Below are 57,671 nucleotides of genomic sequence, written 5' to 3'. Positions count from 1 at the left end.
ATTGTGTATCGGGGAATTAAACCTGCTTTTATTGCAGGTCAGCCTTGGAATTTACCAAACTGGATTATGTATTCTGTAATTGGGATTCCCCTTTTATTTTTATCTGGATTTGTAGCAAAGCCGGAAACCAATTTTGTGATTGCTGATTTTTGGCGATGGATGGTGATTCACATGTGGGTTGAAGCATTCTTTGAAGTTTTCATTACTGTTATAGTAAGTTATTTGATGGTATTGATGGGATTGGTGAGTCGTCAAGCAGCGATTCGCGTAGTTTATTTTGCAACTATTTTATTTTTAGGAACGGGTTTGCTCGGTATTTCGCATAATTTTTATTGGAATGCCAAACCGGTGGCAACCATGGCATTGGGTTCTGTTTTCTCCACCTTGCAATTTGTTCCATTAATTCTGTTGACTGTTGAGGCCTGGAGATTTAAAAACATGCCTAAGATTGCAGTGGGTGATGTTGATCATAAATCACTTCAAAATTTTGGGTTCCCGGAAGTTTTTAAATTTTTAGTAGCTGTCAATTTTTGGAATTTCTTTGGTGCAGGGGTGTTGGGCATTATCATTAATTTGCCTATCATGAATTACTTCGAACACGGAACTTACCTCACTGTAAATCATGCACACGCAGCCTTAATGGGTGTTTATGGAAATATTTCACTGGCTGCTTTATTATTTGCATCTCGTTTATTGATAAAAAGTGGAAGGTGGAATGACAAGGTTGTAAATTTCTCTTTTTGGTCTATCAACGCCGGATTGATGTTGATGGTAGTACTGGATTTATTTCCAGCGGGATCCATACAATTTAAAGCAGTCGTCGAACAAGGATTGTGGTTTGGTCGTTCACATGATTTTGTTGATTATGGAATATTTAATTCACTCACCTGGATGCGGGGAATCGGAGCATCTGTTTTCTTTTTTGGTGGTGTCATTCCATTAACCTGGTTTATCGTTTCACGGGCAAATGCACTGAAAACAAAAGCAACTGACATTAAACAAATGGATGAAGCAATTCATGAAGAAGTAGATGAAAAATTAATGGAAGAAGCAGTTATGTAATTCAAGAATTAAGAACCAATGGAGGATTGCCACGAATGCACGAATTAAAGACGAATTAAGGGAATCGCCACGAATGCACGAATTAAAGACGAATTAAGAGGAATCGCCACGAATTAAAGACGAATTAAGAAGAATCGCCACGAATTAAAGACGAATTAAAAGGAATCGCCACGAATGCACGAATTAAGGACGAATGAATTATTTAATTATATTTCGAATCTTTATTCGTGCATTCATTCGTGCATTCGTGGCAACTCCTCCTTCTTCATTCGTCTTCAATTCGTGCATTCGTGGCAACTCTTCGCATTCATTCGTGCATTCGTAGCAACTCTTCTATCTTCCATTCGTGGCATTTCTTAATTCTAATTTCTCAATTAATATCCTTATTTGAGAATCAATAAATATGCAGCGCTGATTAAAAAAATTATTCTACTTAAAAATTAAATATTACAAATTTGTTATATATTTGAGACATAATTGTCTTAATAATAATTTGACCCTTCATTGGGTCAGAATAGAATTACTTTTTCAAATTTTAAATATGCCAGACTGGGTCATCAAACGCAATGGAGAATACCGACCTTTTCAATTTAATAAAATTGAAGATGCGCTGCAAAAAGCATTTTTAGGTCAAAACAAAGCATTGAATTTAAAATGCTTGAATACCATTCAAAGTTATTTAAATGCAAAAACCTGTTGGGCAGTTGAGGATATCCAAGACCTCATAGAAAAGACCTTATTTGATTTTATTGAATTTGATGTCATGCGCGCATTTATGTTGCATCGGCACACACGCAAATTGCAACGGGAGCACGTACTTGGTTTAAACGATGATACCAGCTACATTGATTGCTCGCAAACCGTAAATGAATATGTTTACCAAACCGATTGGCGCATAAACGCTAATGCCAATACCTCCTATTCCAGTGCAGGTTTAATTAATAATGTAGCAGGTAAGGTAATTGCCAATTATTGGCTTGATAAAGTATATTCAAAAGAAGAAGGATACGCCCATCGGAATGGGGACTATCATATTCATGATTTAGATTGTCTTACAGGATATTGTGCGGGTTGGAGTTTGCGCATTCTATTAAATGAAGGGTTTAATGGAGTTCGAGGACGCGTGGAGAGTAGACCCCCATCTCATTTTCGAGAAGCATTGGGTCAAATGGCAAATTTTCTTGGAATCCTTCAAAGTGAATGGGCCGGTGCACAAGCCTTTAGTTCGTTTGATACCTATTTAGCTCCTTATGTTTTTAAAGATCAGCTAACATACGATGAAGTATTAAAAGCCATTCGAAGTTTTGTGTATAATTTGAATGTGCCAGCCCGATGGGGACAATCTCCTTTTACAAATATTACATTGGATTGGACGGTTCCAAAAGATTTGCAAGATCAGTTTCCCAGTCGAAACGATCAACATCTTTTTAAAGACATTCAGTTTGAAATTATTAAAGATAAATTGTCTGAACGCGGTGTCAGGGATGCTACTGAATTGTGTTATCGACATTTTCAAACTGAAATGAATTTAATTAACCGGGCTTATTATCAGGTTATGACGGAAGGCGATGCGAATGGGCAACCTTTCACCTTTCCCATTCCAACCGTCAACATTACAGAAGACTTTGATTGGTATGGTGAAAATACCGATATCCTGTTTGAGAATACTGCAAAAATTGGTTCATCATACTTTCAAAATTTTATAGGGAGTCAATTTATGTTGGATGAACAAGGAATCCGGATTGAAAACCCAAATGCCTACAAGCCCAATGCCATTCGCAGCATGTGTTGTCGTTTACAATTGGATTTAAGGGAATTACTCAAACGAGGAAACGGATTATTTGGAAGCGCCGAAATGACCGGAAGTATTGGAGTGGTTACGATCAATATGGCGCGCCTGGGATATTTATATTCCGAGAATGAAGCTGCCCTAATACATCGATTGGATCAATTACTTGACCTGGCAAATTCCAGTTTGGAGAAAAAACGGGATTATATTCAAGAATTATTTGACCGGGGATTATTTCCATATACAAAGCGCTATTTGAAAAATCTGAAAAATCATTTTTCAACGATAGGAGTCAACGGAATCAATGAAATGATTCGTAATTTTTCTAAAGACCGGTATTCAATTGCCAATGAATGGGGCCGCGATTTTGCTTTAAGAATATTAGACCATATCCGCAATCGCATCATTCAATTTCAGGAAATTACCGGAAATCTTTATAACCTTGAAGCAACACCTGCTGAAGGAACTACGTATCGATTTGCTAAGGAAGATAAAAAAAGATTTGAAGACATACTTCAAGCCGGTTTTGGAGAAAACATATACTATACAAACAGTTCGCAACTTCCGGCACATTTTACTGAGGATCCATTTGAAGCCTTGATTCAACAAGATGAATTGCAATGCAAATATACCGGAGGGACTGTGCTTCATTTATATATGCGTGAGAAAATCAGTTCACCAGAAGCTTGCCGCAATTTATTGCGAAAAGTACTTTCCAATTTCAGATTGCCTTATGTAACGATCACTCCGGTTTTTAGTGTGTGTAAAACACATGGTTATTTAAGCGGTGAACATGCATATTGTCCGAAATGTGATGAGGCATTACTTCAAGCACTATTAACAGAAACTAAAAATTATTTATATGGAAACTAAACACAAAGCACAACCCACCAACCAATTGTTGGAATTGCATAATGAAAAGCGTACAAAATGTCTGGTGTTTACCAGAGTAATGGGTTATCACCGGCCTGTGGAAAGTTTTAATATTGGAAAGAAAGGGGAGCATGTCGAACGAAAGCATTTTGTTGAAACAAGCCGTGACTAATTCCATCTATCATATCACACCCTTTACTTTATTGGATTTTCCAGATAAAACGGCATGTATTATTTGGTTTGCAGGCTGCAATATGCGTTGCCACTATTGTTATAATCCTGACATGGTAAGATCCAAAGGTACTATTTCACATGAGGATGCTTTCAAGTGGATTTCCAGTCGGAAAGGATTTTTAGATGGAGTCGTATTAAGTGGCGGTGAATGTTTGATGGATAAAAAGATTGAATCGTTTATTCAAAAATTAAAAGAACAAGGTTTTTTAATAAAAATAGATACCAATGGGTCTTACCCTTGGCGATTAAAATCAATAATTCAAAATCAACTCGTTCATTATATTGCCTTGGATTTTAAGGCACTTCCAAATCAATTTTATAAAGTAACCCAATCTGGCTTGTTTAATAAATTTCAACAAAGTCTTGATTTTTTAATTAATATTAACGCAAGTTTTGAAGTCCGGACGACCATCCATTCTCAACTCTTGGGTTCACAAGATCTTATGCAAATGATCCACTATTTGGAATCCAGGAATTATACGGGAACCTACTACCTTCAAAATTTTTTTAACGATTGCAATACCCTTGGTGAACTTCCAAACGATTATCAATTGATTAAGCAAGGGGACTTCAGTTCGACAAAATTTGAGATCATCGTGCGGTCTTAATTTATAATTTAAAGTATTCAATAAAACTAAAAAAGGGCTGGGTTTCTGCCAAAATCCCCAAAACCAGCTAAAAAAGTCTTAAATAATTTAATTTTTTAAAAATTAAATTTAAAAAATTTTTAGAAATGGGTGCAACCCTTATTTTTGTGTAAATAAGACAAAAAACTCTTAAATAAATATTAAATTAGTTTACTATGAAAATCTCGACACGTTTACTGTTTTTGGTCATCGTTTTTTTAGTGGGAGCAACGATGTCCTGTAATAAATCGGAAAACACTGCAGGTTCTGATGATCTAATGAAATCTCAGGACAATTCGGTGTATCACGAATGGGTCAATGTATTTTTAGAACTGGATCGTTATGCTTCTTTTTTTAGACCTGGACCGGCTCCAAGAGCACTGGCTTATTTGGGATTAAGCGCTTATGAAGCAAGTTTAGGCGGTATGCCTGAATACCAATCTTTACAATTTAGATTAGGTATTTCAGATATGCCGGCTATTAAAAGGAACTTATATTGGCCGGAAGTAATCAATGCATCCTATGGCTACCTGATGACCAAATTTTTTGAAGATGTTACGTTTAAGGATAAGAACGGTAATGTCCTCAATAAGCAAGAATTTTTAAATTTGATTGTCAATAAGGAAAAAGAACTTCGGGCAAAATATAGAAATACGGCAACTGAAGTATTATTGAATGATTCAGAAGCACACGGCCGCGAAGTAGCAACTGCTATCTGGAGGTTTTCAATTTCTGATCCGGTAGGTCACAATGCCCATCTCAATCCATTTCCTGTTCCGGTCAATGCACAAGGATGCGAATGGGTTCCAACTGATCCAATTAAAGTAGCAGATCGCGGGTTGTTTTCGCAATGGGGAAAGGTGAGACGATTTGCTGTAACAACGGGTGACTTGGATGCATTGGTTTCACCATATACATGCAATTCAGATACAAATTCTGTCATTTACGCCCAAGCATATGAAACCTACGTTGTCACCAATCTTGCTCGCAAGGAGCCTAAAGGGGACATGGAACATATGGCTGAATTTTGGAGCGATGATCGGGTAGGTTGGACTTTTAGTCCACCGGCTAGACTGGAAGCAATTGCCGATCAAATTGTCAATGAAGAGGATTTCAATTTAGAACAAACCTGTTTATTGTATGCGCAGATCGGTATGGCTTTAAGTGATGCTGCTGTTATTTGTTGGTACAATAAATATAAGTACAATGTTGAACGTCCAATAACCTATATCCAAAGAGAAATTGATCCCAATTTTACCATCCCATGGTTAGGTTTTACTCCTCCATTCCCTGCCTATCCTTCAGGTCACTCTACCTTTGCTTTTTCAGGAGTAGGTATTCTGGAAGCCTTTGTTGGCGGTAGTTACCCATTTACAGATTACTGCCATCAGCAACGAACAGATTTCAATGGGCATCCTCGAGCCTACAACAGTTTGCGTGATCTTGCAAATGAAAATGCATTTAGTCGCTTGCCGCTTGGCGTTCATTATCGAATGGATTACGATGGCGGTAATTTTTGTGGAATTTTAACAGCAAGGCGCGTTCTTCAACTGCCCTGGAAACGATAAAAATTTTTATACGTAATTGGCTTTAAGGGCTGTCATACTGGCAGCCCTTATTTTTTTTGAAAAATCTTTGAACACAGCTCAATTAAATCTTCAATTGAACATTGCAAATTGAGCATTGCTCATTGAACATTAAAAATCATGCTTCGAAGAAATAATGCTCAATACCAATGGAGAATTGCCACGAATGCACGAAAGGAGCACGAATTGAAGACGAATTGAAGAAAGAAGAATTGCCACGAATGCACGAATTAAGGACGAATTGAAGGAAAAAAGAATTGCCACGAATGCACGAATGGAGCACGAATGGAGAACGAATAAATTTTCTTTTCCATTGAACATTGCAAATTGAGCATTGCTCATTGAACATTAAAAATCATTCTTCGAAGAAATAATGCTCAATACCAATGGAGATTTGCCACGAATGCACGAATGGAGCACGAATTGAGCACGAATTGAAGAAGGAAGAATTGCCACGAATGCACGAATGCAACACGAATTGAGGACAAATAAATTGTATTTTCAATTGAACATTGCAAATTGAGCATTGCTCATTGAACATTAAAAATCATGCTTCGGAGAAATAATGCTCAATATTCAATGCGCAATGTTCAATGACTAATGAGTTCTTTCTTGAAACATTAAAACACCTACCACCTATCAACTAGCAACGATCAACTAACAACTATCAACTATCAACTAACACCTATCAACTAACAACTATATAACCAATCCTTCCAGCTGGTACACAGGATTCCATCTTACAACACATACATCCTTTGATTTTGGATCTTGTCTTAAAATTTTAGCAGGCATATCATTTGATGGTGAAGATCTCTTGATTCCACGAATTGCCATTGGGTTTTGATTAAAGGGTCTTTTTACATGTTTCCAGTCAAATTTTAAACCACTCAACTTTTCTATTTCTTCCAATCGAACTTGATAGGTTTGACCATCTTTAAATCGAATGTGTTCAAAAAAATCATCGTCTGTCATTTTACAAAGCAATTTCGAATTGACAGTTAGTGGTTTTCGTATAATACCATCCTCAATTAAAAAGGATTCCTGACTTTGTATAAAGCCAACTGCGTATGATTTATTATCTGATTTTTTCCATACAACCACCTTCCAAAATAAATTTGGTATTTGTATGTATTGATTTTCAAGTGGTGTAACAAAACTTCCATCAGTGGGTGCCAATACAGGTCCCGTAAATACGCACACTTTTACATTCAATGTATCTGCACCTGCATGTAAAATATTTGCCTCAAGGTCGGCCCAGATATCCCTGTTTAATTTTTCGTGTTGGGGTGCACAATTGGTAAAAATAAATGTTTGTGCACCTGCTTTCAAACTGATTTCCTTATCTCCCCATTCCGGATCTTCTCTTCGAACCAAATGCCCTTTGTCAAATTTACTTTGATCTGCACGATACAGCTTATTGCCAAGTTGTTCATAATTTGCAATTCTTTTTTCCTCTTTCCAGGATCCTTCTCTGGAATTGTTTTGCCAACAAGATCCGTCAATATTTACAGCAGTATAATATGCAAGTCGTCTGCTTTTACACATCACAACACTGTAATGAATGTAATCTAATTTGTATTTCTTGCCTTCATATTTGATCAAATCCTGTTTTTGGCTGGCAGATAATTTTGGAAGCGGTAGATAATACGCTCTTCCTAAAAATCGTGGGTTGTATCCAATATGTGAATCCATAACTCCTTATTAAAAAGCTCCTGTGTCAAACCATCCTGCTTTTACTAAAGACCAAATATCTTCCGCCAGTCTATTTTCAAAATATTTATATGGTAACCAGCCATAACCATCTTTACCCCATTCAGTTCCCCATGAATTTCGAATCATAAATGCTCCGGTGGTTTTGGAATTATCATCTTTATTGACAATTACTTTTTTATCATCATATCCAATTGCAATTACTGCATGACCCCCTACCACGGTATCGGTATTTTTTGGATAAGGAATGGCACCACCATTTGTGTTTGACTGGTCTAATGCACTTTGGTAACAGGTGAATCCAAACATGCTGGGCAATCCAGCGGCCATATTTTTTTTCATATTGGCAATCGCTGCTGTTGGAGTTGTATTTCCAGAATCCAACCTGTAATATTTTAAGCCTTTATAACTTTGAGCAAACGAATAACAAAAGGCAGAAGGTTCTTCTTCAAATTTTGAAATTATATAGGGATAATATTTTTCAGGAGGCGTACCAAATGCAGCAAGTGCTTGCATGGCGGTTCGTAAATACGCACCCGTATCACCAGTCCACATCAGCAATTTCCTTGAAACTTTATATAAAAACAACCGACTGCCGTCAATGTATTTTCCATAGGCACGCTGTTCGAAATATTCTAACAAACCAATAGCGGCATGCGCAGTGCAGGCTCCCAGACTTTTTTGGTCTTCTATTGGCGAACAATAGGAACTTAGATCAATTGAGACAGGTACCTTTAATGGCTTTTCTGTCTTTTTGCTACGTTTACTCAAATGTAAACCATGGACATTTTTTAGTTGGTCAACAACCAGAGGTGTTTCCGGAGTAAAGTCACGGCAATCTGGGCGATCCGGTATCCAGCCCATACCCATTGTAATTAATTCCATATATCAATTTTAAAATGAGAAATCGAGGAGGAAGCTTGATAAAAACGGATCGTATTCAAAGTAGGTCCGGCTATCAGAATCCGGACACAAATTCGCTATTAAGATAATAATAAATTTAAACTGGTTCCAACAAAATTTACATTATCGAATTTATTTTAGTATGAATGCTTGTAAATCTGTTTATTAGGTAGAAATTGAGTCTTTTAATTATGGTCCGAAAGGACCAGCAGAATGCTTCTTTAGTTTAATTGCCCATAATTTCTTTTAAGATTATTGCATTTTTTTCCAAATTTTATAATCGTTATAATCTCTCTATCTTCACCCTTGTAATGACTATGAAAAAATTATTTTTATTGGATGGCCACGCATTGGTTTATAGAGCCCATTATGCATTTATAACAAGGCCCTTGATCAACTCAAAAGGTCTAAACACTTCGGCAATTTCCGGTTTTACCAGAACCCTGTGGGATATCATTCAAAATGAGAAACCAACACATCTCGCAGTTGCATTTGATTTATCAGGACCTACCTTTCGCCATAAAGAATTTCCAGCATACAAAGCAAATCGTGAAGCACAACCTGAAGATATCACGAAAGCATTTCCTTACATCGAAGAATTGGTGAAAGCGTTCAACATTCCAATTATTACTGTAGAAGCATTTGAGGCAGATGATATCATAGGAACTATTGCGAAACAAGCAGCCAGAGAAGGCTTTACAGTTTATATGGTTACTCCGGATAAGGATTACGGTCAATTGGTTGAGGAACAAATCTTCATGTATAAACCTTCGCGGCAAGGCAATGGGGTTGATATTTTAGGTCCGAAAGAAATTACTAGTTCGTGGGGTATTCAACGGGTGGATCAGGTGATTGATTTATTGGGATTGATGGGGGATGCAGTTGATAACATTCCGGGAATTCCTGGAGTTGGTGAAAAAACTGCGGTTAAATTATTAGAAGAATACGACACGATTGAAAATTTAATCCAACATAAAGATCAATTGGCAGGTAAACTAAAAGAAAAAGTAAATGAACATGCTGATTTAGCCTTGCTAAGCAAGAAACTGGCAACCATTGATATCCATGCGCCAATCCAGTTTGATGAAAAAATGTATCGAGTTGAGGGATTTGATAAAACCAGATTGGCTGAATTATTTCGTCAATTGGAATTTCGTACCCTTGCGCAAACAATTTTAGGAACAACAGAACCGGTTCAATCCAGTTTATTTGGTGAATCTCCTGAACAGAAAAGTGAAGTACCAGAAAAAGAATACAAAGTAGCAGATCATGATATTTCAAATACAAATCACACATATCATTTAGTTCAGTCAGATCAACAAATTGAAGAATTGCTTGCTTTATTAAATAAGGCCGAGATCATTTCATTTGATACAGAAACTACTGGAATTGATGCCAATCAGGCAGAATTAGTGGGAATGTCTTTTTGTATAAAAGCAACAGATGCATATTATGTTCCTGTTCCGGATGATGCAAATCATGCGAATGCTTTGGTTAAAAAATTTAAACCCTTATTAGAAGATAAAACTAAAAAATTTGTAGGCCAGAATATCAAATACGATATGTTGATGATGCGCTGGTATGGAGTTGAAATGCCAGCTCCGGAATTTGATACCATGATAGCCCATTATTTATTGGAACCGGATCACAGGCACAAGTTGGACTATTTAGCTGAGGCTTATCTCAATTATAAAATGGTTGCCATCGAAGAATTAATTGGTAAAAAGGGATCCGGTCAAGGGAGTATGCGCGATGTGCCATTAGAAAAAATTAAGGAATACGCTGCCGAAGATGCAGACATGACCTTGCAGATATATAAAATATTAAAAGAGGATATTGTCAAAGAGAATCTTGAAAATCTAATTCATGATATCGAATTACCACTGGTTTCCGTGTTGTGCGAAATTGAATACGAAGGAGTTAAAATTGATGGTAAGTTTTTAAATGATTACAGTAAAGTACTGGAAGCTCAGATTATAGATGCTGAAAAATTAATCTACAAGAAAGCAGGCACTCATTTTAATATTGCAAGTCCTAAACAAGTAGGAGAAATTTTATTTGATAAACTGAATATTCCATACAAGTGGAAAAAAACAAGTACCAATCAATATTCAACCGATGAAGAAAAGTTAACCGAACTTTCAGAAGATTTTGAGATTGTAAATGATATATTAAACCATCGTAAACTTTCCAAATTAAAATCTACCTATGTTGATGCCTTGCCTTTAATGATTAATCCTAAAACAGGTCGGGTTCATAGTTCATTTAATCAGGCACGTGCAGCAACAGGTCGACTTGCATCTGAAAATCCGAATTTGCAGAATATTCCAATCAAGGATGAAGCGGGTCGGGAAATTCGTAAAGCTTTTGTACCAAGAGATGAGAGCCATGTGTTGGTATCAGCCGACTATTCTCAAATTGAATTGAGACTGATTGCAGAAATAGCCCAGGAAGAAATGATGTTGGATGCTTTTATAAAAGGGCAGGATATTCACCGGGCCACTGCTGCAAAAGTTTATAATGTACCTTATGAAGAAGTTACAAGCGATCAACGAAGAAATGCTAAGACCGTAAATTTTTCAATTTTATACGGTGCCGGATCCACCAATATTTCCAGGCAATTGGGAATTTCCAGAGGGGATGCTAAAATCTTGATTGATCAATATTTTAGTACCTATAAAGACCTAAAATCCTATATGGCCAACGTCGTTGAAAATGCGCGGGCAAATGGATATGTTAAAACCTTATTGGGGCGTAAACGGGTCTTGCGTGACATTAATTCCAAAAATGCATTGGCGCGCACGAACGCAGAGCGTGTTGCGATCAACACGCCCATCCAGGGGACTGCTGCCGATATGATAAAAATTGCAATGGTCAATATTCACAAACGCTTGCATAAAGAACATTTAAACTCAAAAATGATTTTACAGGTGCATGACGAATTGGTGTTTGATGTACCAAAAATAGAGTTGGATACGATTAAGGAATTGGTGAGCTATGAAATGCGTCACGCAATTCCAAATTTAAAAGTTCCAATTGAAGTTGGAATTGATTCTGGTTTAAATTGGTTGGAAGCACATTAAAAATTAGTATGAAATTAAGCAATCCAATTCCTGTAAAACAACTGGCAGACCGATTTAATATGAAGTTAATCGGAAATCCGGATCAATTAATTTATGGGATCAATGAAATCCATAAAGTGATCTCGGGTGATTTGACTTTTGTTGATGTGGAGAAATATTATTCAAAATCGATAAATTCAGATGCAACAGTTATTTTAATTAATAAAGAAACGGATTGTCCTGATGGTAAAACTTTATTGATAACTCCAGAACCATTTGAGATATACAATCAATTGGTTTTAGAGCATAGGCCTTTTAAAATTCAAAATCAAGCTATTGCTGAAACCGCCTTTATTCATCCTACAGCGATCATTGAATCGCAAGTTGTTATAGGTCATCATGTAGTGATAGGAGCCCACAGTTATATTCAAAGCAATGCGGTTTTGGGTGAATACACAGTAATTGGCAACCATGTAACCATTCAATCAGGTACTCTAATAGGTACAGATGCTTTTTACTTTAAAAAGACAGCTCAGGGATACCGCAAATGGAGATCTTGTGGAAGAGTCATTATCCACGATCAGGCAGATATTGGTGCTGGTTGTACTATAAATAAAGGAGTCTCAGGGGATACCATCATTGGAGAAGAAACTAAAATAGATTGTCAGGTCCATGTAGGGCATGGTGTTGTTATCGGTAAACAATGCCTGATCGCTGCACAGGTTGGAATTGCAGGTAAAACAAAAATAGGAAATCAAGTCACGATCTATGGTCAAGTTGGCATCGCCCAAAATATTGAAATCGGCGACAAAGTAGTTTTATTGGCACGTTCCGGAGTTGGAAAGAATTTAGAAAGCGGTAAAACCTATTTTGGCACTCCCTGTGAAGAAGCTCGCAGCATGATGAAAGAAATGGCTACCGTTAAAAAATTAGTCGAAGAATATCACAGTAAAAAATAACCTAACATCCCAACAGCCCCCAAAATCAGTAGTCAGGAATTAGTAGTCAGTGGTCAGTCAGCCCTCCCTTCAGCCCAACAGCCCAACAGTCTAACAGTCTATCAGCCTTCCCTCAAGCCCTCCTTCCAGCCCTTCCTCTCATCCTTCAACTAAATTTTCTTGCCAACAAATGACTTGGTTTTTCAATTAAAACAAAAAAGAAATAGGAAGCGATAACTACACAAGGTATCGCAAGTAGTATCAGTTGGATGCGATTTTCATTGGGATAGGTTCTCAAACATGCATCAATCATAGACCAACCAATCTGCAGATGGATTAAATAGAAGGAATACGATATTTTTCCAAGAAATTTAAGGGGTTGTATAGACAAACTAAAAAACTTGATAAAAAATACAGCAAAAACAACTGCCGATAAATGATAGATATCAAAACACCAATACGTTAGAATAAATAATAAGGCGATTGCAATCCAAAAATGTTTAGAAGTGATGGTTCCGATATGTGCATTAAACAGGATAATGCCAAATGCAAAGTGACAACCGTAATAAAAAACAGTATGATTCCATTCTAACCAACGACCGAGACAAAATATCAGCAATACAGAATAACTGATCCATTTGTTATTAAATAAAAGCAAGGGAAAAATCAAAGCCATTAATAAATAATATTGGATCTCAATGGCCAGGCTCCAATAGATTCCTTTCATCCAGGCTTGATTTACAAAATCATTGATGTGTAACAAATGATAGAAAAGATCTTTGTAATCAACAGTTATAACTTTATCTTCATAATGTTTAAAGAAAGTAGAAAAATAGTCTATTATAAAAATCAAAATAATACTACACCAATAAGGTGGCTCGATACGAGCGAGTCTTTTTAACATAAATTTTCCGGATTGACGTAAATCATAATGACTTTTGTACATGGTGTACGGGATGACAAAACCTGAAATGACAAAAAAGATCTCGACCCCTAGATAACCCCTGGAAAACAAATACCGAAAACTGCTTTCAACAGGTAGAAAACCTTCTGTAAAATGGTAGAGGCACACAAGCAATGCTACAATGCCCCTTAACATGTCAATAGAATCCAGATGCCTTTTATGCATAGAAGTCCTAAAGATAAAAGGGAAATTAATATGAGATCAAAGCTTATTTTTACGCAATGATGCTTTACCGGTTAAAACGATCTTTATTTAAATGCATTTTCTTTATAAGTCTCTGTTATGTCCGGTTGTTTGGAGGGAAAGTAGATACCATAGCCATCCCAAGTGCCACGATGAACAAATCCTTTAATGCCTTGGTTTTTCTTCCTTCCAATTATGAGCAGAATAGTAAATCGTATCCAGTTCTTTATTTGTTGCATGGTCACAGCAGCGATCCTTCCAGTTGGTTTTTTGTAATTCCTAAAATTCGAGAATGGGCAGATCAATATCAAATGATTTTGGTATGTCCGGACGGAGATTATGACAGTTGGTATTTGGATGGTCCCAACAAAGCAGATCGTAAATTTGAAACCTATATGGCCCTCGAAGTTCCAAAGTTTATCGATCAGTGTTACAGAAGTTTAAAAGACAGAGCATCAAGAGGAATTAGTGGAATCAGTATGGGCGGACACGGCGCAATATATTTGGCACTCAAGCATCCCGGTCAATTCAGTTGTATTGGAAGTAGCAGTGGAGGTTTGGATTTAATTCCTTTTTACAGAGAATGGAATTTATACCAACTATTAGGAGATCCTATAAAAAACAAAACCCGCTGGGAACAATCCAGTTGCTTATCACTTTTGAATCAACAAGCTTTCAAGAATCAAAAACTCTATATAGATTGTGGAACAGAGGATTTTTTTTTGGAAGTCAATCGAAAGTTTCATAAGAAATTGGAAGAATTAAAAATCCCACATCGTTACGTTGAAAGTAAAGGGGATCATAGCATTCCTTATTGGAAGGCTGCATATGAAAAGCAAATTGCATTTTTTAGCAAGAATTTAGTTGCCAGTACTGCGAAATAATAAGCAGACAATTGCTTTTATTATTCACCTCAAGCTTTGGGTTTAAACTAAAATTTGAGTTGAATATTAAAGTTTGGTCTTTTGGTTGCTACCCGATTTAACTTTGGTCATTATTTTAGATCATCTAAATCTTATTTACTTCTTTTTATTACCTTCACAGTTCAAATTATGAAAGCGATTCTATTATTTATTAGTCTTCTAGGCAGTCCACTTTTATGCATTTCACAAGCATCTGGTGCAGATATTAAGATAGGAAATCAAAACCTGGGATTACCTTCACTACACAAGGGAAGCATTTATCTTTATTGGGGTTACAACCGAGAATGGTATACCAAAAGTGATATTAAATTCAATTCATCAACTTGTCATTTTACCCTTTCAGCGGTTCGTGCCAATGACCGTCAATCAGGATTCGGATTAAAGAACTATGTATATAACATCACCATTCCTCAATTTAATGTACGGGCTGGATACATGTTGAGTGATCGATTTGGGATTAGCTTTGGCATGGATCACATGAAGTATGTAGTAACACAAAAGCAACAAGTAAAAATTAATGGGAGCATTTCTCCAACCACGAATCAAGTCAAGTATGCGGGTGTTTATTTAGATGAGTATATTAAAATTGATTCACCATTTCTAAGATTTGAACATACCAATGGACTTAACTATATTTCTATGGATGGAGAATATTATTTAGAATGTTGGCATCGAAAAAATCATTCGCAATCTTTAGGATTAGTTACCGGTTTATCGATTGGAATGTTGTATCCGAGGAGTGATGTCGATGTGTTTGATATCGAAGGGGTTAATATTTTTCATACAGCAGGATTTGGAATCAGTGGAATATTAAATGTCCGATTTCAAGCGGCAAATCATGTGTTTCTTATGTTTCAAAATCGTTTTGGTGAAATTATACTGAATGATATACTAATTTCAGATGGTTTTCAGGCAAAGCAACATTTTGGATTTTACCAAACAGCATTTATGTTGGGCATAAATTTTAATTTATTTTAATCTTCCAAATACTTCAAATAGCTTTTTTACTTTTTCAGGATCAGCCCGTTCTTCATTCCCAAGATTCATAATGGTCTTTTCACTAAATTGATTGATCCGTAACGATGCATGAAATCGATTCAACCCACTTTCTTGCAGTATAAAACGTGCATTGGTGTGATCAATGCCTCCGGCTGCCATAAATTCTATCTGAGTGCCAAATTTTTGATTCCATTTTGTTAATGTAGCAATTCCTTCCACGGCATTTGAGGCACATCCGGAAGTTAATATTCTATCAAATTTCAAATCAATAAGGCGTTGAATTTGAGATTCAGGATTTTTACAAATATCGATAGCCCGATGAAAACTAAGTTTTTTTAGATTGCTGCATTTGCGAAGTTGAGTGGAAAAGGGTTCATCAATGGATGCTTCTACCGTCATTCCTCCTGCAACCACGGTATCAATTCCTTCTGAAATAGCCCATTCAATATCTTTTAAGATGAGTTCTTTTTCTAGTTCATCGTACACAAAGTTTCCATTGCGAGGTCTGAAAAATACGGCCATTTCTTTTTTAAAAATAGCTCGTGCTTTTTGAATAAGTGCATGACTCGGGGTTAATCCGCCATGATCCAGATCACAGCATAGTTCGATTGCATCGGCATCAAATGCATGTGCCAATACCACTGAATGAATGTTAGCACAGCACAATTCAATTATTGGCTGTTGATTCATTTAATTAGAAAATAATAGAAATTTACTTAAACTGATTGTAGCGTTTTTCTGCGTACTCCCAATTGATAACATTAAAAAATCCAGAAATGTAATCCGGACGACGGTTTTGATATAATAAATAATATGCATGTTCCCATACATCCAATCCAATAACTGGCATTCCACCACAACCGGTATTTGGCATTAGAGGATTATCCTGATTTGGGGTGGAACAAATTTCAAGTTTACCACCAGGGTGTACACACAGCCATGCCCATCCCGAACCAAATCTGCCAATGGCAGCTTGTGCAAATTTTTCTTTGAAAGCTTCAATTGAAGTAAAATCACGAATAATTGCTTCACTGAGCGAACCGTTTGGATTACCCCCTCCATGTGGAGACATCATTTCCCAAAACATACAATGATTGTAATAACCACCTCCATTATTTCGAAGGGGCATATTGCTCATGTCCAGGTTTTGTAAAATTTCCTCAATACTTTGGTTTTCCTGTGGCTTATCCTTTATTGCAGCATTGAGGTTATTGGTATAAGCTGCATGATGCTTCCCATGATGAATTTCCATGGTTCTTGTATCAATATGCGGCTCAAGTGCTTGGTGCGGATAAGGTAATTCTGGTAACAGGAATGGCATAAATTATTGTTTCAATCCGTAAATGTAAAAAACGAATCGTATTCTACAAGACAATTAGAATAATTAATTTGTTTTAAAACGATCAAATTTTTTTTCAAGATACGGATGTAACAAAACGCTGGTCAAAATAATAAATACACCAATATAAAATGGCAGGTTTAATTGCCGGTGCTCATTTAAAACAGCTATGGCCAAAATAATCCCATAAACAGGCTCCATATTAAATGCAAGCATGGCTGTAAATGCACTTAGGTTTTGTAAGGACCTGATTACAAAAACATAGGCAACAACTGTGCAGAAATAGGAAAGAAATAATAAATAGAACCAATCACTTCCACTGGGAAAAAATTTAAAATTCGGGTCAAATAAATAAACAACGGGCATTAGAATGCTCATTAAGCACCAAACTGAGAAAAGTTCAATCCAACTTATTAGAATTTCATCAGAAGTTTTAATATATTTCTTATTTAGAGTGGCAAATGCGGCAGAAAAGACAGCCGCCAAAATCCCAACACCAAATCCCAATCGATAGGAAAAGTCAATATTTTGAAGGATAAGCCACATGCCGGGAAGTATTATGAGTCCGGTTCCTATATCCAGGGTTTTGATTTTTTTCTTTTGGAATAGGGCTTCAAAAAATGCAGTTGATAATGGAATAAAAGCTAAACAAATCATGGCGACTGAAGAATTTGCCAATTTTATCGATCCATAAAAGCAAATCCAATGCAGTCCTACTAATAAACCAATCCACATGAATCGTTTGAAGGTTTTGGAATCCATTTTTTGAAAACCTTTAGCACGGTACATTTTTGGCAACATCAAGACCCAGGTAAGTAACGAACGCCACCAAACAAGGACTAATGCAGGTAAAAGAATCATTTTACCTAAAATACCTGTGAATCCGAACAAAAAAATGGCCAGATGGAGGAGGAAAAACGACTTTTTTACACTATCCATTTTAGATTATGAAAATTGAAACAAATATCTAATTTTGTGCCCTTAAATTTTTATTCATGAGCAGTTTGCATTTAGGTGAAAAAGCCCCCGGATTTACCTTGATTTCGTCAGATAAAACAGAAATCCGATTGGCTGATTTTCAAGGACACAATGTATTGCTTTTGTTTTTCCCATTTGCATTTACTGGTACCTGTACTCAAGAAATGTGTCAAATGAGGGATGATATAACCCTATACGAATCATTGGATGCCCAAATTTTAGGGATATCTGTGGATTCTCCTTACACCTTGGCTAAATTTAAAGAAGTAAACAAAATTCCATATCCCTTGCTTTCAGATTTTAATAAAATTGTTTGTAAAGCCTATGACTGTATCGATGAAGTTTGGAATTTGGGACTACGGGGTGTTGCAAAACGTTCAGCTTTTGTTCTTGACAAAGAAGGACATCTTCGATATATGGAAATTTTGGATAATCCAGGAAATTTACCTAATTTCGAGGCGATAAATCATGTATTAAAAAATCTCAATTAATATCCTGCTTATGATGCAAAATAATCCGGGAACCTGGGAAGCTATCGAAGAAGATGTAATGGTTGAAGATCAATTGGGAAGTCTTTCTGAATTGATTGTTTATAATGATGACGTAAATACATTTGATTGGGTAATTGAAAGTTTGATGGATATTTGTAAACATACCTTTGAGCAAGCTGAACAATTATCTATGATAGTTCATTTTAAAGGAAAAGCAATCGTTAAAACAGATAGTTTTAATATCTTAAGACCTATGAAAGATGCTTTGTGTGATCGGGGCCTTTCTGCAGTTATAGAATCCATCAAAGTATAATTAATCTTGCCGGTTGCCTTTTTACCGGAATTTCCGCTCTACTTTCCCCATCCTTCTCAAGCAGATCGACACGGCTTGCTTGCCATAGGGGGCAGTCTAAGTTCCGAACGAATCATTCTAGCTTATCAAAATGGAATTTTTCCCTGGTATAATTTAGGCGAACCCATCATGTGGTGGAGCTTAAGTCCAAGGTTGATGTTAGACCCCAAACAGATTCATGTTTCAAAAAGTATGCATCGCGTATTAAACAACAAATCATTTTCTGTGACTGCGGATAAAGATTTTGAACAAGTAATGCGGAATTGTGGGGCAATAATGCGTCAGGGTCAAAATGAAAGCTGGATTCATGAAGAAATGATACAGGCTTATATTAATTTGCATCAAATGGGAATTGCGCATTCCATAGAAGTATGGAAATCAGAAGAACTTGTAGGAGGCATCTATGGATTGGCTATTGGAAAATTGTTTTGCGGAGAATCGATGTTCTCTAAAATTTCGAACACTTCAAAACTTGCTATGATAAATTTGGCAAACTTTTTAAGTGTAAAAAAATTTGACTGGATTGATTGCCAGCAGGAATCAGATCACATGAAACGCATGGGCGCTTCTGTCATTTCACAAGGAGATTTTTTAAACTATTTAGAACAAAATAAGCGCAATTCACTTGTAAGCGAAAACTGGTCAGAAGAATTTAGCAATTTCTACCAGGAATGGACTAATTTTAGGTATTAATATTGAATTATGTTAAAAAATATCTTTCTCACTTTTACATTGTCTGTATTGGTGAATCTGAGCTTTGCTCAGGAACAGCCCGGACGCATATACTTTGATTCCAACGCTCCGGAATTCATTCATTTGATTTTTAGACCCTTGCCAAATGTTTTTTTAGTTGAAAAAGCATATACGGAATATTATAAAGACCGTGAATTTGTTAAAAACTCCTACACACAATATTACAAATTGTGGATGCATTGGGCACAAAAGTTTATGGATTCCAATGGAAACATTTACATCCCAACACCCCATGAAACACTTACTGAAGAAAGCATTCGATTGCAACTTCGAAAAAACAATACCATTCATAGAGCACCTGCAGCCAATTGGAAATTTGTAGGTCCTTCAAAAACTTATCATACAGATGGAATTACAAAAGTAACCTGGCAAACAAATGTCTATTCAATGGATATTGCTCCAAGCGACTCTACAATTTTGTATGCAGGAGGAGAAAGTGGTGGACTTTGGAAAACAACCGATCTTGGGAAAAACTGGCAATTGACGACTTCCAATATCTTACACGATGCATTTGGAGCTGTTCGAATACATCCTAAAAATCCTGATACCGTATTCGCTGCAACCAGCGGGAAAATTATTAAAACAAATGATGGCGGAAAAACCTGGTCAACGGTCTATTCAGAAAGTGGCTTATGGGTCAATGATCTCGCGATCAAACCAACAAATGGACAAATTATATTAGCTGCAAGCAACAAAGGAATGCTGCAGTCTGTCAATGGCGGATTAAATTGGAAAAAAGCATTTACAGAAGAATGTTGGACCGTAAAATTTAAATTGAATGCACCCACTACAAGTTTTTGTGTTCGTTTAAATGGTGCACTATCCGATTTTATGAAATCCACCAATGAAGGTCAAAGTTGGACCAGCGTTTCTCCAATTTGGTCCAACCCAGGTGGAGGAGAATCCGTTACCGGTGCACACATTGCACAATGTCCAAGCAACGCAAAAAAAATCTACGTTTATTTATGTGGTACCGGTGGTACATTAAATGGCTATGTAGGTGTTTTTGTTAGTTCAGACGACGGACTCATTTGGACCAATACAAATCCTTTGGGAATGGTAGGTGGGACCTATACCATTCCAACCCATACCAATTTGATGGCCAATAATGGAACTACTGGATTCAATCAAGGATTTTATGACATGGCGATTGTTGTAAATCCAAAAAACGAAAATGAATTAATTGCAGGAGGTACTTCTTGGTTTAAAAGTACTGATGGCGGAGCAAGCTGGAATAGTCTTGGAGGCTATGTTGGCAATTTACCATGGAGTCATCCGGACATTCAGTGTTTAGCAGCACGCGGTTCTGATTTATGGATTGGAAGTGATGGTGGTATCAATTATTCAAAAGATTTTGGACTTACCAGTGAAGCGCGAATGGATGGAATTTCAGGTGCTGACCTTTGGGGTTTTGATTCCGGTTGGAATGAAGATATTTTAGTTGGAGGAAGATACCACAATGGAAATATGGCTTGGCATGAATCCTTTCCAGCAAATACCTATTACCGTATGGGTGGAGCAGAAGCTGCTACCGGTTATGTAAATCCGGGACCGGGGCGTAAAACTTATTTTTCTGATATCGGAGGATATGCCCTGAAGTCAGGTTTACAAAATGGAGTTAGTTATTTTCCGGTTGGCCTTTTTCCTAATGAATCGTATGCCTATTACGCAAATAGCCAAATGACCTGGCATCCACAATGTTGGAATATTATTTACTTAGGAAGAGAAAACAAAATCTGGAAAAGCACAGATGGTGGAGCAACCTTCCAGTTGTTATATACGTTTCCGGGAAATACTACAAACACGGTTTTTGAAATCGAGGTTTCAAGAAGTAATCCTGATATTATTTATTGTTCGCAATGGGATGGAACAGATGATTCCATGTGGAGAAGTTCAGATGGAGGGATGTCCTGGAAAAAATTAACTCCGCTTCCGTTACCTAATAATAACGACCGGGTTAAAATGAGTTTAAGTGCAAGCAATCCAAATGAATTATGGGTAGCACTTACTTATGGTTCAAATGGTAAGAAAATTTATAAAACCATTGACGGAGGATTATCCTGGATCAATTTGACAACTTCGAAATTGGATAATGTTACCATTTCGGATATATTACATCAACAGGGTACGCAAGGAGGCGTTTATCTTGGAACAAAACGCGGGGTCTATTATAGAAATGATCTCATGACGGAATGGGAAGCCTATTCAGACGGTTTGCCTGTAAGTGCAGAAACAAATCGATTGAAACCCTTTTACAGAGATGGAAAAATCAGAAATGGTTGTTGGGGATTTGGTGTTTGGGAAACGGATCTCTATGAAAATTCCACTGTGATTCCACAAGCCATGGCAAATAAATTAGAATCATTTTGCATTCGGGATACATTTTATTTTGATGATTATTCTAATGTGAATCATACCGGTGCAAGTTGGACCTGGAACATTGCAGATGCACAATATCTGACAGGACAAAATACAAGAACGCCTAAAGTAATTTTCAAATCAGTAGGTGTTAAGCAAATTATTATGAATTTAAATACACCTTCTGGCAACTTTAAAGATACCATGTATGTAAGGGTAAACAATGAATGCGAAAAAGACAGTTTGCCGGGGAATGCACTTTCCTTAAATGGATCAAATGCATATGCACAAATACCTGCTTTTGGAATTAAATCCAATACGTTTACCATGATGGCATGGGTTAAATCAACTGCAACACAACGAGATTTTGCTGGAATTTTATTTATGCGGGGTGGTAGCTCAACATCTGGTTTAAGTGTATTAACCAATGGAGACCTTCGATACCATTGGAATGATAATGGATACAACTGGGTTTCAAAAGCTCGATTAATTCCTGGGGTTTGGACACATTTAGCTTTGGTAGTTACACCAAATTCACTTACGATTTACAAAGATGGAGTTGCTTATACCCAATCAGGTGTATTCGATCCTTCCAACTTTGATAGTCCGATTACTATTGGAGCAGATCTGAATGGTGGGAATCGTTTTTTTATCGGTGAAATAGACGAAGTATGTGTGTATAATAGGAGTTTAAGCATTTCTGAGATTCGTGAAATCATGCACTTAAGCAGAACCCATACTGCGAATCCTGGATTGCTAAGTTATTTTCAATTCAATGAAGGTCCTGTAAAAATTTTAGATAAAGAAAATTCATTTCACGGATCCCTGGGAGGCAATGCAGTTTTAATTCCATCAACAGCCCCAATTGGTCCGGGTACCAGTTTGCGAATGGACATTCGGACTAAAGGAATTTATCCGTTTGGACTCACAGGTCTTACAATAGAAACAGAAGACAGCGGCGTATTTCCTAATGGAGAATTGTGTGTAAGCCGTATCAATTACATTCCTCCAACAAACTTTAATCCTGACAATAGACCGGTAAGTAATTCATACTGGATCCTTCATAATTATGGATCAAATCTTTCTCACACCCCATTCAAAATCTTGAGTTTTGATAATATTGGTCTGGTTCGGGCACAAACACAGGCAAACGAATTAAATTTATTTAAACGAGGTCCTAATGAAGATACCGCAAGTTGGGTACTTGCAATTAATGGAAGTAGTTTGCAGTCTGGCCCAAACGCATCTGCTCAATTTACTAAAACAAAAGTGCAGGAAAGCAGCCAATTGCTCATCTCTAAAACTGCAGGAGATACTATAGTAGTCGGTGTTAAAAATCCGGTGCGAAATGTAAGTCAGACCTTAATCGAAATTTCTCCTAATCCATTAAATTCACAAGATCCACTATCTATTAAAACGAATATGGAGGGTGAAATTGTTGCAAAACTTATGGACGATCGCGGGAGGATTCTAAAAATTATTAAATTTAAAAACAATTGTGAAACCCGGATTCCAGAACTAAAACCGGGAACGTATTTATTGAGTTTTGAATCAAAGAATCAATTGGTATTTAAAAAATTATTGGTAATCGAATAAGCTTTTTTATTCTTTTCATGAACTATAGAGAAACCCTTCAATACCTGTATGATGCCTTGCCTATGTTTCATAGACAAGGGAAAACAGCCTATAAAAAAGATCTTACCAACATTCGGGCTTTATGTGAAGCATTGGATAATCCGCAACAAAAATTAAAATGCATTCACATAGCAGGAACGAATGGCAAAGGTTCCGTATCACACATGATGGCAGCTATATTGCAGGCTCATGGTTACAAAACAGGATTATACGTATCGCCTCATTACAAAGATTTTAGGGAGCGTATTAAAATCAATGGGCGCTATATTTCGCGAAGCTACATTACGCATTTTGTAGAAAAAAATATGGATTTGTTTAATAAGGTGGCCCCCTCGTTTTTTGAGATGACAGTGGCAATGGCCTTTTCCTATTTTAAAAAGCAAAAAGTTGACTTTGCAGTTATAGAAACCGGTTTAGGAGGACGCTTGGATTCAACAAATATTATACAACCGCTATTAAGTATTATTACAAATATCAGTTGGGACCATAGCGACTTATTGGGAGATAGCCTTGAAAAAATAGCCCAGGAAAAAGCCGGTATCATTAAAGCGGATACACCGGTAGTTATTGGCAGAAAGCAAATAGAATCAGCACCTGTTTTTAATCACATGGCAAAAGCACAACATGCACCCATTTACTATGCTCAGGATCATACAACGATTCATAGCGTAGAAGGTCCAAAGGGTCTGGATCGCATAAGCTTTGAAATAGATGGAATCGAGATGGTTGTCAAACCCTCCTTGAATGGCATTTATCAATTGGAAAATATTAATACCGTATTATCAGCATGTCAGGTATTAAATGCTTTTAAAATTGTCCAGCTGGAATCTAGTAAAATTGCAATTGGTATCGAGAAGACCAGTGAATTAACTTGTATGGTTGGAAGATGGCAACAAATTGCGAGTAATCCGGATGTTTTTGTTGATAGTGCCCACAATGAAGATGGGATAAAATATTTAGTTCGTCAAATAGAAGGAATCCATTTCAACAAACTGCATTTTATTTGTGGTTTTGTAAAGGATAAACCAATTGATAAAGTACTTGTTCAGTTACCTAAGGATGCTTCCTATTATTTTGTCAAGGCTTCGATTCCACGGGCGTTGGATGAACAGGAGCTTCAGCAACAAGCAAAAGCGTATGGTTTATCCGGAAGCTGTTATAGCAAGCCAAAGCAAGCTTTACGAGCTGCAAGAAAACATGCTAAAAAGGAGGATCTGATAGTAGTGAGTGGAAGTATTTTTGTTGTAGGTGAATTCTTATAAATTGATTGATATGAAATTAGTAGTCGCAATTGGAGGAGCAAGTGGTTCAATTTATGCAAGATTGTTGCTCGACAAATTAATGGAAATGCCAGCAATGGAAATTTCAATGGTACTGAGTAAAAATGCAAGCTTTAATTGGGAATTGGAAAACGAAAATTATCCGCTTGGAAAATATCCTTTTCAGAGATTTGAAAATGATGATTATTCAGCACCATTTGCAAGTGGTTCAGGAAAATACGATGCAATGATTATTTGTCCTTGTTCTGCTGGCCAGCTTGGAAGAATTGCAAATGGATTGTCTGATGATTTAATCAGCAGGTCTGCAGATGTGATGCTCAAAGAAAGGAAAAAACTGGTTCTTGTTTTTAGAGAAAGTCCCTTAAGTTTAATTCATATCGAAAATATGCGATCTGTTACCTTGGCCGGTGGTTTGATTTGTCCTGCAATTCCATCCTTTTATTCTAAACCAGAATCCATGGATGCACTGGCAGCTACTGTCAGCAATCGGGCATTGGAATTAATTGGATTGGATACAAAGTCATTTAGTTGGGGAACGGTATAAGTTTGATTGAATTCATAATGCCTATTTTTCAACATATAAAAACTATAAATGAAGCAGATATTTATATTTGGAAAATTGAGGAGCCTGCAACATTTTTCTTAAATGAAGTTTTTTGGGAAGAAAGACAAATCAATTGGTTGGATACCATCCATCCTTCTAAACGATTAGAATATCTCGCTTCCCGGTTTTTGATTTTTCATGTTGCCGGAATACTTGATAGTCATTTATATAAGAATGAGGCTGGGAAAATTTATCTAAAAAGTAAACAACAACACATTTCTATTTCTCATTCATCAAACTTTACAGCCGTTGCCTTATCAAAAAAAACCATTGGATTCGATTTGCAATGTTATTCAGAAAAGATATTCAGAGTTGCACAAAGATTTTTAAGCAAGCAAGAATCTGCTGCATTAAAATCGTTCGAAACAATTCAAAGTTTAACCTGTGCCTGGACCGTCAAAGAAGCCGTTTATAAAGCCTACGGCCAAAAGGGGATTCATTTTAATAAACAGATAGCAATCGACGCAATCCAACCAAAAGAAGGAATTCAAAAAACAAACGCGCGCTTGATTAATAATCAAATTGAAACACATTATGAAATCTATTCTCAATTATACTCCGACATGTGCTGGTCACTTGCTCAGGAAGTTTGATTTATATGTCATAGTTTTATCAGGAGTCTTATTATTCTCCTGTAAAAACAATCCGACTCGATCTATTGATAGTCCGGTACAGTCGATAGCGGGACAAACTCAATTTGAACAACTTCCGGAATCCTTTAGGACATTTTATATTAAATTTCATGAAGACAGCTTGTTTCAAATGGAACATATTGTTTTTCCTTTAGAGGGTCTTCCGGATCATGCAGATCCTGAAGATGTGCAAGTAAATCCATTTTATTATACAGCTGACCAATGGATAATTCATAAATTATTTGATTCAAAGTCAAATACCATCGTGTATTTAGAATTAGGAGGTATCATTATTGAAGAGCGAATTACAGAGATGAAATATGGCTTAACCATCATCCGTAGATTTGCAAACTCATCTAGCGGTTGGCGATTGATTTATTATGCAGGTTTGAATAAGTATACTATTAATTAAAACAAAATCCTTTCTAGAATTTCTAAAGGAAAATTCGACGCTCCTATTATAATATTATTTATAAGTCAGAATGAGCTAAGTTTATTTTTTTAAATTAATTCGTGCAATATTATTTCCAATAATAGTCCCTTGTTCAATCCCTTTATCGATTGCATGCCTGTAATGAATGCCACCATATAATCTTGAAATTGCAGCTTCTGCAGCACAGGCTTTAAAAGATGTAAAATTTCTCGGACTGCCGTCTATATCTGATCGGTCCTGATGTGTAATGTCTGTAAAGCTATAATTTGAACCATAGTAGGATTCTAAAACAGTCATAGCAGCAGCAGTTTGCACCGAATGACCGCTTGTATGCTCTGGAAAGGGTGGAGTACTTAATAAAGTAGTAAAATTAGGATCTATATATTTTTTAATATAGCTTACAGGTCTGAGTAAATTGTAAATGTATTTAGATTTCCAACAAGATATAAATGCATCATGCACAGCTAGTCCAATTTTGGAAAAAACTTCAGCAGCTTCAGCTAAATTAGCATTTTCATTATTCAAAATAATGGCTGCAATTGACATGGAATGTCCAGGAGGCGTTGCGGTTATCCCTGGGTCATCACTCCAGAATTTTGCAATTTTAATAGCTTCAGCATCTAAATTTAAACTATAGATATAAACTTCCTGTGCCTGCAAATAAAATAGACTTTTAGAATCAATTGAAAAGCTTAAAGGAGGAAAATTTTGTATCAAACTATTATCTGCATCGGGAGCTAAAAAGGGTCTAACGGAACCCCAATAAGCTTGTAATGGTATTAGGTTGGTTGGGGACGTTGGCTCCCATTTATCAGGACCGCTGGGAATCGTATAGTCTGGGAAATTGTTTGCGTACGCTTCCTCCTTGCCGTCTGATTTGGCATAACTATAAATGGCTTCAGCTACTTTTTTGCCAAATTGGATGGATCGGTTTATGGTAACTGAATCATTAGATATGTTTTTTGATATGTATTTTTGCTCCAGTTGATCTATTAAATCTTTATTTGAAGCTGAACTGGTTTTAAATAGATTACGCATCATGTCGGCCATGCACGAATTAGCTACCAATTCCCAATGGTAAGTTTTTCCATTTTCAATCTTAAATCCCGGGTTGTTATATTCTGAAATTAAGCCCAGGTAAGAGCGATTTTCACGGATACCAGCTACGACCGATTCATATAGAGCCAGCGCAGCATACCCATATGACCTCGCAGCCACGGGTGGTGAAAAGCCAGGAGTGGTTTTAACCAGTGTTCGTTCCAAATTGATCCATTCGATGGCAACATCTGCAGGAAAATCGGAGGTTTTATAGTTTATTTCCGGTTCTGCCAAATCTTCATTGCAAGATTGCAGAAGTCCTAAAAGTAGGACGATAGTAAATAAAAATATGCGTTTCATCCTATACATAATTTTACCAAATATAAATAATTTGAATTTTAGTATTATTTTTTTTTAACCGGTTATTTTAGTCTTAAAATGAATTGGGCTAATAGCTTTAACCAAAATTATTTATAGTGGATTCGAAATGGCATTCACAAGGAAAGATTATGTTTGTGATTTCTTGGGAACTTTTAGACCTAATTTCGGCTTATAAATAGATAGTAACTATCATTTTGGATTAAGGGATCTAAACTTAAAATACCAGGCAGTGTTATTTCTTTCGGTATACTAATCGTATAAAATCAAGCTAATATATGACTAATGAAATTTGGTTATGGGGTGGATTCGTCCTATTTATTATTTTGATGTTAGCCTTGGATTTAGGCGTTTTCCACAAAGAAAATCACGAAATTAAATTAAAAGAAGCCTTGATGTGGACCATGTTTTGGGTCAGTCTGGCTTTGATATTTAATATAGGAATCTACCACTTCATGGGGAGTGAAAAGGCACTCCAGTTTCTCACTGGGTACCTGATTGAAGAGTCATTATCAATTGATAATGTGTTTGTCTTTATGTTGATTTTTTCTTACTTTAAAGTCCCCCCAAAATATCAACATAAAATCTTGTTTTGGGGCATTTTGGGTGCCATGTTGATGCGTATAACATTTATACTTTCAGGCATCCTTTTGATTGAAAAATTTCATTGGATCATTTTTGTTTTTGGAGGTTTTTTAGTCATCACGGGCATTCGATTAGCATTTCAGGATGAAATTTCAATTAAACCAGATTCAAACCCGGTCATCAGATTATTTAAAAGATATTTTAGAATTACGGACACTTATCATAAAGATAAATTTTTCATTCGTGAAAATGGGGTATTGGTAGCAACACCAATGATGATAGTTCTTATATTTATTGAGGTTTCAGATTTGATTTTTGCTGTAGATAGTATTCCAGCCATTTTAGCCATTACGTCCGATCCATTTATTGTATTTACTTCAAATGTGTTTGCTATTTTAGGATTGCGTTCGCTATTCTTTGCGATATCTGCAATTTCAAAATACTTTATTTATTTAAAATATGGTTTGGCAGCAATATTAACCTATGTTGGAACGAAGATGTTGGTATCAGATTATTATAAAATTGATCCGCTCTATTCCTTATTGGTGATCTTGGCCATTTTATCCTTGTCAATTTTTGCATCCATGCTTGCAGTAAATAAGAAATTATAAATCTTCTTTTTCATTTGGAAAGAATGCACTTTAAAATCTAAATACAAATTCATCAACCGGTTGAAAGGATATATTAATCCTGTAAATCAAAGTATACTTATCCTTCTTAATGCTGATCCCAGAATGGTTCTTGGGATTTGAATTGAGAAATAACTTGTAAGAAGACAATCCGACCAATAAAAAATATGAGCAGCAACGAATAGAGTTTTTATGAGCCTTATGAGTTGCTACAGGATTTCTATTCAAGGGCGAAATAACGCTTCCCTTTAATTTTTTAAATTTCCTTTAAAAGCATAATGGATATCAGCTTGTCCAGCTTTTTTCCAAATAAAGCTACCAGAAATTTCATGATCTTTAACTGTGCCGGTAAACTGCATTTCTCCTTCCGTACTGCTTTTTGTGGTTGAGCTAAAGCTGTAAATTCCATCTTTATAAGTGCACTGGTAAGGACTGGCCGAGAATCCATATTGATGGCAGCTTTCAGAATCCATCGTATTGTTTTTAAATACAACAATATCCGGATCTTGTTTTTCAGGATGATTGATATCCCATGCACTAATTTGATATGAGTTTCCATCCAGATTTTTATTAGTGTTTTGAACACATGCGATAAAGCTCGATAAAATTACCAGACAGATTAATTGAATTATTTTCATATAAAATTGTTTTTATTTTAGTTTTAAATTGTCTTGAATTACTTCAAAATTCTATTACTTCATAAACCAATGTATCTTTTAAATTCGCTTCGCTTCCAATGAGCTAGTTTACATTTCAATTAGTTTAAGCAATTCGCGATTCGAACTTTTAACATGAGGTTTAAATCCCTCATACCAGGCTTGCCATGCTGGATTTTTCATTCCGTTGACTAACATGTTTTCATACTCTGCTAAGGAATTGAATTGCATTTCAATAATTATCCGGTACGATTCACCTGTAAAGTCGGTTAGAATTTTTGTTCCGGCCACTGGAAATAAATTTTGGCTTATAGCTGCCCTTAAACCTGGCAGCACATTTTTAAAGGCCCCAAAATGAATGTGAAATGTGTCTCTTGCTATATACATATTGGTGTTTTTTAGTTTTTATAATTTATGCAAATATTGTAAAATTTTAGGCTATATTACAATCCCATAATTATGTGAAATTAACTAAGTATATTTTTTCATCGAGATTTTTGAAGCAGCTTCGGTCGCGGAATGTACCTGAAGTTTCTCATAAATTTTTTTAATATGTGATCGAACCGTTTCCAGAGAAATAAAGCACTTTTCAGCAATCATTTTATAGCTAAAACCGGATGTTAGCAAATCCAATACTTCTTTTTCACGTTGACTGAGTCCATATTGATCTTCAGCAGGTATTGTTAGCTTATGAAACAAGGTCAATACTTTTTTTGCAATCGAAGGCGTCATCGGAGCTCCACCGCTTGCTAGATCCCTGATAGATTCAACGATTTTCTGTGTTGACGCACTTTTAAGTAAATATCCTGAAGCACCGTGGCATATTGCTTCAAAAATATTGTCATTGTCTTCAAATACGGTCAACATCATTACTAAAGTACCCGGAATATTTTTCCGGATCAATTTGAGTCCTTCCAAGCCATTAATCCCTGGCATCCCAATGTCCATAAGTACAACATTCGGCCTTAATGATTTAATTTGTTCAACCACTTCATTGCAATTTTCAAACGCACCAACTACCTGCATGTCATCAAGAAGAGCAAGGCTATCTTGCAAACTGGTCCGCAAGAATGCATTGTCTTCATAAATAACAAGTGTGATGGGTTGCATAAGTCAATCGATTGAATAAAGATAGATAGTTAATGCCAGATTTAAATCCCATAATCATGTGATTAAGGGAATCGTTAGTTTTATAGTGGTTCCAAGCCCGGGAGTTGAATCGATAGAAATTTTAGCGTTTAATCGTTCTGAACGTTCCTTCATATTTTTTATTCCATTACCGGTGCTTAGTTCAAAAGGGTTAAAGCCTTGTCCATTGTCTGAAATTGTCATTCCAAATTGTTTTTTGTTTACTGAAATTTCTATGTGAGCCATACTTGCACTGGAATATTTAGCTAAATTGTTTATTGCTTCCTTAAATATCATTAGCAAATCTTTTCTTTTATCCAGGGGTAAATCAACGATGCCAGTGAATTCCAAAACTTCAAATTTGAACGCAATTTCAGCAGCTTCTAAAATTTCGGATGCGTATTGTCTCATCCGGATAAATAACATATCCAGTGCATCATTTTTCGGTTGGACTGACCAGATAATTTCATTCATCATTTCAATTGCTTGTTTTGAAGCAGATTGAATTCGATTTAATAGTGAAACTTGGTTTGTATTTTGCGGTAATTGTTTTTCCAATAAATTACTATTCAGTTGAATGCTGCTTAAGGTTGACCCGATTTCATCGTGTAAATCCCTGGCAATGGAATTGCGTAATTGCTGTAATTTTAAAATCTGTTGAATCTTAATTTTATAATAGGTATACGCAAGGCCAATAATTAGGATACAGCAAAGTGCTAAAAACCAGGCTGTTTTCCAAAAGGGAGGGTGAACTATCAATTCAAGAGGATCATTGACTGTACTCCAAATTCCGTCATTATTGGTAGCTTTAACCTTAAAAGTGTAGGTTCCACCGGGTATGTTTGAGTAATTCGCGATGGAATTATTTCCACTGTAAATAAATCCATTGTCATAACCCTCTAATGTATAGGCAAATTTATTCTTAGTACTATTTGTAAAGCTTAATGCAGCAAATTCAGCAGTAAATATATTTTGCCTGTAATTAATATGGATTGGTTTTAATTTATTTTTTATACGTTGTAACGGAATATCTTCACCGTATACTTTTACGTTACTAATGTAAACTTTCGGGGGAATTGTATTTTTAATAAATTGACCAGTTTGACTCCAGCTCATCATGCTGTTGGTAGAAAAATAAATACTTCCATTAGTTCCTGTATAACTGGCACCATCCATTCGATTTGTGGCAAGACCATCCATTTGTACATAAACCTGAATGCTTCCGTTGGAAACGTTTAAAACTGCAACTCCTTGATTGGTGGTTAACCATAAGTTTTGATGCCTGTCCGGCGTTATCGAACTAATATTGTTATTGGGCAATCCTTCAGATATTGTAATAATTTTCATTTTATGATTGCCAGGATCCAATCGGGCTAGACCATTTTCAGTTGCAATCCAAATAAAATTTAAATTGTCTTCATATAGATCATAAACTGCATTATCTGGAAGGGACTGTGGATTGTTTTTATCATGCTTATAATAAGTGAAGCGTGCATCTTTTGGATCATATTTACTCAAACCGGAATTTTGAGATCCAAACCAAATCGTTCCATTGTGATCTTCCAGTATACAAAATATAGCATTATCCTGCAATGAATTAGATGTATCAGGATTGCTTAATAAATGCTTGCATAGTTCAAAGCTTGAGTCTAATTTATAAACTCCGGCAGTAGATGAACAAATCCAATAGTTTTTATTTTTATCAATTTTAAACTTTCGGGCATTTTCAAATTTACAGGATTTACTGGAATTCAATACAACCATGCTTTGCTTTCTAAAATCATATTTAAGCAACCTGCTTGATTCCAATATTAATAATTCATTTTTATTAATAAATTCTAATTGATAAATCTTATTACCGAAAATTCCATTGGTGCCAATATATTTGCTTAGTACTTGTTTGAATTCACGTGTTTGCTGATTAAAATTTAGGATTCCCAACCCGGGTATTGAAATTAAAAGGCTGCGCTCCGGAATATCCTGTAAATTGGATACAATGCAATACGGATTTCGATAAATGGATATTTCATTATTTTGTAAAGGGATTTGGATTGTTGAAAATTGATGTGATCTTGGATCATATTTATTTACACCATCTTGTGTAGCAACCCAAATGGCTCCTGCTTCGTCTTTAAACAATTCATGAATATAATTTGAGCTGAGACTATACCTATTTCCGGGATCATGTTTTATACTTCGATAATAACTGCTGGTTTTAGGGTTATAAAAGGATATTCCAGCACCAAATGTTCCAATCCACCAACAACTATCATTTTGGATCACAATTCCTGTTACAATATTGCTTTTTATGTCCGGATCTTGATTTGTATCCAGATGAATTGCTTTCATTTGGACATCGCTGTAGTTTATTTGATTCAAGCCACCTAACCAGGATCCGACCAGTAAACTGCTATCATTTAATTTAACCAACAGTCTTTGTGTGGTGGTAGAACGAATTTCTTTTGAATGTCTTGAAGCTATTTTTACACTTTTTTGAACATCAGCACATAGTTTATATTGGATAACTTCACTTTGATTTGTACCAATAAACAAATATTCATTGATATCAATATAGATTGATTTGATGACCAAATTATTTTTGTCAGATGGGCGATAGGATGCTTCAACAAGAAATGAATCTCCTAAACGATGAACGGCGGTTTTAGTGGCAAACCAAATTCTCCCAAAAGCATCCATCCGAATGCAATGCACTCTGTATAAATCAGATTTTTCCAGAGTTTGAGGAAGATTGATTCTTGTAAATCGGGCCATTTCATAGTCATAGTAACAGATGCCACCATTCGTTGCAATCCAGATTCTGTTATTGGCATCTACAACTAAATCATTTATTATATTATTGGGGATACTGGTGCTGTCGCCTAATTTGGAATTGTAGATTTTAAAATTTTTACCGTCAAATCGGGCTAATCCATCGGGTGTACCTAACCAAATATACCCAAAATGATCTTGTACGATTTTATAAACAGGTGCAGGGAGTCCCTTGGATTCTCCAAACCGCTCAAACGGAATTAATACATCCTGGGTGTATGCTGAATGCTGAATTAAGCATATACAAATGAACAACTGTATGCAAAAACATTTGAATTTTGAGCCAGATAGTATTTTTGATGAAGCCATATAGTTTCATCAAAAATATAAAAAAATTAGTTGCTAATATGGAATGGAGGCAGAATTGCCTTTAATCAGATTCCGAAAACACTTTTTCTATATTTTTATCAGGAATAATCCACATAAGGGCAACAAAAACATATAAGATTCCTGATAGCGGCGTGTAATAAAAAGCCAATACAATTGCTAAAATATAGCATACCAATGAAATTTTCCCTTTTACATTTTGTTTCTGATGCGCTTGTTGAAAAGCTTCAGCATGTAAATGATGTTTTACAACCAGTGTTTGAAGAATATAATATGCCAGTGCAGGCATCAAAAGTGCAAAACCGTATAAGGAAACTGTTATCGGAGCAAAATGATTTTCACCCATCCAACCGGTTGCAAAAGGAATTAGGGATAACCAAAAAAGTAAATTTAGATTTGCCCACAATACACCGCTGGTTACTTTTGATATTGAGTGAAACAAATGATGATGATTACCCCAATAAATACTTAAATAAATAAAACTCAATAAATACGAAATAAAGACAGGAAGCAATTCCAACAAACTTTCCAGATCAGCCTTGTGAGGAACTTTAATTTCCAATACCATAATGGTTATAATAATTGCCAATACACCATCGCTGAACGCTTCAAGTCTTGTTTTATTCATCCGGATTTATTTATTATTGGCTGTATTTTTCGTTGAGTGCTTTTATCATTTCGTTTGTTATGTTCAGGCTAGGATCTGAATAAAATATATTTCCTTCTCGTGCAACTGAAAAAATGAATTTGTACTTTTTAGAAGCATTAAATTCTTCCAGATACGAAATCACTTTTTTATGTAGGGCCTCATTAAATTCAGCAGTTTCTTCAGCAAACTGTCCGGATAATTTTTCTTTACGTTCCATTAAATCACGCTCCATTCCGCTAAGCCTTTTTTGAGCATTTTCCATTTCATTGCGGGTCATGTTTTCTGCATTTTTCTGGAGCTTTTGGACTTCCCGTTGCATGGCTTCTTCCTTGGCTTGAAGCTCTTTCAGCATGCTTTCTTGTTTTTTCTTGAAGTCAGCTTCACTTTCTTTGAAAAATTTTAACTGTCCCAGTAAGCTGTCTGAATAAAAAAAAGCTGCCTGAAAATCGCCCGAACTCATGCTCGCTTCTGTGTTATTTTTTGTGTCATTTCCAGCATGGCAATTTCCGTTGCATGCAAGTTGTTTATAAAGAAGAAATAGAATGGCTATTAATGACAAGCCATGAAGAATCCAATTGATATTTTTCATTAAATCATTTTTTAAAATTCAGCATTCCCGGGAAATCTTGGAAACGGAATCACATCCCGGATATTTGTCATTCCTGTTACAAATAATACAAGTCGTTCAAAACCTAATCCAAATCCTGCGTGTGGACAAGAGCCATATCTACGCGTATCAAGATACCAATACATTTCTTCAGTAGGAATGTGCATTTCTTGCATACGGGTCTCTAGTTTTTCCAGACGTTCTTCACGTTGTGAGCCTCCAACAATTTCTCCAATACCGGGAAATAGAATATCCATGGCTGCAACCGTTTTGCCATCTTCATTTTGACGCATATAAAATGCTTTGATCTCTTTAGGATAATCAGAAAGGATTACAGGCTTTTTGAAATGTTTTTCAACAAGGTAACGTTCATGTTCTGATTGCAAATCGGTTCCCCAGTTTTCAACCGGAAACTGAAACTTGCCTTTTTTATTTGGATTGGAATTTTTTAATATATCTATTGCCTCTGTATAACTGATACGTTCAAACTTATTTTCTACACAAAATGATAAGCGTTCTAACAAACTGAGTTCGTTTCGTTCATTTTGTGGTTTTTGTTTATCATCTTCCTGCTCGCGATCGTTCAAGAATTTTAAATCATCCGGACAATCAGTCATAACTTTTTGAATCACGTATTTCAAGAGATCTTCTGCAAGATTCATGTTGTCATGTAGATCTGCAAATGCAACTTCTGGTTCGATCATCCAAAATTCAGCAAGGTGTCTGGGTGTATTTGAATTTTCTGCTCGAAAGGTTGGGCCAAATGTATATACTTTTGACAAGGCCATTGCTGCTAATTCTGCTTCTAATTGACCCGATACCGTTAAATTAGCCGGCCTTTCAAAGAAATCTTTTTTAAAGTTTATACTTCCATCATCATTTTTAGGAATGTTATTTAAATCCAAGGTGCTTACCTGAAACATTTCACCGGCACCTTCTGCATCGGAAGCAGTTATAATTGGCGTGTGTAAATAATAAAATCCACGACTATTGAAAAATTCATGAATTGCAAAAGATAAGGTATGACGAATTCTAAAAATTGCTCCAAATGTATTTGTACGAAATCGCAAGTGTGCAATTTGTCTTAAGAATTCCAAGCTGTGTTTTTTAGGTTGCAGCGGATAACTGGAAGGATCACAATCTCCAAGAATATCCAATTTAGTAATTTGCAATTCCATGGTTTGGCCACTGCCTTGGGAAGAAACCAAAAGGCCTTCAGCTTCAAGTGCTGCTCCAACAGAAATTCGACGGATCAGTGATTCGTCAAATTGTGTAAAATCAATTACCAATTGTAAATTAGCTTGTGTGGATCCATCATTTAAAGCAATAAATCGATTGCTTCTAAAAGCGCGCACCCAGCCTTGAACCTTCAATGATTGTCCAAATTCCTGAGATGCTAATATATTTTTAATTGAACGAGTCGCCATGGTTAAAATTAATCCGCAAAGATAAAATTTTAAACCAAATCATTGAGAATTTCGTATTTAATCCCTTGTAATTTAGATGGATAGCTCATCCAGCCGCGAGATACGTGTTTGCAAATCCTTGAGTTTGGTTACATCCTGGATTCCACTGTATTTCATCGCTTCTAAGTATTGAATCAGGTCTAAATAGGATATTGATTTTGGATCGTCCTTATTGATACTATTTAAATACATTTTAACCTCAGTCAGGGATTTAAAACGGGGATCCTTTTTAAATACCTTGTTAATCTTTTGCAGAAGTTGTAATTCTAAACCATCTAAATTTAATTCTCCCAAATCGGAAGTTTGAAATTCAAATGGAAAGGTATTAAGTTGCTTCTTTTTCAATCTGGTATTTCTAATTAGCCCGATACACAACAAAGCAATTGGAAAAAGACTAAGCAGCCATATTTTGGGATCCTTGAATAAATAATCATGCCCGGTAATAAGATTTGGATGTTCGATAATCGGATCCAATACCTCATCCGGTGCATTGTTTTTTAGAGTTTCGTGGCCGGGACTTATCTGGAGTACAAAACTGTCTTGTAAGTGAATGTATTTTTTTAATTCGGTATTAAAGTAAACAAAGCCCGGTGCCAATATAAATTGTCCGGATTTTTTTGGCAATAAGAGGAAATCAAATTTTCGGGTATTTGTTAAACGGGGTTCATCAGTAACTTTAATGATATCTCCACTTTTAGAATCTGTAATTTCAAAGCTGGAGTCCAATTTAATAAAATCAGGATTCAAAGTATTAAAGTTGGCATCTCCCTGAAGTTGAAGTCCTAAATGAATGGCATCGTTTAATGAATACGATTTGTTTAACGGACTAAATTGAATGGACATAGATCCCACAGCACCGCTAAAATTTTCAGGAATGGGTTGAGGTAATTCTTTTATCAGAATTTCCAAATCATTTGTGGAAACATTGACAACTTCAGAACGAAACATAGATGTCATTCCAAATCCAAAAGGATCGCGTTCCCCTTTTACAAATCGATACACCGAAGGATCAATATGGATCCGACCGCTTTTGACAGGAAACAAAATAGTTTTAGAAAGAATTTTTGTTGTGTATTCCTTTCCATTATAAATTTCACGCAATGTAGGATTGTTCAACATATTGACAGCCTGGTCCTGAAATGCATCCAAATTAGGATGTGTTCCCATTTCCATATTGTCAATATTAACCTGGGTATATAATTTATAGGTCAAGCAAATTTGTTCTCCAAGATAGGCTTCTGTCTTATCCAACATAGCTCTTACAATTATTTCAGCGCCATTGCTCGCATTGGCTTGCGCCTTGACAACCTTTATCGTTATTGGCTTGCTATAGAGGACCTTTCCATTAACTAATATATTGGCAGGTTTAATTGTAAAGCTTCCAACTTGATTACAAGCAAGTGTATATACATATCCTATAGAGGAAGTCATGGCTCCATTGATAATGCTGGTTTGCATCGAACGGGCCGGACCTGCAATCACCTGAAATGGACTAAAATCGGGTGCATTAAAATTAGAACCTTGTGCATTACTGAGTTTAAAACTCAACTGAAAACTACTATTTTGTAAAACGCTTTGAGCATCCGTGATGACTTCAAAGCTTACTTGCCCAAACAGAAGTAAGCTAAAACATACAAATATAATAGTCAGATGTTTTTTCATCAGAGTTTGGTAACTTTTCTTTTTTTCTTAGGTTCTGTTGATGGTACCGACTCTTCAGGTATAATGCGTTCTTCTTGTTTGGTTTTTGGACGCTGCCTAATGCCTTCTGGATTTTGAAACACAATAATTTTTACCGGAGGTGTTTTGTAATTTTTTTCTTCAGTTTGTAAATTTCCGGACTCAATAATAAATTCACCATCGGAAGGAGCTTCCAAATAATATGTATATGAACTGGTCTGACTAACTTGTCCATTCATAAACGAATAGCTGGATGCAGTATTGGGACCTGAAACAAGTTTCCAGCCTGAAAAATCAGGTGGTAAAAACTTGCCGGAACCATTTTTAATTTCAAATTTTACTTCCAGGTAATTTCCTAATAAAAGGGTGTCATTACTTACAGAAACATTAAATTGCAATTCCTGTGAATGCACGAGTTGAATACCACTTAATAAAATAAAAAGAATTGTTTTCATGCCAATCGAAATTTAAAGTTTACCAATCTTTAACACGTTTACGAGATTTACTTTGCATTTTTTGAATTCGTTCCCTTATTTTTTTATCCTGATCATCTACCATTCGCAATAATTGTTCAGCCTGATCTTTACTCATTTCTTTTGGTTCTTCACCGCTGGACGGATCCTGCTCTTCAGGTTTTTCATTCTTGTTTGAAGCTTGTTCATTTTTCGAATCTTTTTGTTCCTGCTTTTTAGCTTGATCTTGCTTTTGTTGTTCTTGTTTATCTTTTTGCTCCTGATTTTCTTGCTGCTGCTGTTGTTGCTGTTGCTGTTGCTGTTGCTGTTGCTGTTGTTGAATTTGCAATTGTTTCTTAGCCAGCACCAGATTATTTTTTGCTTCCAAGTCATTTGGATTTCGCTTCAGGGATTCTTTGTAGGCTTCAATGCTTTTATCGTATTGTTTTTGATTAAAATATGAATTTCCTAAATTGTAATAAGCTTTTGATTTGATAGCTTCTGAATTTGATGATCTTAAACTTTTTTCATAATAATCAGCAGCTTCCTTTGTCCGACCTTGATTGTATAAACTGTTTCCAATATTGTATTGATACTTAAATTCTGGTTGAAGCTCATTGGCTTTTCTGTAGGATTCTTCGGCTTCGGTAAAAGCAGAATCTCTGAAAAATTTATCTCCTTTTAATGCATAGATTTTAGGATCCTGTGCAAAGAGCACGATTTGAATGCTGACAAAAATGAAAATATGAACTATGTTTTTAAACATTTTTCCTCCTGATTGTGAGCGTTTCAATAATTAATACAGCCAGTGCCAAAAACAAGATGTATTGAAAATAGGATTGATAGGTACTAAAAGACTGATAGGTTAATTCTTTTTTAGCTAATTGAGCAAAGCGATTTTTTAATTGATCAAATCCATATTCACTGTTTTCTAATTCCAACAATTCACCTTGTCCTGCTGTTGCAATTTCTTCCAGCAGTTTTCGATTGGGCTTCGTAATAATAAGTTGACCTGATTCGTCCGTACGGTAATTTTCTCCCGTGCTTCCAAATACAGGCATAGGGCCACCTTGTTCCGTACCTACTGGAATGGTGATGATACTAATTCCTTTTTGTGCAGCTTTTTTGGCCGATTCGATTGCCTCGCCTTCATGATCTTCTCCATCTGTAAGGATGATGAGGATTCGATGAAAACCTTGTTCCTCGCCAAATGATTTTATAGCGAGTTCAATGGCATCAGCAATAGCAGTTCCCTGTGTTCCAATATTTTTGGGACCTGCCATTGAGCTCATTAATTGTATGGTAGCCAAATCGGTTGTAAGAGGTGAGTTTAAATAAGCACTGCCGGCAAATGAAATAAATCCAATGCGCTCACTTTTAAAACGATCCAAAAATTGTTTAATCCATACTTGAGCTCGTGCCAATCGATCTGGTTTTATATCCGAGCACATCATACTGGTTGAAACATCCAAAGCCAGAAATACATCTACATTTTGTGATTTTACTTTTTCTTTTTTCTTTCCAAATTGCGGATTGGTCAAACTAATTGCTGAAAATAAAATTACTAAATTAAACAGGATAAATTTTCGTTTGAACAGCTTGCCAGAACTTAATATAGATTGTTTCAAAGTTTCTGCAAATCCGAGCTTACTCCAGGAATTTTCAAGATTTTTCTTGTAGTTAAGGAATAGAAAATAGAAGACCGGTATTGCCAGCAGCAGTAACAAATAATATCCTGATTCTAATCTAAACATATTCAGACAGAATTTTCAGTTTAGTAAATTTTAAGAGCCACTCTAAGCATAAGATTATCAAACCAGCTAATAAGAAAAATCGAAATTCTTCTTCATATCGTTTAACATATCGCACTTCTATTTTTGTTTTTTCAAGCCGATCAATTTCTGTATAAATTTCTTTTAATTTTTCAACGTTAACCGCCCGGTAATATTTGCCCCCTGTTGCAGTTGAAATTTGATGGAGCAAGCCCTCGTCTATGGTCACAGGAGCCATTCCAAATACATATTCTCCATGTTGGCTTCGACCAATTGGGGAATACGCTTCTCCGATAGTCCCCACTCCAATAGAATAAATTTTTATTTGATAGGTCTTTGCAAGCTCTGCTGCTAATTGAGGTGAAATTTCACCTGCATTGTTTACGCCATCGGTTAGTAATATAATTATTTTACTTTTAGCTGAATCTTCTTTCAAGCGATTAATAGCTGAAGCCAATCCCATCCCGATTGCTGTACCATCTTCCAGAAATCCGCATTTGAGTTCAGCTAATAATCCATTTAAGGCTTCGTGATCCGTTGTTAAAGGGCATTGTGTAAAGCCTTCTCCGGAAAATGCGGTTAAGCCGATTCGATCGTAGGGTCTTTTTGAAATAAAATCCATCGCTACGAGCTTACTGACTTCTAAACGATTGGGATCAAAATCCTGACTTAACATACTGGAGGATAAATCCATGGCAAGAAAAATCGCAATGCCTTCCGCATTAATTTTTTCTTCTTTTAACACCCAGCGAGGTCTGGCTAAAGCCAAAATAAATAAGGCGATGGCCAACAGTCGAAAGTAGTTTAATAACTGGTAGTATTTAATCTTCCAATTGTTTTGTCTTTTGATTCGATTCAGACTAGGGTATTGTAAAGCATTGGTAGTTCGTTCAGATTTTTGAAATAAAAAATACCAGATCCATGGCAAGGCCAGCAACAACAACAACATCCATGGGGATTCCCATTCTAACCGATCCAAGCCAATCCAACTCATTTAACTTCTTTAATTAAAATAAGTTTGTTATTTGGTGAAAGGGCGAAAATGCCTCTTGAAAAAATGGCTTCTTTTTTCCAAATACCCATTAAAATTAAAAAGGGTAAGAATAAACTTATAAATGGCAAGACAAAAACTAATAACAGAATCTGTATGATTCTGGAATTTGAAATATTTAAAAGACTGTGATGCCATCGATTAAAAATTCCCGATTCTCTTAAATGTAATTTCAGCCAATCTTCAGGAATTTGAAAGGAGTGTTTTATTAAAAGAGTTTGAATTAATTCCAGTTTACCCGTTCGCACAGAGCTGTATGATTGGATTAAAGCATCCGGAACATTTTCATAGGGGTATTCAAATTGAGAAGCTTCACGTTCACCCATGAGTGCAATCCAATGAATTCGCTTTTCTTCTAATATGCGTTCTGACAATTCCTTGCTGTTTCTAATAAATGTAAATGCAAATTCCATCCAATGTTCATTTGCAGTAAAATCAGGCATTGCATTAGCAAACTTCACATAATCGCTTTGTACAAAGCATTTTTTTAATTCATCTTTTTGATCTAAAACCAATCCGGAAGTTGAAATAGAATCAATAATTTCAGAAGAAGTGGATTCTAAAGCAGGCAATTTAAGTCCATTGGCTAGGTAATTTCTTAATATATGATTTAATTCGTCATAATATTCCTTAACTTTATTTTGTTGCCACAACTTTTGTTCCTTCAATTGATATAAAGCATCCAATGATTTTTCCCAGGCCTTCTTTTCAGGCATCAGTTGAAAATTTATGGGCTTCATGCGATCTGCTCTGAAAAAATGCCAAAGCACAAACAGCATTCCAATTAAAATCAATGAACCAAACACAATTAAATACAACAGTCGATTGGGATTGTCTGTTTGCTCAATATCTTTAATTGGACGAAGCACTGCCAGGCTGTCGGATGGGTTATTAACATACAGATACAATGGATTTCCAGCATATCCACTGCTGTCTGGAATTCCTGGTCCAAATAATACAGGAATGCGATAATAGCCACTATCAAAAACAGTGAATAAAATGCGGCGTTCGAAAACTTTGTCTTTTTGTTGCCAACTTCCTTTGTCTAATATTTGAAACCAAGATAAGGTATCTAAAATTTCAAAGGCTTTATCACCTAAAGTAGCTTGATCTGTCAACAAACTAAGATGCTGTTGGTCTCCTATAAGCATGGCCGTTGAATCAAGCTTTTGCTGAAATACACTTTGAGCTTGTACATAGGATTGCAGGCAAAGCAATAAACACCATCCGATCCAATTGCTAAATTTCAAATCAACTTCTTTTTTTGAAAAAATTTAAAAGTGTTTTTATATAGGAATCTTGAATGTCCAAAGCTAAAAAATCGGCATTTGCCCGATTAAACATTTGTTTGGTTTTTAACGATTGAAGTTTTTGTTCTTCTTCAAATGTTTTGAGCCAGTTTTTATCTGAAGTGTCTATCAGGATTTCATCACCGGATTCTGCATCTTTTAATTGAATTAAGCCAATGTCTGACCATTTTTTTTCCAAGGGATCCAAAATTTGTAATCCGATGACATCGTGCCTACGGGATACAATTTTTAAACTGGCCTCATGTACGGGATCATGAAAGTCAGAAATTAAAAAGCAAATATTTTTTTTAGTCTGAACACGATTTAAATATTGCAAGGGAATATCAAATCGGGTTTTACCTGAATCCGGTCGCAACACCAACAGTTCACGGATCATTCGAAGAATATGTTGTTTCCCTTTTTTAGGAGGAACGTATAGATGAATTTTATCACTGAATAAAATCATTCCAACTTTATCATGATTTTGAGTTGCTGAAAATGCCAGCACCGCGCTGATTTCAGTCATCCATTGCATCTTGGTTTGATCCAATGATCCAAATAAAGTCGAACGACTGATATCAACCAAAAGCATCAGGGTCAATTCACGTTCTTCTTCAAAAACTTTAATTTGTGTTTGTCCGGATCGTGCAGTAACATTCCAATCGATGTGACGGATGTCATCACCAAACTGATATTCACGTACTTCAGAAAAGGACATGCCTCGTCCTTTAAAAGTACTGTGATAAGCACCGGAGAACAAGTGATGACTTAGTCCTTTGGTTTTTATTTCTATTTGTCTGACTTTTTTAAGAATGTCCTGCGTCTCCATATCAATACAACTTTCTTAAAGGGCCTGTTTTTCGGATGTGCTCTTGCAACAACGCATAGGGCACTATTATTTTCCGGATTCCATAGATTGAATTCCATTCGGAGGTAAAACAAAATCCTTCAGGTCGCAAGGTCCAGGGACTAAAAAATTCCTGGTCCATATACATTTTAAATCGTCCTGAAGAATTGATGGACATCATTTCTTTCTTTTTCCAGCTGATGTATTCTGCAAAATAAGCTTTGTAATCAAAGTCTTTGTCAAATAATTCTTCAATACTAACGATCCGATTGAGTTTCCGGTCAAAATTGAAAGACAAACTTCGTTCAGCATCAGTCCAGGGTTCTGTAAATCTAAAAATTCCACAAACCCAATCCGAACTGATCCAATCAATATCCATGGATGCGTTGGCAGATTTTAATCCCCGGATGGGACCGCTTTGATAAAACGAAACCACTTGTTCTGTCCATTTTTGAATAAAATCATCGAGCCAGTTATCAAATTCCCGATCATTAATCTGGATATATTCTGCATGCAATCGAATTCCCGGATAACTTTGATTTTTACACTTGAAGTGAAATTTAGATTCTGCATTCCAAATTTCAGTAAGTTTGTATTTGTCTTTAAAGTTCTCATCAACCTGAATTTGATTTGGATTCAGGATACTTGTTTGCAATTCTTTATAGCGTTCTCCATAATAATCATGTACAGTCAATACCATTTTTTCACAGACAATATCATCGCAGGTTCCTGCAATTAAATAGCCACTCAATTTATCAGGCAAACTGATGCTTCCTAAAATCCGTTGATCATTTTCTTTTTTCAGCTGCACAAAAATGGGATTGCGGTCCATAATGCCATGATAGGATTGATACCATACTTCAGAAGGACAGTCAAAAATTTTAAATCCTTCACGACTCATTTTTTTAAATTCTATGTATTTTCCTTTTTCTTTATTGCGATCCAGTATTTGGAGAAGAATTCCGTTGGGCATGACTGTTCCTAACAGAAATCCAACATGATCCAGGGTACTGTCAATCAATACCAATTTAATGTTTTCAAAATGATACGCTCCTTCTGCTGTCCAGTGAATATTTGTTTGAAGGTTTTGCAGGATGGCACGGTATTCATGACCATTATGACCTAAACTAAAAATGTAAGCTTCTCCCTGATTTGAAATTCCTGAATATTGTTGAACCCATATCCCCTGATGATTTTGGCCAAACAAATCCATCAGTTCCTGAATTTTTAATGAATAACTGACCGTTTGAGTGAAACTCACACAAATCGTAAAGAGAGAAAATAATATGCAGAGTAATTTATGCATTAAGGAACTTCTACCTTGGATAAAATGCGTGAAATAATTTCATCTTGATTGATATTTTCAGCTTCCGCTTCATAACTTAATCCGATCCGATGTCTTAAAATATCACGACATACATTTTGAATGTCGTCTGGAATTACAAATCCCCGATGTTGCATAAATGCGTGTGCTTTGCTGGCGAGTGCCATAAATATACTCGCACGTGGAGATGCACCATATTGAATCCATTGGGTAATTTCTTTCAATTTAAATTGTTCAGGCCTTCTGGTCGCAAAGACAAGATTGATAATATATTTTTCGATACGTTCATCCATATAAATTTTTGAAACCGCGGTCCGTGCTTTCAAAATATCGTTTGGATGGATGATGGGTTCAATTTTTTCATCAATCTGTTTGCTGAGATTGCGACGCATAATTTCCCGTTCTTCATCTTGGGTTGGATAATCAATGAGCACTTTCATCATAAAACGATCGGTTTGAGCTTCCGGTAAGGGGTAGGTTCCTTCTTGTTCGATTGGATTTTGGGTGGCCAGGACCAAAAAGGGTTCTTCCAGCTTAAAACTTTCTTTTCCAATAGTAACCTGCTTTTCTTGCATGGCCTCCAACAGAGCGGATTGCACTTTGGCTGGAGCCCGATTGATCTCATCTGCTAAAATAAAATTGGCAAAAATGGGACCTTTTCTGACAGAGAAATTTTGATTCGCCGGATTATAGATCAATGTACCAATGATGTCGGCAGGTAACAAATCCGGAGTAAATTGAATTCTATTAAAACTTGCGTCAATAGATTGTGCCAAAGTTTTGATAGCCAATGTTTTAGCTAATCCGGGCAAACCTTCTAACAGAATGTGACCGTTGGTAAGTAAACCAAGAATCATTCGGTCAACCATATGTTTTTGACCAACCACAATGCGCTTTTGTTGCTCAATGAGTTTATCCAAAAAGGCACTTTCAATACCAATCTGTTGATTGAGGGATTCAATATCAAGATATTGCGACATAAGTAAAAAATATAAAATTAAAGACTATGAATTGTTGATTTTTGCGTTCTTAATAGTATAGAATGCAAAAGCATTGCTAAAAACGTAAAAAACAGAGAAACTGATTATATGAAATGGGGCTTTTATTATTTAATTAACATATTAGGATTGGTATCGATATGTGCACAGGACAAAGGGATGATACACAGGGATGGTTCCAGCATCCTGCAGTTAAAAAATTCAACACTTTTGGTTTGTCTGGAATCCAATCAAAACAAGCTACTCCACTATGAAAAAGCAGCAAACGCGTCCGATTGCAATGCCAAATGTAAACAAAAAATAGCCGAAACCATTTCAGAAATAAAATTAGGCCGGGATCAGTTTAATAAAGCATTTATTAAAGCCTTTAAAAACTATTATCGATTTAATCCGTATGTCTTTTGTTATGACAAAGATTTAGCGGATTTGAAAAAAAATCGTTTTCAGGGAAATTATTTTCTGAATGATTCATTGATTCTGGAAAGTCAGCAAAAAATCAATCCGGACAGTTTATTTATTTTGATTAAAACCACCAGCCCAAATGGTGGATCCGAAGTTTGGATGTTTCAAACTTCGGATGGGGTATTATTGGAGCATGGGTTTCCATTCATCAATGAAAATAATTTCAAATCAAATTTAACCCGGATAGCATCATCCGACCACATTCAAAAAAATGTAAGAAATTGGTTGCGGCGCCTTAATAAAGATTTGTTTAAGTTTTATAACAAAATTCAAATGAAGAATGCAGAAGCAGCTTTTGAACTTGAAAGAATGTAAATTGAGCTAAGAAGCTAAGAAGCTAATAAGCTAATAAGCTATCAAGCTATCAAGCTAATAAGCTATCAAGCTAATAAGCTATCAAGCTAATAAGTTAACAAGCTAATAAGCTAACAAGCTAAACAGCTTAACAGCTAAACAGCTACTTACTTTAAAAATTTCTCGTATATCCAATCAACAGTTGTTCAATAAAATTTACCCGTTTTCCAACGCCTTTGAAGCCGCCGACTGCGTTGGAATCGCTGATGTTGTTTCGTTTGTCATCGTCGTAATAGAGGTCTCCGCGTAGGCTTAGGTTGAGTCCTTTGAATAATTCAATGCCGAGGCTATTAGTCCAGACCACATCGATGTTTTGTGGTTTATCCAAATAATCTGAAAATAAAGAAAGCTCTGTGTTGAAATTTAATTTTTCAAAATAGGTATTGCTGTATCCACCTTTAGCCAAGGCACCCAAAGCAAATTTGGATGTTTCATATTCATTGGTACTGCCTTCCTTCAATTTGGTTCCATGAATACCAAGATTGGCAATGTTTTGATCACTGACTAATAGAATTTGTCCGGCAACAGGAGAAAGAAAAGCATAATATTTTTTTCCATGCGTGTATTTTACACCGGGTGCCAGAGTTATTAAGGCAGGAGAAAATAACTTGGAAACTAAATTCGTGTTGTATGGATTCACATGCAATTCTTTTAAATAAATTTTACTGCTTGCAGAGTCTTGATGTGAAGAAAGTACCTGGGTACGCAAGCCTAGATCAAAAGAATAGGCCCAGGGTGAAGCCTCACGGACTTGATAGGCAAAATTGCTATTGAATGTTAAAAGATCCAGTGCTTTTTCAAAGGGCAATTTATCATCAGAACCTGCAGCAATGGTTCCCGATCCGATGCGTTGGGTCGATAAGCTAAACAGCAGGTCATTCGACCAACTGAATTTTGATTTTTTATATTGAAATTTATAGTTCACAGCACCACCCAATCCCAATCTGTTCGAACCAGATCCTACGTATGGGTTGATGTTGAGTAATTGACCCAGGTCCAATCCAATACCAGCTTTTTGATTCCAACCATCTGCAACTTCCATTTTCATGGATTCTTGCATTTTTTCCATTCGCTTTTTTTCCTGTTCGGCATTTTGTTCGCCAATTTGGGCATAGGAGGTCATTAGACTTGAAAAAACGAGCATAAAGATCCTAACTAAAATAGGTGCATTGAATTTCATAAGATTTTGATTCGATTTGATGACTAAATGAATGAATGTAAACGGATTCTTGTAATTTTGGAACAATTTAGCAATTTGTAAACCTCTCCATTAATTAAAAAACAAAGAAACCATGCTTCGGTTTAATTTTAAAAGTGCTGTTTGTTTAGTGTTCATTTTTAATTCTGTGATTTGCTTGACTGTTAAAGCGCAAAATAATAGAGAAGATTCTTTATTCATCAAAAAAATTTATAATCAGGCACTTGAGGAGCAGATAGCTTATAAATGGTTGTATTATTTATCGGAAACGATTGGACACCGGATTGCAGGATCACCTCAAAATATGGCAGCCATTGAATTTACAAATCAAATTTTAGACAGCATCGGTTGTACTAAAGTTTGGAAGCAGCCTTGTACTATTAATTATTGGTACCGGGGCGCGCCGGAAGTCGTAGAAGTTATTAATCACCCTTTGGTGGGAACCAAAAAAATACATGCTTTGGCTTTGGGTAATTCTGCAGGAACGCCTGAAGTTGGGATATCGGGAGATGTCGTTGAGGTAAAAACCATTGAAGAAGTAAAAAAATTAGGAGAGGCTCTAAAAGGTAAAATAGTGTTTTTCAACCGCGCATTTCACGATGCCGATTTTCATACATTTACCAGTTATGGTTCCTGTGTAGATCAACGGGTATTCGGACCCAATGCGGTTGCTAAATTTGGTGCAAAAGCGTGTTTGGTTCGATCCATGACCGGTCGCAGAGATGACGTTCCTCATACGGGAACCAGTATTTTTGATGAAGGCGTGGAGGCGATTCCTTCATTAGCTATTTCAACGAGAGATGCAGATTTATTGAGTCAATGGCTGGCTGTAAGTCCAACTCAAATTTATATCAAAACGAATTGTGAGCAAAGAGGCCCAAAACAGAGCTACAGTGTGATTGGTGAAATTAAAGGGAGTGTAAAACCAGAGGAAATTATTGTAGTTGGAGGTCATTTGGATTCCTGGGATGTCGGAGGTGGAGCCCATGATGACGGAGCCGGCTGTGTTCATTCGATGGAAGTGCTTCATTTATTTAGAAAATTAGGATACCAACCCAAACGAACTATACGCTGTGTATTATTTCAGAATGAAGAAAATGGCTTGGCTGGAGCGCGAACCTATGCACAAGTTTCAAACGAAAACAAAGAGTTTCATTTAGCAGCAATTGAGTCTGATGCTGGCGGATTTACGCCGCATGGATTTAGTTATGATGCAGATTCTGCTGTCATGGTTAAATATGAAAAAACCTTAATGAAGTGGAAGGATCTATTGTCAATATTCGAACTCAAACTTCAAAGAGGTGGTTCCGGAGCCGATGTTGGCCAATTAAAAAGTCAAAAAGGATTGTTACTTGGCTTAAAACCGGACTCTCAGCGCTATTTTGATTACCACCATACAGAAATTGATCGAATCGAAGCAGTACATCCCCGTGAATTGGCTTTAGGTTCAGCTGCCATGGCCAGTTTGGTTTATTTGATGGATAAATACGGACTGGGTGATTGAAATTCAATTAGTTGATAAAACATTTCAACTCTTTATACCCAACTCCAGCATCCTTGACAAAATTGAAGAGTTAGCTCAACAAATCAACAAAGCCTATTCCGGACAGCAACTTGAAATTCTTGTGTTATTGGACGGAGCTAAAATGTTTGCCGATGCCATTATGCCACGGTTTGAATTTAACTACAATGCACATTATCAGCAAGTTAAGTCGTATCAAGGCATGCATTCAGTTGGAGCAATTCAGTTTGACAGGCAATTATTAAACCAGTTTAGAGGCAAAAATTTGCTTATATTAGAAGATATTGTTGATACTGGAAATACCTTAAAGCAGCTCTCTGAAGTGCTATTGGCTCAAAATTTGGAACAGCTGGCGATCGCTACATTATTGTACAAACCCCTTCAATTGAAGCATCCAATCCCTCTAAATTTCATCGGATTTGAGATTGGACCTGAGTTTGTAGTCGGTTTTGGAATGGATTACAATGAGTGCGGAAGGGAATTAAAAGATATTTATCATTTAAAAAGCCAATAAAGGGCTTTCCAATTTAATAAAACTGCTTATTTTTGCCCTCCGTTTAGAAATTGACCCATGGTGTAACGGTAGCACTAGTGATTTTGGTTCATTCAGTTAAGGTTCGAATCCTTATGGGTCAACTCATCTTCGAATGATGGCAATTCTTGCCATCATCCCGACATCCAAAGAAATAATTTAGTTTGAAAGAAAGAGACACTTGGATCGTCGGGATGCTGACGAAGCAAAGCTTGTCAGCATGCCGACATCCAAACAAAGCCATGTTTTAAATAGATAGAAATCGATTCGTTTGGATCGTCGGCATCCTTATGGGTCAACAAATCTTCGAATGATGGCTATTCTTGCCATCATACCGACATCCTTGAGTTTCAACGTCACTGCGTCTCTGCATGAAATAAATTAGTTGATAGTTGATGGTTGTTAGTTGATAGGAGGAACAATGCTTCTTTTGTTAAACTGTTAAGCTTGTAAGCTTTTTAACTTTTTAGCTTAATAGCTTTTTAGCTTGATAGCTTAATAGCTTTTTAGCTTCTTAGCTTTTAATGCAGTTTCCTTATTTCTTATTCCGATACCGCAAGGTCATTCCATGATAGTTGACATTTTGATTATACCATTCTTCATCACTCAAACCACTTTGATTATTTAAGCGAAGCAGGGTATTGTAAATTTCAATTTTTTTAATGTTGGGACGTTTTAATTCTTCTGAAAAATGTGAAGAAATAATCCCATCCAAATTGGTGAAATTTAATTTAAAATCTTCAGCTTCAATATAGACCTCACCCAGATAGTCAAAGTTAGTCAAATTCGGATCCAGACTTGAGCTAAGATCAACGATAAATTTTGAGAGATCACAAATCGTATTTAATGTAGCTTTATAAGAGAAGATACTTATGGTGCCTGATACGGTATATTGGGTTTTATAATGAGCGCCATCTACAGTCATATCCAAACTTAAAAATTCCTTCCAATTGTGCGCATAACAATCAGCTAAAATCTCAGCATCGCATTCATTGGTACCATTTGGATTGGTATCCTCTTTGTCGCAGGAAAAACCAATTAACACCATTGCAATAGGAAACAGGAGTTTGAAAGTATTCATATTTAAGATTTAATGAAGTTGAAAATCAATCGAAAATAATACATATTTTTTAATTGCAAGTTTTTATTTTTATTCAGAAATGTCAATGAATTATAGCAAGGAGCTGAAAGTGTCTAATCGTTCTCATTTTAAGCTGATGATCAAGTGGAATTGAGAATTTTTATAAAAAAGGTAAACACAATTAAATTAGAAATCTAGTTTGGCCAATCCTTGGGTTTCAATTTAAAAATCACTGTGGTTGGCGATTCAAATAAATCAGGATAGCTCGCCAATAACAGCAGTTTACTTGTATCCAAATTTTCATATAGTTTCAACCTTGAGATTACTTTTCGTGATGGATCTTCTGTTAAAGTGTTGAACAGGGAAATTGAATCCTTCAATATGAAGACCGGTTTATCTAAATAATAATTAAAACCGGGATTATACATTTGGTAAGCGTATAATTGCTCCTTAGGATTCCATTGGGAGCTGGTTATGATAACAGGATTTCGAACGAGTATTTTGGGATAAACTACATTGTAAAAAGTGAAATTGAATAAGAAGAAGCATGAAAATAAACAATATAGTATCATATTGAGACTCAATTTGTTTTTTGTAAAAAGTAATGCAAATATGCTAATTGGTAATATCAACAGCAAGCATGCACAATATTTTAAATCCTTTGTTTCTGGTATGTTTCCTAAAAGAAAAAATACAGAAACAGGGATTATGAAGGAAATCATAGCAAATACTATCCATATATATTTTTTAAGCAATACTGCCTGAGCCTGCTGTATCCCATATGCTGTAATGATTGCAATAAATGGATACGCCGGCATGGGATAATTTGGCAGCTTTGTATTGGAAAAACAAAAGAAACCGATAATTACAAGCACACAGCTAACTGAAAGCTTGATTAGGGATGGTGTAGAATGTTTAATAAGATTCCGTATGGGATATTCAATAAATAGAGTGGCAGGAAGCATTCCAACTAAAACAAAAAGTATGATGATGAAGGCATTTCCACTATGACCTTCCATAGGGTCCGTAAAGCGATTCACATTATTGGTTATAAAAAAATCATGTGTATAAAGTCCATTCGTTTCCCAATGAATTTTTAGAAACCAAGGCACTATTAATACAAATGTGAATAGGACTAAAAGGGTCGATTTAATTGAAAAAAATAATTGCATTTTTTGATCCCAATGTGACCAGACAAATAAAGCAATTAATGGTAGAATTAAAGCAATGGGACCCTTTGATAAAAATCCTGCTGCTGCAGTAACGGCACAAATCAGTAAGTAGATCCATCTATTTTTTTGAGTATATAGAAAGTAACTCAATATGGTGGATGTCATAAAAAAAATTAAGTAGGGATCGGGAACAGCCATTCTAAATTCAAATAAAAAATGAAACGAACTAAGAAGTAAGCAAACACTAATGAATGCAGTTTCTTTGTTTAAATATTTTTTAGAAATATGATATACAAAGAACAATGTAAGCATTCCGCAAATAGCGGAAAAAAATCTCGATGCAAATGGGTTTACTCCAAAGAGCTTGTAAGACGCATACATTGCAAAATATGGAAAAGGAGGCTTGTCTGACCGTAACCTGCCATTAAATGTTGGTATTAGCAAATCATTGCGTTTGTACATTTCACGCGCACATTGTGCATTCTTTGCTTCATCTTTAATGTAAATCGGATTTGCATTCAGTCCAGAAAACAGCAAAGCTGCTGCAATTGCAAACAGCAAGAGTACTCTCAATTCTAAGGAATTTTGCTTATATTTTAATACCATTTGTTAGTATTCAGATTTTGTATCCTAATTGTGGCAAAGCAAGGATTTTAATTTTTAGTGACAAAAAATCACATAATGCAACTATAATAAATTTCAGGTATTTTGCTTTTATTGAATTTCATTCATATCTAAAAATGTAGGTTGAGCTTTTAAATTAGCTAAGAACTTATTGGAAGGATAATTCCCTTTGTTTAGATTTTAGATTCAGTCTCACCATTTTAGGTATTGTAAAATGTATTTGTATTCCAATGAAAGAACCGATAATCATTCCGGCAAGAACATCTTCAGGAAAATGTTGTCCAAGATAAATTCTGGAGTAACCAACCAGGAATGCTAAAATAAATAAAAGGACCGAGGTGAGTTTATGTGCAGCATTAAATGCAAAAATAATACTGACAGCAAATGCAGTAGTTGTATGGCCAGAGGGAAAACTGGAATGATGATGATAAGTTATTCCATCTACTAATTTAAGGATATTGGTTCCATTAAAATAACTTGCCGGTCTTGGAATATCAATTATATTTTTTATTATTTGAACGAATAACCCGGAGATTACATAAGCACTTAATATTTTTAGAGAGAGTAAATATTTCTTTTCTGAAGTTAAAATTATTAATATGAGTAGAATAAAAATCCCATCTCCCAGCCAGGTAATATGTATAAAGAATTGATCTAAACCTTTGCAATGAAAGAAATTGAGTAATTGAAAGCTTTCAGTTTTCGGGTAATAACATAGCATTGCAAGCAGCAGCGTTGCAATGCTCATTAATAAATAGCAGTAGGTGTTTTTTAATTCTTGGAGTGATTCAATTTTGATCATACAATTTAGTCGAACAAAATTAATTTAGCTTATCGGCGTAATAATTATGCAGCTATTATTGGTTTATAAAGTTAATGCAAAATGTAAGTTTAGTATTAATTAGAAATTAATTAGTGCTATGTTAAAAAAAGTATGATTTGTGTTACAATTAATGGTTATTAAGATTTTTGAAATTGTAGTTTATAACTATGTAAACAAACAAAAGATTTTTATTTTATAATAATTGATGTGATTAATTCATTTGTATTAATTTTAACTATGTAATATACAAACAGTAATAATACATTTTCCACACATTTTAATAATATAGTCTTAATCTTGAATATTTACCTGATAAGTACAAGCGATTCTAATTTTGAGAAAAATTATTTTATGAAATCAACATTACTTGGATTGTTTTTTATTCTACTAACATTTCAATTTATAAGCGCTCAACAAACGATTTCAATTCGTGTCAATCAACCGGATGATGATATTGAAGAGTACATTCCTGGAGCGAATCAAACAAAAGTACTAGGAAGTATGGATATTGGGAGCTCTGATCTTGAATTGGGTATGGAGACAAAAGATAATATTGATCCACAACTCATTGGCATGCGGTTTAATTCAATTGCAATTCCAAAAGGTGCTTTGATTACCAATGCATATCTTCAGTTTACCGTTGACAACAACAATAAAAATACGGATCCCTGTAATTTGTTTATTTATGCAGAATTAAGTTCAAATGCAGTTGCATTTAATACCAGCCAGGCATTTAATCTGTCAAGCAGAAGTTTTATTAAAGATTCCATTGTATGGAATATTGCGCCTGGTAGTTGGACAGTAATCGGTGAAAAGTCATTGGATCAACGGAGTACGAATATCAGTAGTCTGATACAGCAAATAGTTAATCAGCAAGATTGGATTCCAGGAAATTCTTTGGCACTGTTTATTAAAGGTTCGGGATTAAGAGAAGCTGAATCTTATGATGGTTCCCCAGCAGATGCACCGCTTTTAGTGATCGAGTTTACTCCGGTATTAAATCTTACAACCAAAATTTCTTCACCTGAAGATGATATCGAAGAGTATTTACCTGGACCCAATCAAACGAAAGTACCAGGAAATATGGATATTGGAAGTTCGGATTTAGAGTTGGGTATGGAGACTGCAGGAAATTTAGATCCTCAATATATTGGCCTCCGTTTTGCAGCCCTCGATATTCCAAAATCATCTGTAATTAAATCAGCCTATCTGCAATTTACAGTTGACAACACGAATAAAAATACAGATCCTAGCAAACTCACTATTTTGGTGGAAAACACAAGCAATGCACAGGCATACAATGCAAATGATCCTTTTAATTTAACAAAACGAGCTGTTTTGAATGATTCTATAATATGGGAAATTCCAAATGGCAGTTGGACTGTAATTGGACAAAAAGGAGCAGACCAAAGAAGTACTGACATTTCAAAGTTAGTTCAGCAAATAGTGAATCAAAACAATTGGACATCAGGAAATGCAATCTCATTTTTTATTAAAGGGGTTGGATTAAGGGAAGCGGAATCCTATGATGGTTCTCCTGCGGATGCAGCTCAATTAATTATTGATTACATTCCGGTTGCAAAGTCGAGCTTCAGCGTTTTAACTCCTGAAGACGATATCGAAGAGTATTTGCCAGGACCCAATCAAACGAAAGTACCTGGGAATATGGATATAGGAAGTTCTGATTTGGAGTTAGGTATGGAAACAGCAGGGAATGTGGATCCACAATATGTAGGGATGCGATTTGCAAATATTAACCTGACGAAAGGTACTTTTGTAACAAATGCATATTTACAATTTACAGTAGATAATACCAATAAAAATACAGATCCTTGTAAGCTTACCATCTGGGCTGAAAAATCAGAAAACAGCTTGGCATTTAATCCAAATGATCCTTTTAATTTAACAAAGCGCTCCGTATTTTCTGACTCGATTGTATGGGATATTTCAGCGGGCAGCTGGACTACCATTGGTGAAAAATCATTGGATCAACAAAGTGTAAATATTTCAACTCTCATTAATAAAATTCTAGCTCAAGATAATTGGACCAGCGGAAATGCGCTTTCCTTATTTATTAAAGGGACTGGTTTACGGGAAGCTGAATCCTATGATGGATCTCCATCTGATGCTCCAAAATTAAACATTGAGTTTTTTCAATCTGTAAAACCGAGATTGCCAGTCACCGATTTTCCATTAAAGCGTAAGTCAGATTGGTATTATTGGGATCAGACCACACCGCCTCCCGCTGATTGGGCTGCGATCAATTACAAAGACGATGCTTGGGAATCTGGACCCGCACCACTAGGTTATGGCGATCCATTTATAGTTACCAAATTAAAATTTGGACCGGATGCAAACAATAAAACCATAAGCAACTATTTTCGTAAATACATATCAATCCTAAACCTGGATTCCTTGAGCAATCAAATTGAATTCAGTATTAATACCGATGATGGTGCAGTAGTTTATGTAAATGGTGCAGAGGCATTTCGAATTAATTTGCCTGATACAACAATACGACCTTCCACGAAAGCGGTTAAACGTATTCTAGGACATGAAGAGCGCTATTTTTATTTGTTTGATGTACCGAAGACGCTTTTTGTGAATGGAACCAACACAATCGCTGTTGAAGTGCATCAATGGGAGGGATTTAGTTCAGACTTATCTTTTGATTTAGAAATCAAGAATAAAAAATTTGATACAAATCCATCAAGATTGGGTTGTACCAATGGAAACGATCAACACATTGCTTGTTTTACATCCCTCTTACCAAGATCACAAGATGAATCGATTGAATTACCGGACAGTCATGCATTCCAGTATATTATTGCAACTGATGATGCATACATAGGAACTCAAGGCAACATTCCATCTAATTTTGATTTTACAGGATATGTTCCAATTAATGGAAGTAGTACAGAAGGCTATTTGTCTATCAACCATGAAAAGACCATAGGAGGAGTTTCTATTTTGGATATGAAATTTAATCAAACAAAGAAATTGTGGGAAGTCAACTCTTCTGGTCCTGTAGATTTTTCACCCGTTGTGATGACATCAGAAAATTGTTCAGGTGCTGTAACCCCTTGGAATACCATCATTACCTGTGAAGAAACGACCCTAAACGTAGATGCCAATTCTGATGGGTATTTGGATATTGGTTGGAGTATCGAGATTGATCCAAAAACGAGAGCTGTAAAAAATTATGGTAAAGGTCCTGAAAAATTATGGGCACTGGGAAGAATGGATCATGAAAATGCAGTTGTTAAAAACGATCGAAAAACATTATATCAAGGTGAGGATGCACCGGATGGAAATGTATATAAATTTATTGCCGATCAGGAAGGCAACTTATCTGCTGGCAAACTTTATGTTTTAAAATTAAATGGCACCATTCAAAATGGAGAACCGACGAGTTCACAAGGAGTTTGGTTGGAAGTTCCCAATACAACAACTCAGGAACGTAACGATGTCAAACAATGGGCGAAACA

General features: G+C 35.8%; 49 protein-coding genes and 1 tRNA gene (2 of these 50 cut by a window edge). 23 read left to right on the top strand and 27 right to left on the bottom strand.

Features of this window, described 5'->3' with window-relative positions:
- The 5 genes from IPJ80_03115 to IPJ80_03095 all read left to right on the top strand — a co-directional run.
- Positions 1–1,062: the 3' end of a cbb3-type cytochrome c oxidase subunit I gene (locus IPJ80_03115; protein MBK7912473.1), read on the top strand. 1,341 nt of this gene lie to the left of the window's left edge; the window shows 1,062 of its 2,403 coding nt (coding positions 1,342–2,403); its start codon lies off the left edge, out of view; its stop codon occupies positions 1,060–1,062.
- Positions 1,063–1,603: 541 nt separating this feature from the next.
- On the top strand, positions 1,604–3,724 hold the full coding sequence (locus IPJ80_03110; GenBank protein MBK7912472.1) for a ribonucleoside triphosphate reductase: 2,121 nt from the start codon (positions 1,604–1,606) through the stop codon (positions 3,722–3,724).
- A complete protein-coding gene (locus IPJ80_03105; GenBank protein MBK7912471.1) occupies positions 3,714–3,896 on the top strand; it encodes a hypothetical protein in 183 nt (60 codons plus the stop codon). The genes IPJ80_03110 and IPJ80_03105 overlap by 11 nt, the downstream gene beginning before the upstream one ends.
- A complete protein-coding gene (locus IPJ80_03100; protein MBK7912470.1) occupies positions 3,856–4,566 on the top strand; it encodes an anaerobic ribonucleoside-triphosphate reductase activating protein in 711 nt (236 codons plus the stop codon). The genes IPJ80_03105 and IPJ80_03100 overlap by 41 nt, the downstream gene beginning before the upstream one ends.
- 194 nt (positions 4,567–4,760) lie before the next feature.
- A complete protein-coding gene (locus IPJ80_03095; protein ID MBK7912469.1) occupies positions 4,761–6,152 on the top strand; it encodes a vanadium-dependent haloperoxidase in 1,392 nt (463 codons plus the stop codon).
- 717 nt (positions 6,153–6,869) lie between these two features.
- Here IPJ80_03095 and IPJ80_03090 read toward each other — a convergent pair.
- Together IPJ80_03090 and IPJ80_03085 are read right to left on the bottom strand one after the other, a co-directional pair.
- The gene (locus IPJ80_03090; GenBank protein ID MBK7912468.1) at positions 6,870–7,865 is read right to left on the bottom strand and encodes a DNA/RNA non-specific endonuclease; all 996 of its coding nucleotides are present in this window, start codon (positions 7,863–7,865) and stop codon (positions 6,870–6,872) included.
- Positions 7,866–7,874: 9 nt separating this feature from the next.
- On the bottom strand, positions 7,875–8,768 hold the full coding sequence (locus IPJ80_03085; GenBank protein MBK7912467.1) for a cysteine protease: 894 nt from the start codon (positions 8,766–8,768) through the stop codon (positions 7,875–7,877).
- Positions 8,769–9,097: 329 nt separating this feature from the next.
- Between IPJ80_03085 and polA the strand changes: the two genes are divergently transcribed.
- Positions 9,098–11,869, top strand: a complete 2,772-nt coding sequence (polA, locus tag IPJ80_03080) for a DNA polymerase I (GenBank protein MBK7912466.1) — start codon at positions 9,098–9,100, stop codon at positions 11,867–11,869.
- 8 nt (positions 11,870–11,877) lie between these two features.
- Entirely contained in the window at positions 11,878–12,807 is a 930-nt protein-coding gene (locus IPJ80_03075) for a UDP-3-O-(3-hydroxymyristoyl)glucosamine N-acyltransferase (protein ID MBK7912465.1), read from the top strand.
- 145 nt (positions 12,808–12,952) lie between these two features.
- Here IPJ80_03075 and IPJ80_03070 read toward each other — a convergent pair whose 3' ends face one another.
- Positions 12,953–13,915 (bottom strand): acyltransferase, encoded by a 963-nt coding sequence (locus tag IPJ80_03070; protein MBK7912464.1) that lies wholly within the window; start codon positions 13,913–13,915, stop codon positions 12,953–12,955.
- 56 nt (positions 13,916–13,971) lie between these two features.
- Between IPJ80_03070 and IPJ80_03065 the strand changes: the two genes are divergently transcribed.
- Together IPJ80_03065 and IPJ80_03060 are read left to right on the top strand one after the other, a co-directional pair.
- Entirely contained in the window at positions 13,972–14,817 is an 846-nt protein-coding gene (locus IPJ80_03065; GenBank protein MBK7912463.1) for an esterase family protein, read from the top strand.
- A 168-nt stretch (positions 14,818–14,985) separates the two neighbouring features.
- Positions 14,986–15,834 carry a hypothetical protein gene (locus tag IPJ80_03060; protein MBK7912462.1) on the top strand — a complete coding sequence of 283 codons (849 nt, stop codon included), beginning with the start codon at positions 14,986–14,988 and terminating at the stop codon, positions 15,832–15,834.
- Here the strand turns inward: IPJ80_03060 and IPJ80_03055 are convergent.
- The 3 genes from IPJ80_03055 to IPJ80_03045 all read right to left on the bottom strand — a co-directional run bounded on the left by IPJ80_03055 (position 15,826) and on the right by IPJ80_03045 (position 18,133).
- Positions 15,826–16,545 (bottom strand): hypothetical protein, encoded by a 720-nt coding sequence (locus IPJ80_03055; protein MBK7912461.1) that lies wholly within the window; start codon positions 16,543–16,545, stop codon positions 15,826–15,828. The genes IPJ80_03060 and IPJ80_03055 overlap by 9 nt on opposite strands.
- 22 nt (positions 16,546–16,567) lie before the next feature.
- On the bottom strand, positions 16,568–17,176 hold the full coding sequence (locus IPJ80_03050; GenBank protein ID MBK7912460.1) for a superoxide dismutase: 609 nt from the start codon (positions 17,174–17,176) through the stop codon (positions 16,568–16,570).
- Positions 17,177–17,239: 63 nt separating this feature from the next.
- On the bottom strand, positions 17,240–18,133 hold the full coding sequence (locus tag IPJ80_03045) for a DMT family transporter (protein ID MBK7912459.1): 894 nt from the start codon (positions 18,131–18,133) through the stop codon (positions 17,240–17,242).
- A gap of 56 nt (positions 18,134–18,189) precedes the next feature.
- On the opposite strand from IPJ80_03045, the gene IPJ80_03040 reads away from it, so the two are divergent.
- Genes IPJ80_03040 through IPJ80_03005 form a run of 8 tightly spaced genes read left to right on the top strand, consistent with a single transcriptional unit; the run spans position 18,190 to position 26,689 of the window.
- The gene (locus IPJ80_03040) at positions 18,190–18,663 is read left to right on the top strand and encodes a redoxin domain-containing protein (protein MBK7912458.1); all 474 of its coding nucleotides are present in this window, start codon (positions 18,190–18,192) and stop codon (positions 18,661–18,663) included.
- A gap of 10 nt (positions 18,664–18,673) precedes the next feature.
- Positions 18,674–18,976: an ATP-dependent Clp protease adaptor ClpS gene (locus IPJ80_03035; GenBank protein ID MBK7912457.1), complete on the top strand. Its 303-nt coding sequence runs from the start codon at positions 18,674–18,676 to the stop codon at positions 18,974–18,976.
- A gap of 6 nt (positions 18,977–18,982) precedes the next feature.
- Complete coding sequence (locus IPJ80_03030) at positions 18,983–19,708, top strand: leucyl/phenylalanyl-tRNA--protein transferase (protein ID MBK7912456.1); 726 nt, start codon at positions 18,983–18,985, stop codon at positions 19,706–19,708.
- A gap of 9 nt (positions 19,709–19,717) precedes the next feature.
- Positions 19,718–23,722 (top strand): T9SS type A sorting domain-containing protein, encoded by a 4,005-nt coding sequence (locus tag IPJ80_03025; protein MBK7912455.1) that lies wholly within the window; start codon positions 19,718–19,720, stop codon positions 23,720–23,722.
- A 17-nt stretch (positions 23,723–23,739) separates the two neighbouring features.
- Positions 23,740–25,023: a bifunctional folylpolyglutamate synthase/dihydrofolate synthase gene (locus IPJ80_03020; protein ID MBK7912454.1), complete on the top strand. Its 1,284-nt coding sequence runs from the start codon at positions 23,740–23,742 to the stop codon at positions 25,021–25,023.
- 1 nt (position 25,024) lies between these two features.
- A complete protein-coding gene (locus IPJ80_03015) occupies positions 25,025–25,585 on the top strand; it encodes a UbiX family flavin prenyltransferase (protein MBK7912453.1) in 561 nt (186 codons plus the stop codon).
- 17 nt (positions 25,586–25,602) lie between these two features.
- Positions 25,603–26,238 (top strand): 4'-phosphopantetheinyl transferase superfamily protein, encoded by a 636-nt coding sequence (locus IPJ80_03010; protein ID MBK7912452.1) that lies wholly within the window; start codon positions 25,603–25,605, stop codon positions 26,236–26,238.
- The gene (locus IPJ80_03005; protein ID MBK7912451.1) at positions 26,180–26,689 is read left to right on the top strand and encodes a hypothetical protein; all 510 of its coding nucleotides are present in this window, start codon (positions 26,180–26,182) and stop codon (positions 26,687–26,689) included. Before IPJ80_03010 ends, IPJ80_03005 begins: the two co-directional genes overlap by 59 nt.
- 81 nt (positions 26,690–26,770) lie before the next feature.
- Here the strand turns inward: IPJ80_03005 and IPJ80_03000 are convergent, their stop codons facing one another.
- Positions 26,771–28,108, bottom strand: coding sequence for a phosphatase PAP2 family protein (locus IPJ80_03000; GenBank protein MBK7912450.1), 1,338 nt, complete (start codon positions 28,106–28,108; stop codon positions 26,771–26,773).
- A gap of 296 nt (positions 28,109–28,404) precedes the next feature.
- On the opposite strand from IPJ80_03000, the gene IPJ80_02995 reads away from it, so the two are divergent.
- The gene (locus IPJ80_02995; GenBank protein MBK7912449.1) at positions 28,405–29,322 is read left to right on the top strand and encodes a TerC family protein; all 918 of its coding nucleotides are present in this window, start codon (positions 28,405–28,407) and stop codon (positions 29,320–29,322) included.
- A 266-nt stretch (positions 29,323–29,588) separates the two neighbouring features.
- Here the strand turns inward: IPJ80_02995 and IPJ80_02990 are convergent, their stop codons facing one another.
- The 16 genes from IPJ80_02990 to IPJ80_02915 form a co-directional block, all read right to left on the bottom strand.
- Positions 29,589–29,978 (bottom strand): hypothetical protein, encoded by a 390-nt coding sequence (locus IPJ80_02990; GenBank protein ID MBK7912448.1) that lies wholly within the window; start codon positions 29,976–29,978, stop codon positions 29,589–29,591.
- 108 nt (positions 29,979–30,086) lie between these two features.
- Positions 30,087–30,383, bottom strand: a complete 297-nt coding sequence (locus IPJ80_02985) for a hypothetical protein (protein ID MBK7912447.1) — start codon at positions 30,381–30,383, stop codon at positions 30,087–30,089.
- Positions 30,384–30,467: 84 nt separating this feature from the next.
- Positions 30,468–31,106: a response regulator transcription factor gene (locus IPJ80_02980; protein ID MBK7912446.1), complete on the bottom strand. Its 639-nt coding sequence runs from the start codon at positions 31,104–31,106 to the stop codon at positions 30,468–30,470.
- A gap of 54 nt (positions 31,107–31,160) precedes the next feature.
- Positions 31,161–34,262, bottom strand: coding sequence for a hypothetical protein (locus tag IPJ80_02975; protein MBK7912445.1), 3,102 nt, complete (start codon positions 34,260–34,262; stop codon positions 31,161–31,163).
- Positions 34,263–34,323: 61 nt separating this feature from the next.
- A complete protein-coding gene (locus tag IPJ80_02970) occupies positions 34,324–34,908 on the bottom strand; it encodes a DUF1211 domain-containing protein (protein ID MBK7912444.1) in 585 nt (194 codons plus the stop codon).
- 13 nt (positions 34,909–34,921) lie between these two features.
- The gene (locus tag IPJ80_02965; protein MBK7912443.1) at positions 34,922–35,518 is read right to left on the bottom strand and encodes an OmpH family outer membrane protein; all 597 of its coding nucleotides are present in this window, start codon (positions 35,516–35,518) and stop codon (positions 34,922–34,924) included.
- Positions 35,519–35,529: 11 nt separating this feature from the next.
- Positions 35,530–36,963: an asparagine--tRNA ligase gene (gene asnS / locus IPJ80_02960; protein MBK7912442.1), complete on the bottom strand. Its 1,434-nt coding sequence runs from the start codon at positions 36,961–36,963 to the stop codon at positions 35,530–35,532.
- Positions 36,964–37,035: 72 nt separating this feature from the next.
- Positions 37,036–38,664, bottom strand: coding sequence for a protein BatD (locus IPJ80_02955; GenBank protein MBK7912441.1), 1,629 nt, complete (start codon positions 38,662–38,664; stop codon positions 37,036–37,038).
- The gene (locus IPJ80_02950) at positions 38,664–39,137 is read right to left on the bottom strand and encodes a BatD family protein (GenBank protein ID MBK7912440.1); all 474 of its coding nucleotides are present in this window, start codon (positions 39,135–39,137) and stop codon (positions 38,664–38,666) included. Before IPJ80_02950 ends, IPJ80_02955 begins: the two co-directional genes overlap by 1 nt.
- A gap of 19 nt (positions 39,138–39,156) precedes the next feature.
- Positions 39,157–39,900, bottom strand: a complete 744-nt coding sequence (locus IPJ80_02945) for a tetratricopeptide repeat protein (protein MBK7912439.1) — start codon at positions 39,898–39,900, stop codon at positions 39,157–39,159.
- Positions 39,893–40,888: a VWA domain-containing protein gene (locus IPJ80_02940; protein ID MBK7912438.1), complete on the bottom strand. Its 996-nt coding sequence runs from the start codon at positions 40,886–40,888 to the stop codon at positions 39,893–39,895. Before IPJ80_02940 ends, IPJ80_02945 begins: the two co-directional genes overlap by 8 nt.
- Positions 40,881–41,900, bottom strand: coding sequence for a VWA domain-containing protein (locus tag IPJ80_02935; GenBank protein ID MBK7912437.1), 1,020 nt, complete (start codon positions 41,898–41,900; stop codon positions 40,881–40,883). Before IPJ80_02935 ends, IPJ80_02940 begins: the two co-directional genes overlap by 8 nt.
- Positions 41,897–43,207, bottom strand: a complete 1,311-nt coding sequence (locus IPJ80_02930; GenBank protein ID MBK7912436.1) for a hypothetical protein — start codon at positions 43,205–43,207, stop codon at positions 41,897–41,899. Before IPJ80_02930 ends, IPJ80_02935 begins: the two co-directional genes overlap by 4 nt.
- A 1-nt stretch (position 43,208) precedes the next feature.
- Positions 43,209–44,075, bottom strand: a complete 867-nt coding sequence (locus IPJ80_02925; GenBank protein MBK7912435.1) for a DUF58 domain-containing protein — start codon at positions 44,073–44,075, stop codon at positions 43,209–43,211.
- 1 nt (position 44,076) lies between these two features.
- On the bottom strand, positions 44,077–45,399 hold the full coding sequence (locus IPJ80_02920; protein MBK7912434.1) for a hypothetical protein: 1,323 nt from the start codon (positions 45,397–45,399) through the stop codon (positions 44,077–44,079).
- Positions 45,399–46,397, bottom strand: coding sequence for an AAA family ATPase (locus tag IPJ80_02915; protein ID MBK7912433.1), 999 nt, complete (start codon positions 46,395–46,397; stop codon positions 45,399–45,401). The genes IPJ80_02920 and IPJ80_02915 overlap by 1 nt, the downstream gene beginning before the upstream one ends.
- Positions 46,398–46,505: 108 nt before the next feature.
- Between IPJ80_02915 and IPJ80_02910 the strand changes: the two genes are divergently transcribed.
- Positions 46,506–47,192 (top strand): hypothetical protein, encoded by a 687-nt coding sequence (locus IPJ80_02910; protein ID MBK7912432.1) that lies wholly within the window; start codon positions 46,506–46,508, stop codon positions 47,190–47,192.
- 151 nt (positions 47,193–47,343) lie between these two features.
- Here the strand turns inward: IPJ80_02910 and IPJ80_02905 are convergent, their stop codons facing one another.
- On the bottom strand, positions 47,344–48,354 hold the full coding sequence (locus IPJ80_02905; protein MBK7912431.1) for a DUF3078 domain-containing protein: 1,011 nt from the start codon (positions 48,352–48,354) through the stop codon (positions 47,344–47,346).
- 169 nt (positions 48,355–48,523) lie between these two features.
- Between IPJ80_02905 and IPJ80_02900 the strand changes: the two genes are divergently transcribed.
- The 3 genes from IPJ80_02900 to IPJ80_02890 all read left to right on the top strand — a co-directional run bounded on the left by IPJ80_02900 (position 48,524) and on the right by IPJ80_02890 (position 50,587).
- The gene (locus IPJ80_02900; GenBank protein MBK7912430.1) at positions 48,524–49,933 is read left to right on the top strand and encodes a M28 family peptidase; all 1,410 of its coding nucleotides are present in this window, start codon (positions 48,524–48,526) and stop codon (positions 49,931–49,933) included.
- The gene (locus IPJ80_02895; protein MBK7912429.1) at positions 49,926–50,465 is read left to right on the top strand and encodes a hypoxanthine phosphoribosyltransferase; all 540 of its coding nucleotides are present in this window, start codon (positions 49,926–49,928) and stop codon (positions 50,463–50,465) included. Before IPJ80_02900 ends, IPJ80_02895 begins: the two co-directional genes overlap by 8 nt.
- Positions 50,466–50,516: 51 nt before the next feature.
- A tRNA-Gln gene (locus IPJ80_02890) sits at positions 50,517–50,587 on the top strand.
- A 431-nt stretch (positions 50,588–51,018) separates the two neighbouring features.
- Here IPJ80_02890 and IPJ80_02885 read toward each other — a convergent pair.
- The 3 genes from IPJ80_02885 to IPJ80_02875 all read right to left on the bottom strand — a co-directional run bounded on the left by IPJ80_02885 (position 51,019) and on the right by IPJ80_02875 (position 54,162).
- Positions 51,019–51,564: a hypothetical protein gene (locus tag IPJ80_02885; protein MBK7912428.1), complete on the bottom strand. Its 546-nt coding sequence runs from the start codon at positions 51,562–51,564 to the stop codon at positions 51,019–51,021.
- Between the two features lie 194 nt (positions 51,565–51,758).
- The gene (locus tag IPJ80_02880; GenBank protein ID MBK7912427.1) at positions 51,759–53,309 is read right to left on the bottom strand and encodes a glycosyltransferase family 39 protein; all 1,551 of its coding nucleotides are present in this window, start codon (positions 53,307–53,309) and stop codon (positions 51,759–51,761) included.
- A 199-nt stretch (positions 53,310–53,508) separates the two neighbouring features.
- Positions 53,509–54,162 carry a phosphatase PAP2 family protein gene (locus tag IPJ80_02875; protein MBK7912426.1) on the bottom strand — a complete coding sequence of 218 codons (654 nt, stop codon included), beginning with the start codon at positions 54,160–54,162 and terminating at the stop codon, positions 53,509–53,511.
- Positions 54,163–54,534: 372 nt separating this feature from the next.
- Here IPJ80_02875 and IPJ80_02870 point away from each other — a divergent pair, with 372 nt between their 5' ends.
- Positions 54,535–57,671 carry the 5' portion of a DUF839 domain-containing protein gene (locus tag IPJ80_02870; protein ID MBK7912425.1) on the top strand. The gene runs 793 nt beyond the window's last position, so 3,137 of the gene's 3,930 nt are visible here — the first part of the coding sequence; the start codon lies at positions 54,535–54,537; its stop codon lies beyond the right edge, outside the window.

The organism is Saprospiraceae bacterium (genome assembly GCA_016714025.1).
Taxonomy (GTDB): Bacteria; Bacteroidota; Bacteroidia; order Chitinophagales; family Saprospiraceae; genus Vicinibacter.
Note: the sequence above shows the minus strand (reverse complement) of the source record. Positions and strands in the feature narration are given on the sequence as shown.

What these genes read in the sequence shown, in the direction of transcription:
- polA (MBK7912466.1), top strand. Translation starts at nt 9,098, where the DNA reads ATGACTATGAAAAAATTATTTTTATTGGATGGCCACGCATTGGTTTAT.
- IPJ80_03035 (MBK7912457.1), top strand. Translation starts at nt 18,674, where the DNA reads ATGATGCAAAATAATCCGGGAACCTGGGAAGCTATCGAAGAAGATGTA.
- IPJ80_03070 (MBK7912464.1), bottom strand. Translation starts at nt 13,915, where the DNA reads ATGCATAAAAGGCATCTGGATTCTATTGACATGTTAAGGGGCATTGTA.
- IPJ80_02990 (MBK7912448.1), bottom strand. Translation starts at nt 29,978, where the DNA reads ATGAAAATAATTCAATTAATCTGTCTGGTAATTTTATCGAGCTTTATC.
- IPJ80_03110 (MBK7912472.1), top strand. Translation starts at nt 1,604, where the DNA reads ATGCCAGACTGGGTCATCAAACGCAATGGAGAATACCGACCTTTTCAA.
- IPJ80_03040 (MBK7912458.1), top strand. Translation starts at nt 18,190, where the DNA reads ATGAGCAGTTTGCATTTAGGTGAAAAAGCCCCCGGATTTACCTTGATT.
- IPJ80_03060 (MBK7912462.1), top strand. Translation starts at nt 14,986, where the DNA reads ATGAAAGCGATTCTATTATTTATTAGTCTTCTAGGCAGTCCACTTTTA.
- IPJ80_02965 (MBK7912443.1), bottom strand. Translation starts at nt 35,518, where the DNA reads ATGAAAAATATCAATTGGATTCTTCATGGCTTGTCATTAATAGCCATT.
- IPJ80_03045 (MBK7912459.1), bottom strand. Translation starts at nt 18,133, where the DNA reads ATGGATAGTGTAAAAAAGTCGTTTTTCCTCCTCCATCTGGCCATTTTT.
- IPJ80_02995 (MBK7912449.1), top strand. Translation starts at nt 28,405, where the DNA reads ATGACTAATGAAATTTGGTTATGGGGTGGATTCGTCCTATTTATTATT.
- IPJ80_02950 (MBK7912440.1), bottom strand. Translation starts at nt 39,137, where the DNA reads ATGAAAACAATTCTTTTTATTTTATTAAGTGGTATTCAACTCGTGCAT.
- IPJ80_03105 (MBK7912471.1), top strand. Translation starts at nt 3,714, where the DNA reads ATGGAAACTAAACACAAAGCACAACCCACCAACCAATTGTTGGAATTG.
- IPJ80_02955 (MBK7912441.1), bottom strand. Translation starts at nt 38,664, where the DNA reads ATGAAAAAACATCTGACTATTATATTTGTATGTTTTAGCTTACTTCTG.
- IPJ80_03025 (MBK7912455.1), top strand. Translation starts at nt 19,718, where the DNA reads ATGTTAAAAAATATCTTTCTCACTTTTACATTGTCTGTATTGGTGAAT.
- IPJ80_03085 (MBK7912467.1), bottom strand. Translation starts at nt 8,768, where the DNA reads ATGGAATTAATTACAATGGGTATGGGCTGGATACCGGATCGCCCAGAT.
- IPJ80_02970 (MBK7912444.1), bottom strand. Translation starts at nt 34,908, where the DNA reads ATGAATAAAACAAGACTTGAAGCGTTCAGCGATGGTGTATTGGCAATT.
- asnS (MBK7912442.1), bottom strand. Translation starts at nt 36,963, where the DNA reads ATGGCGACTCGTTCAATTAAAAATATATTAGCATCTCAGGAATTTGGA.
- IPJ80_02945 (MBK7912439.1), bottom strand. Translation starts at nt 39,900, where the DNA reads ATGTTTAAAAACATAGTTCATATTTTCATTTTTGTCAGCATTCAAATC.
- IPJ80_02940 (MBK7912438.1), bottom strand. Translation starts at nt 40,888, where the DNA reads ATGTTTAGATTAGAATCAGGATATTATTTGTTACTGCTGCTGGCAATA.
- IPJ80_02915 (MBK7912433.1), bottom strand. Translation starts at nt 46,397, where the DNA reads ATGTCGCAATATCTTGATATTGAATCCCTCAATCAACAGATTGGTATT.
- IPJ80_02935 (MBK7912437.1), bottom strand. Translation starts at nt 41,900, where the DNA reads ATGAGTTGGATTGGCTTGGATCGGTTAGAATGGGAATCCCCATGGATG.
- IPJ80_02985 (MBK7912447.1), bottom strand. Translation starts at nt 30,383, where the DNA reads ATGTATATAGCAAGAGACACATTTCACATTCATTTTGGGGCCTTTAAA.
- IPJ80_03020 (MBK7912454.1), top strand. Translation starts at nt 23,740, where the DNA reads ATGAACTATAGAGAAACCCTTCAATACCTGTATGATGCCTTGCCTATG.
- IPJ80_02885 (MBK7912428.1), bottom strand. Translation starts at nt 51,564, where the DNA reads ATGAATACTTTCAAACTCCTGTTTCCTATTGCAATGGTGTTAATTGGT.
- IPJ80_03065 (MBK7912463.1), top strand. Translation starts at nt 13,972, where the DNA reads ATGATGCTTTACCGGTTAAAACGATCTTTATTTAAATGCATTTTCTTT.
- IPJ80_03050 (MBK7912460.1), bottom strand. Translation starts at nt 17,176, where the DNA reads ATGCCATTCCTGTTACCAGAATTACCTTATCCGCACCAAGCACTTGAG.
- IPJ80_03090 (MBK7912468.1), bottom strand. Translation starts at nt 7,865, where the DNA reads ATGGATTCACATATTGGATACAACCCACGATTTTTAGGAAGAGCGTAT.
- IPJ80_03075 (MBK7912465.1), top strand. Translation starts at nt 11,878, where the DNA reads ATGAAATTAAGCAATCCAATTCCTGTAAAACAACTGGCAGACCGATTT.
- IPJ80_03010 (MBK7912452.1), top strand. Translation starts at nt 25,603, where the DNA reads ATGCCTATTTTTCAACATATAAAAACTATAAATGAAGCAGATATTTAT.
- IPJ80_02910 (MBK7912432.1), top strand. Translation starts at nt 46,506, where the DNA reads ATGAAATGGGGCTTTTATTATTTAATTAACATATTAGGATTGGTATCG.
- IPJ80_02925 (MBK7912435.1), bottom strand. Translation starts at nt 44,075, where the DNA reads ATGGAGACGCAGGACATTCTTAAAAAAGTCAGACAAATAGAAATAAAA.
- IPJ80_02920 (MBK7912434.1), bottom strand. Translation starts at nt 45,399, where the DNA reads ATGCATAAATTACTCTGCATATTATTTTCTCTCTTTACGATTTGTGTG.
- IPJ80_03100 (MBK7912470.1), top strand. Translation starts at nt 3,856, where the DNA reads ATGTCGAACGAAAGCATTTTGTTGAAACAAGCCGTGACTAATTCCATC.
- IPJ80_02900 (MBK7912430.1), top strand. Translation starts at nt 48,524, where the DNA reads ATGCTTCGGTTTAATTTTAAAAGTGCTGTTTGTTTAGTGTTCATTTTT.
- IPJ80_02875 (MBK7912426.1), bottom strand. Translation starts at nt 54,162, where the DNA reads ATGATCAAAATTGAATCACTCCAAGAATTAAAAAACACCTACTGCTAT.
- IPJ80_02975 (MBK7912445.1), bottom strand. Translation starts at nt 34,262, where the DNA reads ATGGCTTCATCAAAAATACTATCTGGCTCAAAATTCAAATGTTTTTGC.
- IPJ80_02905 (MBK7912431.1), bottom strand. Translation starts at nt 48,354, where the DNA reads ATGACCTCCTATGCCCAAATTGGCGAACAAAATGCCGAACAGGAAAAA.
- IPJ80_03055 (MBK7912461.1), bottom strand. Translation starts at nt 16,545, where the DNA reads ATGAATCAACAGCCAATAATTGAATTGTGCTGTGCTAACATTCATTCA.
- IPJ80_03005 (MBK7912451.1), top strand. Translation starts at nt 26,180, where the DNA reads ATGAAATCTATTCTCAATTATACTCCGACATGTGCTGGTCACTTGCTC.
- IPJ80_02980 (MBK7912446.1), bottom strand. Translation starts at nt 31,106, where the DNA reads ATGCAACCCATCACACTTGTTATTTATGAAGACAATGCATTCTTGCGG.
- IPJ80_03000 (MBK7912450.1), bottom strand. Translation starts at nt 28,108, where the DNA reads ATGAAACGCATATTTTTATTTACTATCGTCCTACTTTTAGGACTTCTG.
- IPJ80_03095 (MBK7912469.1), top strand. Translation starts at nt 4,761, where the DNA reads ATGAAAATCTCGACACGTTTACTGTTTTTGGTCATCGTTTTTTTAGTG.